Annotated in this window: 46 protein-coding genes (1 of these 46 running past the window's edge); 33 read left to right on the top strand and 13 right to left on the bottom strand. The window is 52.5% G+C overall.

Features of this window, described 5'->3' with window-relative positions:
* The 3 genes in view from MKY12_RS26290 to MKY12_RS26280 are tightly spaced (at most 56 nt apart) and all read left to right on the top strand, a layout consistent with a single transcriptional unit that may run on beyond the window.
* Positions 1-595, top strand: the 3' portion of a protein-coding gene (locus MKY12_RS26290) for a carbohydrate ABC transporter permease (protein WP_036732509.1). 287 nt of this gene lie to the left of the window's left edge; only the last 595 of its 882 coding nucleotides appear in the window; its start codon lies off the left edge, out of view; the stop codon is at positions 593-595.
* A gap of 18 nt (positions 596-613) precedes the next feature.
* A complete protein-coding gene (locus tag MKY12_RS26285; RefSeq protein WP_036732511.1) occupies positions 614-2,233 on the top strand; it encodes an extracellular solute-binding protein in 1,620 nt (539 codons plus the stop codon).
* Positions 2,234-2,289: 56 nt separating this feature from the next.
* On the top strand, positions 2,290-3,744 hold the full coding sequence (locus tag MKY12_RS26280) for a glycoside hydrolase family 32 protein (RefSeq protein WP_339251048.1): 1,455 nt from the start codon (positions 2,290-2,292) through the stop codon (positions 3,742-3,744).
* Between the two features lie 156 nt (positions 3,745-3,900).
* On the opposite strand, the gene MKY12_RS26275 is transcribed toward MKY12_RS26280, so the two are convergent.
* On the bottom strand, positions 3,901-4,374 hold the full coding sequence (locus MKY12_RS26275; protein ID WP_339251046.1) for a DUF2798 domain-containing protein: 474 nt from the start codon (positions 4,372-4,374) through the stop codon (positions 3,901-3,903).
* Between the two features lie 144 nt (positions 4,375-4,518).
* On the opposite strand from MKY12_RS26275, the gene MKY12_RS26270 reads away from it, so the two are divergent.
* The 3 genes from MKY12_RS26270 to MKY12_RS26260 all read left to right on the top strand — a co-directional run bounded on the left by MKY12_RS26270 (position 4,519) and on the right by MKY12_RS26260 (position 7,970).
* Positions 4,519-4,935, top strand: a complete 417-nt coding sequence (locus tag MKY12_RS26270) for a MarR family transcriptional regulator (protein WP_036732520.1) — start codon at positions 4,519-4,521, stop codon at positions 4,933-4,935.
* A gap of 279 nt (positions 4,936-5,214) precedes the next feature.
* A complete protein-coding gene (locus tag MKY12_RS26265; protein WP_209879170.1) occupies positions 5,215-7,044 on the top strand; it encodes an APC family permease in 1,830 nt (609 codons plus the stop codon).
* A 161-nt stretch (positions 7,045-7,205) separates the two neighbouring features.
* Positions 7,206-7,970: a hypothetical protein gene (locus tag MKY12_RS26260; protein ID WP_339251044.1), complete on the top strand. Its 765-nt coding sequence runs from the start codon at positions 7,206-7,208 to the stop codon at positions 7,968-7,970.
* Here MKY12_RS26260 and MKY12_RS26255 read toward each other — a convergent pair.
* The gene (locus MKY12_RS26255; protein WP_339251042.1) at positions 7,945-10,284 is read right to left on the bottom strand and encodes an AraC family transcriptional regulator; all 2,340 of its coding nucleotides are present in this window, start codon (positions 10,282-10,284) and stop codon (positions 7,945-7,947) included. The two genes, MKY12_RS26260 and MKY12_RS26255, sit on opposite strands and share 26 nt — an antisense overlap.
* 457 nt (positions 10,285-10,741) lie before the next feature.
* Between MKY12_RS26255 and MKY12_RS26250 the strand changes: the two genes are divergently transcribed.
* The 6 genes from MKY12_RS26250 to MKY12_RS26225 all read left to right on the top strand — a co-directional run bounded on the left by MKY12_RS26250 (position 10,742) and on the right by MKY12_RS26225 (position 16,981).
* Complete coding sequence (locus MKY12_RS26250) at positions 10,742-12,211, top strand: extracellular solute-binding protein (protein WP_339251041.1); 1,470 nt, start codon at positions 10,742-10,744, stop codon at positions 12,209-12,211.
* Positions 12,212-12,278: 67 nt separating this feature from the next.
* The gene (locus MKY12_RS26245) at positions 12,279-12,740 is read left to right on the top strand and encodes a GNAT family N-acetyltransferase (protein ID WP_339251039.1); all 462 of its coding nucleotides are present in this window, start codon (positions 12,279-12,281) and stop codon (positions 12,738-12,740) included.
* 109 nt (positions 12,741-12,849) lie between these two features.
* On the top strand, positions 12,850-13,218 hold the full coding sequence (locus MKY12_RS26240) for a GNAT family N-acetyltransferase (RefSeq protein WP_339311529.1): 369 nt from the start codon (positions 12,850-12,852) through the stop codon (positions 13,216-13,218).
* A 425-nt stretch (positions 13,219-13,643) separates the two neighbouring features.
* Positions 13,644-14,642: an NADP-dependent oxidoreductase gene (locus tag MKY12_RS26235; RefSeq protein ID WP_339251035.1), complete on the top strand. Its 999-nt coding sequence runs from the start codon at positions 13,644-13,646 to the stop codon at positions 14,640-14,642.
* A gap of 304 nt (positions 14,643-14,946) precedes the next feature.
* The gene (locus MKY12_RS26230; RefSeq protein WP_339311527.1) at positions 14,947-16,287 is read left to right on the top strand and encodes a transcriptional regulator; all 1,341 of its coding nucleotides are present in this window, start codon (positions 14,947-14,949) and stop codon (positions 16,285-16,287) included.
* 451 nt (positions 16,288-16,738) lie between these two features.
* Positions 16,739-16,981, top strand: a complete 243-nt coding sequence (locus MKY12_RS26225) for a type II toxin-antitoxin system RelB/DinJ family antitoxin (RefSeq protein WP_339311525.1) — start codon at positions 16,739-16,741, stop codon at positions 16,979-16,981.
* Positions 16,982-17,077: 96 nt separating this feature from the next.
* Here the strand turns inward: MKY12_RS26225 and MKY12_RS26220 are convergent, their stop codons facing one another.
* A complete protein-coding gene (locus tag MKY12_RS26220) occupies positions 17,078-18,220 on the bottom strand; it encodes a Fic family protein (protein ID WP_339311524.1) in 1,143 nt (380 codons plus the stop codon).
* A 252-nt stretch (positions 18,221-18,472) separates the two neighbouring features.
* On the opposite strand from MKY12_RS26220, the gene MKY12_RS26215 reads away from it, so the two are divergent.
* Positions 18,473-18,895: a GNAT family N-acetyltransferase gene (locus MKY12_RS26215; protein WP_339251027.1), complete on the top strand. Its 423-nt coding sequence runs from the start codon at positions 18,473-18,475 to the stop codon at positions 18,893-18,895.
* A 105-nt stretch (positions 18,896-19,000) separates the two neighbouring features.
* Here MKY12_RS26215 and MKY12_RS26210 read toward each other — a convergent pair whose 3' ends face one another.
* From MKY12_RS26210 to MKY12_RS26200, 3 genes are all read right to left on the bottom strand, one after another.
* Positions 19,001-19,285 (bottom strand): DUF6809 family protein, encoded by a 285-nt coding sequence (locus tag MKY12_RS26210; RefSeq protein ID WP_339311523.1) that lies wholly within the window; start codon positions 19,283-19,285, stop codon positions 19,001-19,003.
* 140 nt (positions 19,286-19,425) lie between these two features.
* On the bottom strand, positions 19,426-19,605 hold the full coding sequence (locus MKY12_RS26205; RefSeq protein ID WP_209879168.1) for a CopG family transcriptional regulator: 180 nt from the start codon (positions 19,603-19,605) through the stop codon (positions 19,426-19,428).
* A gap of 716 nt (positions 19,606-20,321) precedes the next feature.
* The gene (locus tag MKY12_RS26200) at positions 20,322-20,639 is read right to left on the bottom strand and encodes a hypothetical protein (protein WP_339311522.1); all 318 of its coding nucleotides are present in this window, start codon (positions 20,637-20,639) and stop codon (positions 20,322-20,324) included.
* 146 nt (positions 20,640-20,785) lie between these two features.
* Between MKY12_RS26200 and MKY12_RS26195 the strand changes: the two genes are divergently transcribed.
* The 5 genes from MKY12_RS26195 (at position 20,786) to MKY12_RS26175 (ending at position 26,984) form a co-directional block, all read left to right on the top strand.
* On the top strand, positions 20,786-22,345 hold the full coding sequence (locus MKY12_RS26195) for an extracellular solute-binding protein (protein ID WP_339311520.1): 1,560 nt from the start codon (positions 20,786-20,788) through the stop codon (positions 22,343-22,345).
* A gap of 115 nt (positions 22,346-22,460) precedes the next feature.
* Complete coding sequence (locus MKY12_RS26190) at positions 22,461-23,429, top strand: sugar ABC transporter permease (protein WP_339251019.1); 969 nt, start codon at positions 22,461-22,463, stop codon at positions 23,427-23,429.
* 21 nt (positions 23,430-23,450) lie between these two features.
* On the top strand, positions 23,451-24,326 hold the full coding sequence (locus MKY12_RS26185) for a carbohydrate ABC transporter permease (protein WP_036732546.1): 876 nt from the start codon (positions 23,451-23,453) through the stop codon (positions 24,324-24,326).
* 103 nt (positions 24,327-24,429) lie between these two features.
* Entirely contained in the window at positions 24,430-25,539 is a 1,110-nt protein-coding gene (locus MKY12_RS26180; protein WP_339311519.1) for a glycoside hydrolase family 88 protein, read from the top strand.
* 101 nt (positions 25,540-25,640) lie between these two features.
* Complete coding sequence (locus MKY12_RS26175) at positions 25,641-26,984, top strand: glycoside hydrolase family 28 protein (RefSeq protein ID WP_339311518.1); 1,344 nt, start codon at positions 25,641-25,643, stop codon at positions 26,982-26,984.
* A gap of 339 nt (positions 26,985-27,323) precedes the next feature.
* Here the strand turns inward: MKY12_RS26175 and MKY12_RS26170 are convergent, their stop codons facing one another.
* From MKY12_RS26170 to MKY12_RS26155, 4 genes are all read right to left on the bottom strand, one after another.
* Positions 27,324-27,737 carry a hypothetical protein gene (locus MKY12_RS26170; protein ID WP_339311517.1) on the bottom strand — a complete coding sequence of 138 codons (414 nt, stop codon included), beginning with the start codon at positions 27,735-27,737 and terminating at the stop codon, positions 27,324-27,326.
* Positions 27,738-28,087: 350 nt separating this feature from the next.
* The gene (locus MKY12_RS26165) at positions 28,088-28,726 is read right to left on the bottom strand and encodes a hypothetical protein (protein ID WP_339311516.1); all 639 of its coding nucleotides are present in this window, start codon (positions 28,724-28,726) and stop codon (positions 28,088-28,090) included.
* Positions 28,723-29,232, bottom strand: coding sequence for a flavoprotein (locus MKY12_RS26160; RefSeq protein ID WP_036732563.1), 510 nt, complete (start codon positions 29,230-29,232; stop codon positions 28,723-28,725). Before MKY12_RS26160 ends, MKY12_RS26165 begins: the two co-directional genes overlap by 4 nt.
* A gap of 12 nt (positions 29,233-29,244) precedes the next feature.
* Positions 29,245-29,814, bottom strand: a complete 570-nt coding sequence (locus tag MKY12_RS26155) for a TetR/AcrR family transcriptional regulator (protein WP_339311515.1) — start codon at positions 29,812-29,814, stop codon at positions 29,245-29,247.
* 204 nt (positions 29,815-30,018) lie between these two features.
* Between MKY12_RS26155 and MKY12_RS26150 the strand changes: the two genes are divergently transcribed.
* On the top strand, positions 30,019-31,035 hold the full coding sequence (locus MKY12_RS26150) for a ketoacyl-ACP synthase III (RefSeq protein WP_339311514.1): 1,017 nt from the start codon (positions 30,019-30,021) through the stop codon (positions 31,033-31,035).
* A gap of 241 nt (positions 31,036-31,276) precedes the next feature.
* Here MKY12_RS26150 and MKY12_RS26145 read toward each other — a convergent pair whose 3' ends face one another.
* The gene (locus tag MKY12_RS26145; protein WP_036732636.1) at positions 31,277-32,302 is read right to left on the bottom strand and encodes a LacI family DNA-binding transcriptional regulator; all 1,026 of its coding nucleotides are present in this window, start codon (positions 32,300-32,302) and stop codon (positions 31,277-31,279) included.
* A 315-nt stretch (positions 32,303-32,617) separates the two neighbouring features.
* Here MKY12_RS26145 and MKY12_RS26140 point away from each other — a divergent pair, with 315 nt between their 5' ends.
* Complete coding sequence (locus MKY12_RS26140; RefSeq protein ID WP_339311513.1) at positions 32,618-37,741, top strand: carbohydrate binding domain-containing protein; 5,124 nt, start codon at positions 32,618-32,620, stop codon at positions 37,739-37,741.
* Between the two features lie 666 nt (positions 37,742-38,407).
* On the opposite strand, the gene MKY12_RS26135 is transcribed toward MKY12_RS26140, so the two are convergent.
* Positions 38,408-38,962: a GbsR/MarR family transcriptional regulator gene (locus MKY12_RS26135; RefSeq protein ID WP_339311512.1), complete on the bottom strand. Its 555-nt coding sequence runs from the start codon at positions 38,960-38,962 to the stop codon at positions 38,408-38,410.
* A 255-nt stretch (positions 38,963-39,217) separates the two neighbouring features.
* Between MKY12_RS26135 and MKY12_RS26130 the strand changes: the two genes are divergently transcribed.
* The 13 genes from MKY12_RS26130 to MKY12_RS26070 all read left to right on the top strand — a co-directional run bounded on the left by MKY12_RS26130 (position 39,218) and on the right by MKY12_RS26070 (position 54,653).
* Positions 39,218-40,417 (top strand): glycine betaine/L-proline ABC transporter ATP-binding protein, encoded by a 1,200-nt coding sequence (locus MKY12_RS26130; protein ID WP_036732571.1) that lies wholly within the window; start codon positions 39,218-39,220, stop codon positions 40,415-40,417.
* A complete protein-coding gene (locus MKY12_RS26125) occupies positions 40,414-41,250 on the top strand; it encodes a proline/glycine betaine ABC transporter permease (protein ID WP_036732574.1) in 837 nt (278 codons plus the stop codon). The genes MKY12_RS26130 and MKY12_RS26125 overlap by 4 nt, the downstream gene beginning before the upstream one ends.
* 15 nt (positions 41,251-41,265) lie before the next feature.
* Positions 41,266-42,150: a glycine betaine ABC transporter substrate-binding protein gene (locus tag MKY12_RS26120; protein ID WP_339311511.1), complete on the top strand. Its 885-nt coding sequence runs from the start codon at positions 41,266-41,268 to the stop codon at positions 42,148-42,150.
* A gap of 208 nt (positions 42,151-42,358) precedes the next feature.
* On the top strand, positions 42,359-42,973 hold the full coding sequence (locus tag MKY12_RS26115; RefSeq protein WP_339311509.1) for a VTT domain-containing protein: 615 nt from the start codon (positions 42,359-42,361) through the stop codon (positions 42,971-42,973).
* A 127-nt stretch (positions 42,974-43,100) separates the two neighbouring features.
* Positions 43,101-43,370 (top strand): hypothetical protein, encoded by a 270-nt coding sequence (locus MKY12_RS26110; RefSeq protein WP_339311507.1) that lies wholly within the window; start codon positions 43,101-43,103, stop codon positions 43,368-43,370.
* Between the two features lie 767 nt (positions 43,371-44,137).
* Positions 44,138-44,974 carry a sporulation protein YunB gene (gene yunB, locus MKY12_RS26105; protein WP_339314975.1) on the top strand — a complete coding sequence of 279 codons (837 nt, stop codon included), beginning with the start codon at positions 44,138-44,140 and terminating at the stop codon, positions 44,972-44,974.
* A 276-nt stretch (positions 44,975-45,250) separates the two neighbouring features.
* Positions 45,251-46,846, top strand: coding sequence for a response regulator (locus MKY12_RS26100; protein ID WP_339311505.1), 1,596 nt, complete (start codon positions 45,251-45,253; stop codon positions 46,844-46,846).
* Positions 46,843-48,609 carry a sensor histidine kinase gene (locus MKY12_RS26095; RefSeq protein WP_339311503.1) on the top strand — a complete coding sequence of 589 codons (1,767 nt, stop codon included), beginning with the start codon at positions 46,843-46,845 and terminating at the stop codon, positions 48,607-48,609. The genes MKY12_RS26100 and MKY12_RS26095 overlap by 4 nt, the downstream gene beginning before the upstream one ends.
* 128 nt (positions 48,610-48,737) lie before the next feature.
* Positions 48,738-50,141 (top strand): sugar ABC transporter substrate-binding protein, encoded by a 1,404-nt coding sequence (locus MKY12_RS26090; protein WP_339311501.1) that lies wholly within the window; start codon positions 48,738-48,740, stop codon positions 50,139-50,141.
* Positions 50,142-50,154: 13 nt separating this feature from the next.
* Positions 50,155-51,042: a sugar ABC transporter permease gene (locus tag MKY12_RS26085; RefSeq protein WP_339311500.1), complete on the top strand. Its 888-nt coding sequence runs from the start codon at positions 50,155-50,157 to the stop codon at positions 51,040-51,042.
* Positions 51,043-51,098: 56 nt separating this feature from the next.
* Positions 51,099-51,869, top strand: coding sequence for a carbohydrate ABC transporter permease (locus MKY12_RS26080; protein WP_209880110.1), 771 nt, complete (start codon positions 51,099-51,101; stop codon positions 51,867-51,869).
* A gap of 18 nt (positions 51,870-51,887) precedes the next feature.
* A complete protein-coding gene (locus tag MKY12_RS26075; protein WP_339311498.1) occupies positions 51,888-53,729 on the top strand; it encodes a beta-L-arabinofuranosidase domain-containing protein in 1,842 nt (613 codons plus the stop codon).
* A gap of 33 nt (positions 53,730-53,762) precedes the next feature.
* Positions 53,763-54,653 (top strand): glycoside hydrolase family 43 protein, encoded by an 891-nt coding sequence (locus MKY12_RS26070; protein WP_235192081.1) that lies wholly within the window; start codon positions 53,763-53,765, stop codon positions 54,651-54,653.
* A gap of 428 nt (positions 54,654-55,081) precedes the next feature.
* On the opposite strand, the gene MKY12_RS26065 is transcribed toward MKY12_RS26070, so the two are convergent.
* On the bottom strand, positions 55,082-57,238 hold the full coding sequence (locus tag MKY12_RS26065) for a glycosyltransferase (RefSeq protein ID WP_339311495.1): 2,157 nt from the start codon (positions 57,236-57,238) through the stop codon (positions 55,082-55,084).
* Positions 57,239-57,671: the final 433 nt, after the last annotated feature.

Here is a 57,671-nt window from a genome sequence, read left to right as displayed (position 1 = left end):
GGCGTATCCGCTGTCTATTGAGGGGCTGGCCGGGAAGCGGCCGGTAATGATCTTCTTCCTGATTACGATGTTCTTCGGCGGCGGTCTGATTCCGACCTATCTGGTCGTGAAGGATCTGGGGATGCTGAATACGGTGTGGGCGGTGATCCTGCCGGGGGCGATCAGCGTGTTCAATATTATTCTGGCGAAGACCTATTTCCAGGGCCTGCCCAAGGAGCTGTTTCAGGCGGCGAGTATCGACGGGGCGTCTGATCTGGGCATTTTCTTCCGGATCGTATTGCCGCTGTCCAAACCGATTATCTTCGTGCTGGCTTTATATGCCTTCGTGGGGCAGTGGAACTCTTATTTCGATGCCATGATTTATCTGGACGATTCCCGGCTGTTCCCGCTGCAGCTGGTGCTGCGTTCGATCCTGATTCAGAATCAGGTGCAGCCCGGCATGATTGCCGATGCACTGGCCCAGGCGGAGCTTAAGAAATTGTCCGAAATGATCAAATATTCTGCCATTGTTATCTCCAGTCTGCCGCTTATCGTGATGTATCCGTTCTTCCAGAAATACTTCGAGAAGGGCGCCATGGTCGGCTCCATTAAATAATATTAGGGGGAATCTCATATGAAAAAAACATTGCAAACCTTGTCTGTGCTGGCACTCTCGGCTTCCGTGCTTGCGGGCTGCGGCGGAGGGGGCGGCAATTCCTCGGCTTCGGAGGATTACAAGCTGGAGAATGTGACGCTGCCTCTTAAAGAGAAGGTATCGCTGCACTTCATGTCCCAGAGCTCAGCGCTGGCGCCTGCCGATCCGAACGAGAAGCTGATCTACAAGCGGCTGGAGGAGAAGTCCGGGGTCCACATCGATTTCACCAACTACACGAACGACGCTTTTATTGAGAAAAGAAATCTGGCTGTAGCCAGCGGAGACCTGCCGGATGCAATCATCGATGCCGCGTATTCGGATTATGATCTGCTGACCCTGGGCAAGGACGGAACGATTGTGCCGCTGGAGGAGTTGATCGAGAAATACATGCCGAATCTGCAGAAGGTGCTGGCCGCCGCGCCGGAGTACAAATCGATGATGACTGCGCAGGACGGGCATATCTATGCTTTTCCATGGATTGAAGAGCTGGGCTCCGGCAAGGAGAGCATTCATTCGGTCAACGGGATGCCGTGGATCAATGTGGAATGGCTGAAGAAGCTGGGACTCGCTATGCCAACTACGACGGAGGAGCTGAAGAAGGTGCTGGTTGCCTTCAAGAATGATGATCCGAACGGGAACGGCCAGAAGGATGAGATCCCGCTGTCTTTTGTGCTGAATAACGGCAATGAGGATATGAACTTCCTGTTCGGCTCGTTCGGTCTCGGGGATAACGGCGATCACACGGTGGTTACCAATGACGGCAAAGTGGTCTTCACCGCAGGCCAGGACGGATATAAAGAGGGCATTAAGTATCTGAATGAGCTGTACCAGCTGGATCTGATCGACGAAGAGGCGTTTGAACAGGATTACAACACCTATCTGGCTAAAGGGCAGAGCGGGCGCTACGGTCTCTATTTCCAGTGGGATAAAGCCAATATTACCGGGTTCAACGATAAATATGATCTGATGCAGCCGCTTGCCGGACCGGACGGAGAGGTCAATGTAGCTCGTACGAACAACTTCGGTTTTGACCGTGGACGGATGGTTATTACCGGTTCAAACAAGAATCTGGAGCTTACTGCCAAGTGGATTGACCAGCTCTATGAGCCGCAGCAGTCGGTTGAGGACAACTGGGGAACGTATGGGGATGAGACACAGCAGAATATTTTTGAATACGATGAATCGGCCAAAATGCTGAAGCATCTGCCGCTGGAAGGCGCGGCTCCGGTTGAATTGCGCCAGAAAACCAGCATCGGCGGTCCGCTGGCGATCCTCGATGAATACTACGGTAAGGTGACTACCAAGCCGGATGATGCCGCTTGGCGGCTGGACCTCATGAAGGAGAAGCTGGTGCCTTATATGAAGGCCGATAACAACTTCCCGCGTGTCTTCTACTCCCTGGAGGATCAGAAGGAATTGACCGCGATTGAGACGGACCTGTTCGCTTATGTGAACCGCAAGCGCGCGGAATGGACCAAGACCGGGAAAGTGGAAGAAGAATGGAAGGATTACCAGGCAGAGCTGTCCAGACTCGGGCTGGACAAATGGCTGGAGATCAAGCAAAGAGGATATGACAGCTATCTCAAGAATAAAGGCTGAGACTGCACTAGCCGCGGAACATGATGAACTTATAAATAGATAAAGGTGGTAATGGAGTGGAAATTATCGGGAGAACCAAACACAGGCCGGCGCTGCATTTTACGCCGGAGCAGCATTGGCTGAATGATCCGAATGGACTGGTTTATTACGAAGGGGAGTATCATTTGTTCTATCAGTATCATCCGCATTCCTCCATCTGGGGGCCGATGCACTGGGGTCATGCCGTCAGTAAGGATCTGATTAACTGGGAGGAGCTGAACATTGCGCTGTATCCGGATGATCACGGCTATGCGTTCTCCGGCAGCGCAGTCGTTGACTGGAATAATACCAGCGGGCTGTTCCCGGAGAAGCCGGGTATCGTTGCCATCTATACCAGTCATCAGGAGCCGACGGAATCGTCGCCTGCCGTGCAGAGACAGAGCCTGGCCTACAGCCATGACAATGGCCGGACCTGGATCAAGTATGCAGGCAACCCGGTGCTGACGCATCCTTCCAAGGCCGATTTCCGTGATCCGAAGGTGTTCTGGTCTGAAGCTCACGGGAAATGGGTGATGGTGCTGGCGACCGATCAGACGATCACGTTCTACTCCTCCCCGAATCTGCGGGAGTGGAGCCTGGAGAGTGAATTCGGTGAGGGTGCAGGCTCTCATGATGCCGTATGGGAATGCCCGGATCTCTTCGAGCTCCCGGTGGAAGGGACAGGAGACAGCAAGTGGGTGCTGCTGGTCAGCATCGGTGATAACAGCGGGGCGAGATACGGCTCGCGGACGCAATATTTCGTCGGTGGCTTCGACGGCTCCGTCTTCACACCGGAGCACAGCGACATCCGCTGGCTGGATTATGGCAAAGACAATTACGCAGGGGTCAGCTTCTCCGACATTCCGGCTGCGGACGGGCGGCGGATCTTCATCGGCTGGATGAGCAACTGGCGGTATGCCAATCAGGTTCCAAGCCAGGGCTGGCGCGGAGCGATGACGATTCCGCGGGTACTGACGCTCCATGATGCGGCAGACGGCCGGATGATGATCCGCCAGCAGCCGGTAGCAGAGCTGGATCGTTACTTCGCGGCAGAGTCTGCGGCATTGCCAGAGATGCTGCTGATACCGGGCGAGCGCCAGGATATCAAGTGCAAGGATTCAGCCCTGGAGCTGCGGCTTACGCTTACGGACAATGAAGCGGAAGAATTCGGTCTTATTATTCATCATACAGCTACTGAGTATACTGAACTCATTTACTCTGCTGCTGAAGACACTCTAACCCTGCACAGAGATCAGTCCGGCGAGACCGGCTTCTCAGAAATATTTCCCGATCTCCAGAGCACCGGGGGAATCGGCAGCCTGAAGAGCCTGCGTATCCTGCTGGATGCCTGTTCGGTGGAGGTATTCGCCAATGACGGCCTTGCCGCCATCACCAGCCTGGTCTTCCCTGGAGGCATCTGCTCGGGCCTAAGCTTCTATGCTAAGGGCGGCAGTGTACGGCTCCAGGGCGGGCGCCTGTCTTTCATGGAATAAATAATCAATAGAATGAATCCCGGACAAGGGTGTTCCGCACAGCCATGAGGTCATGGCTTGCTGAGCACCCTTTTTGGTATGGCGGGAACACCGCAGCCATGGCTGGAGGCCATGCCCGTATTCGAGTAAAAAACGGTGGACTGGTTTCAGCCAGCCCTAGACGCCTGGTGCTGCCGTACGGACCGGAAACATCCGGCTGAACAGGAAGCGGGTCAGCGGACCGGCCACCAGCAGCTGGAGCGGCAGGGCGCAGATGAAATTAAGCCCCAGGATGGCGAAGTAATGACGGAAGAAGTTGTCCCCGAATCCGAAGTGTGCTAGTGTGCCGTATAGAGACATGAGAATGACCATGCCGCAGACCATGAAGCACGAGATCGTCAGCACTTTGCGGATCTGGGGTGCGGACGGCTTCACTATTTTGAAGGCCAGCCCTTTGGCAATTCTGCCAACCACCACAATGTCGCAGAACAGGGCAACGGCAAGTGCCGGGAGCAAGCCCACAGCCACATCCGTGAGCAGTCTGCTGTTGAGTCCGTTCGCTATAATCACATTGTAAAAAGACATAAAGAAGACCATGCAAAAACACATCATACTGGTGAAAATTAAAGCTTCCTTTTTGTTACTGCCCATGTTTCCGAACTCCCTTAAATGTAAGTTTGTCAAACTTCACTTATAGTAGCAGTGGGATGGATTATTGTCAACCTGGTTGACAATTGGAGCGACAGTAATTCTCGGTTAGACGGAACTGCATTTCTATCTATGGAGGTCTTGTAAATGAAGGAATATATGAGCGGGTTGAATCTTGTCGATATGATCAGCGAGAAGCATAAGGTGCTGCGGGACAAGGTGAACCAGATGAGCGGCGAGCCGCTGAATAAGACAGAGACGCATATTCTGGCGATGCTGGAGCAGCACGGCGTTCTGTCCATTTCGGAGATCAGCAGGCTGATCAGCATTTCCCGCCAGGGGACGCAAAAGACGATCAACAATCTGCTGGCTGAAGGTTACGTGGATACTGCTGCTAAGGAAGGGAATAGCCGGGACAAGCCTATCGTGCTCACTGCGAAGGGGACAGCGGCTTGCCGGAGTATGCTGGAGATCAAGCAGAATATTGAAGCCGAAATCACGGCACGGATCGGCAGGGAGCAGGTGGAGCTGCTGCGGACGCTGCTTACACAGGACTGGCTCTAAGACATCCTGAAAATGGCTGAATATAGCAAAAAAAGCTGAAATAAGCAAAAGGGACCGAGCGGAAAGCCTGCTTGGTCCCTTTTGCTGTGTCTTTCGGCGAATATCATTTGTTATTCATGGTTTGGGGTTTGTCTAGGATATCTGCATATATACAGATGGTGATAAAAGAATTAATGTAGTATCGAACGGCAGCAAAAATAGTGTCTGTATCCAATTAAAGGTCCAGATTTTATTCGTGCACCAGGGGTAATATAACAATAAAAAAGTCGGTGAGTGATGATGATGTCTTCGGTAAAAAGGTTCCTGATCGGACGGCCGCTGAAGTCCGATCAGCTGGGAGAACAGAAGCTTAACAAAACCAAGGCCCTAGCCATACTGTCCTCAGATGCTTTGTCCTCTGTGGCCTATGGCCCGGAGCAGATTCTGCTGGTGCTGATCACGGTTAGTACAGCCGCATTCTGGTATTCCATTCCGATTGCAGGCGGAGTACTCGTGCTGCTGCTGGCCCTGATACTCTCCTATAGGCAGATCATCTTCGCCTATCCTCAAGGCGGCGGAGCTTATGTTGTATCCAAGGAGAATCTGGGTAAATATCCGGGTCTGATTGCCGGGGGCTCCTTGCTCGTTGATTATATACTTACCGTAGCGGTCAGTGTCTCTGCGGGAACGGATGCGATCACTTCAGCTTTTCCGAGCCTGCATCCTTATAATGTGATAATTGCCATCATCTTCGTCCTGCTGATCACGACACTGAATCTGCGCGGGGTCACCGAGTCGGCCTCTTTCCTGGCGTACCCGGTCTATCTGTTCGTACTGGCGATGTTCATTATGATCGGGCTGGGCCTGTTCAATGTGCTGACCGGAAGAGTACCTGCGGAGCTTCACACCTCACTGGGAACACCGGTGGCCGGAATCAGCCTGTTCCTGCTGCTGCGGGCGTTCTCCTCAGGCAGCTCGGCGCTGACTGGGGTGGAGGCCATATCGAATGCGATCCCCAATTTCAAGGCACCGGCACCGAATAATGCAGCCAAAACCTTGGCGGCGATGGGAATTCTGCTCGCGCTGTTATTCTCAGGCATCGTGTTCCTGGCGTATTATTACGGCATTGCTCCGCGTGAACAGGTTACGGTGGTGTCCGATATTGCCGAGCATGTCTTTGGCCGCAACTTCATGTATTATGTCGTGCAGGGAACGACAGCCTTAATTCTGGTTCTGGCGGCGAACACGGGATATTCCGCATTTCCGCTGTTGGCTGTGAATCTGGCGAAGGATAAATTCATTCCCCGGATGTTCACTGTGCGCGGAGACCGTCTGGGGTACTCGAACGGAATTCTCAGCCTGGGCATCCTGTCGATTATCCTGATCATTGCCTTTGAGGGGCGGACGGAGCATCTCATTCCGCTGTATGCAGTCGGGGTCTTCATCCCGTTCACCCTGTCGCAGACAGGCATGATCGTCAAATGGCTCCGGCACAAGCCAGAGGGCTGGCTGCCTAAGCTGATCATCAATGCAATCGGGGCGCTGATCAGCTTCATTGTCACGATGATGTTCTTCCTGACCAAATTCACGCAGGTCTGGCCGGTCTTGGTCTTCCTGCCGCTGATTATCCTGTTCTTCTACCGCATCTACAAGCATTATGAATCGGTCGCCGATCAATTGCGGGTAGCCACCTGCGGGGAGCCGCCGCTTGCGATTGAAGGGAATATTATCATCCTGCCGGTAGCAGGGATTACCCATGTGGTGGAGAATTCCTTGCGGTATGCTAAGTCGCTGAGTGCGCAGCAGATTATCGCCGTCCACATCCCGTTCGAGCGGGAGGATGACGCTATTTTCGAAGAGAAGTGGAAGAAATTCCATCCTGAAGTACGGCTGGTAACGCTGTATTCACCTTACCGCAGCATCATTCATCCATTGACCAAGTTCATTGATACGGTTCAGCGCAAGGCCAGCGAGTCGAATTATCAGGTGACCGTCATTGTCCCTCAATTCATACCGAAGAAGGGCTGGCATAACATTCTGCATAACCAGTCGAGCCTGCTGATCCGCGCGCATCTGCTGTACCGGCGCAATGTAATTATCACTACCGTCCCTTATCATTTGAAAAAATAACAGGATTATGCACATGGAAGCCTCCAGCTTACGGATATCCGCAGGCTGGGGGCTTTCTGTACCTCCCCGGGATGTGTTAAGCTTGACTCCACAAGAGAAGATTCGCTTCTTCAAGGTACGGTTAAGCTAGTAGCAACAGTCAGCGGATGGAGGGACAGAGGTTGAAGAAACGCAGGTTGAACGGGACTCGAATTAAGGCAATACTGATGATGCTTATGCTTGTCCTGCTGCTTACAGGATGCGCGCAAGGCACCGCCCATGTAACCGTGAAGAAGGACGGCTCCCTGGATCTGGCCTTCAGTCTTATGCTGGATGCCCGGGCAGAGAAGCTGGTCAGCGGCAAAGTGGAGGAGCTTCTAACCACCCGGCTGGCGGCCGCAGGCATAGAGCTGAAGAAGACAGCAAGCGGCAAATCAACGGAATATCAATTTCATAAATCGTATGCTTCGATGGAGGAGCTGAAGAATAGCAGCAGCGGCTTTGATATTGTAGAGGCCAAGGTGGGACAGACGGACAGGTGGCTGTATACCAAATACGATGTGGTGGCCCAGCCTAAGCTGAACGCCTACTCCGATGAGATTATCGACGGCATCGGCAGCTTGAATGTGCCTAAGTCCCTGGTGCGGCTGCTGATGGGCAGCTTCTCCGTCGATTTCAAATTAACGATTCCCTATGATCTATACGGGGCTAATAATGCGGCCGAGCAAGACGGCAACACGTTAACCTGGCATGTGTCCCTTGCGGATTCCGAGCCGATTCAGCTGGTAGTCTATGTACCGGATATCAGGAATATTGCGATTACTGCAGGCGGCATCTTGCTTATTCTGGCTGTATTTCTTACATGGTTTATCAGAAAAAGAAAGCTGAAGAGGCTCAAGGCCCCGCCTGAAGGCAAGGCCCCTACTCATCGCCCGGGACCGATCTAAGCTTCGTGTGGAAGCTCTCCCGGTACTGCCCCGGGGTCATCCCCTCCTGCTTACGGAAGGAACGGATGAAATTCTGTGAATTATTGTATCTCAGGCGGGAGGCGATATCCTTCACGGGCATATCGGTCTCCTCCAGCCATTTCTTGGCCATTTTGAACCGGTACATGGTCAGGTAATCACTGAAATAATACTGCGTCTCCTTGCGGAATACACTGCTGATGTAGTTGGCGTTATAATGCAGCCGGGAAGCACACTCCTCCAGCGTCAGATCCTGGTCATACTCATGCTGGACGATGTCGATCAGCTTCTCGGAGATATTATGATACTGGGCGTTCTGCCTGCTGTGGAAGATGACGATGACCGGCTGGATCACGATGGTCCAGAACCAGTCTTCAATCTCGGCCACGATATGCAGATCGGTCAGCTCCTCGAACAGGGAACCGCCCGCGTGATAGATCTGATTCAGCGTAATTCCCGATTCCTGCATCATAATGAGCGTATTGTTCAGCAGCCGGGTCAGCGGAATCTGATATTCCTGCGGCGACAGTCCCAGCGCAAAAATACACTTGAACAGCTTATGCAGCAGCTCCTTCGCCTTATCGCTGTCCGCCAGCTTGATGGCATCCATCAGGTCATTTTCCGTGTGGGTCGGGTAGTTCAAATTGAGATAATGCTTGCCGGAATTGATATTCTCGTACTGGATAATGATGCCTTTGCCCAGGGTAATCCGGTGCTTCAGAGCCTCCAGGCTTTCCCGGTAGGCAATGGACATTTTGTCAAACGAATGAAACGGCAGGCTCAGCCCAATGCTGACCTGCAGCTTCAGGACCCCGTTAATCTCCTGCTGGAGCTTCTCCGTCAGCGCATAGAGCATCCGGTGAAAAGCTTCCGTGCTCTCCTCCTCACTGCCTATGACGACAGTCAGGGCATGGCCCATCATCACAGGGGTTAGCCTGTGCTGCGCAGAGACCAGCTCCTGAGTCATATTATGCGCTGCAAATAAGAGCAGATTGAGATCCTTTTTCTCATAGCTATTCTCCTCGGAGAAGTCGATGCTCAGCGTAATGACAGCCATCGTCTTCCATTCCTCGACTTGCTTACCGTACCCGTATTGCACAAGCTCCTCCATCAGCTCGCGTCTTCTCAGATTACCTCCGAACGCCTGAATCAGAAAAAAGGTCCGCACCTGTCCGAGATGCTGGCTAACCTCCTTCTCCAGCTGCGACTTCGATTGGAACAGGGAATGGACCTGCTCACCGATGAGCTGGAATTCATCCGTACGCCCTGCCCGCAGACCGGGACGGCGCAGTCCAATCTGGGTCAACAGCCGTTCGATGGGTGTGTACATACGCCGGGAGCCGAGCCAGGCAAGCAGCACAGACAAGAGCAGCATGAACGTGCAGACGAATACCGTGTAAGTGCCGATTTTGCCGGATTCGCGGGTCAGACTCTTAATGGAGGTGGCCGACAGATAGATCCAGCCGTTCAACTGGGAACGCATATAGGTGATCGAGTAATCAGCTTCATTAAGCTTGGTCTTGAATTGTCCCGATGGCTCAGTGGTAGCGGCGATCTGCTCGAATCCCGTGAATCCGGCCGCTGTGGCAGGCTCTCCGATCAGCTTGCGGTCCGGATGCAGCAGAATCCGACCGCTTTTATCCAGCACCATAATACTGTCCAGCGGCTGCATATCGGGATTAATGAAGTCCTGGAGACTGCAGGCCGGAATATTGGCCAGAGCCAGTCCGTATTTCTGCAGCTTGGTGGTCGGCAGCTTCTTAATCAGGCTGATGCTGTAATTGCAGCCGGTCACGTTAATGCTCTCTTCACTGTAGAACAGGGAGGAGGGGTTCAGCACCCAAGAAGAGCTGCCTTCCACATTCAGCAGATTCGTCAGCTGCTCGTAATTGCGGTATTCATTCAGCCGGTAGAGCCCTGAATTCTTGATCATCCAGTTCTGGCGCTGATTGAGCAGGATGACATCCTCCAGCTTCGTATCGAAGGACTGCATATTGCGGATTTCATTGCGGATGTCGTTATATAAAATGAAATCGTTTTCACTAAGCGGGTTGTTCAGCGCCTTCTTCAGCACCGAAGAGTTTACGACCTGGTTCAGTGTCTGGTTGACAGTATTCAGCTTATGCTCTACATTTGAGGTAATTTGTAAAATGAGCTCCTTTTTGCTTTCATTAACATTTTTTTGAATCTCGCTGGAGGATGTGAAATAGGAGAACGAACCAATGAACAGCACCGGCAGGATGCTGATGGCGAACGCGAACATAGTTAATTTACTGAGAAAGCTAAGATGTTTCAACAGCGTTCAGCACCTTTGCATGAAATAGAAAAATCACTGTCTTAAGTGTATGCATCACGAAGGATAATAACAATAATCATCTGGTGCCGCAATAATCATTTTCTCTAATCATTCGCTAATATGTTTAATTTCTCAATGAGTACATAAGACACACTAAAGATTTTACCTTGAAGCATAATCGTCACTGCGGTGAACATTTGGACTTCCAGCCGCTGTTGTCAACAGATTTCCTGATTCAATCCGCTCTTCGCGGGTGAAATCCGTTGACAAAGGCGGACGCTACCGCTCCTCCAGTTCCAAATTTCCCCTCCGCTTCTTTGCTTTTTATTGTTATCCTAAGTGATTCTTATTGTAGATCATTCATCAATATAAAAATTACGCTTCAGGGGGTTATGGAATGTTCAACCGGTTAACGGGCAGGAAGAAAGCTCTTGCAGGGTGCTTCATCCTATTCTTATTGTTCATTATATTAAGCGCTTGCAGCGGGGATGAGTCTGGGCGTTCCGATTCAGCGGGGGCATCGGCACCGATCTCGATTCTGGCACCGCTGCATTTTCCGCAGACGCCTTCAGTGGAGCTGATTGCCGAGATTGAGAGACTGACCGGGACTCAGCTCGATATTACCTGGGTGCCGGAAGGCGTCTACACGGACAAAATGAATACCGCACTGACCACCGGCTCCCTCGGCAAAGTAACGTTCGTGAAATTCACCGATTATAATCCGGTCAAGAATATGATCCGCTCGGGCGCTTTTTGGGAGATTGGTCCCTATCTGGCGGAATTTCCGAATCTCAGTCAATTGAATGCGGCGATTCTTAAGCAGACTTCGGTGGACGGGGGAATCTATGGTCTCTATACAGAAAGACCGGCTTCCCGGCAAGGCATTATTATCCGCAAGGACTGGCTGGAGAAGCTGCATCTCAGTCCGCCCGGAACGCTGGAGGAACTCTATGAGGTGATGAAGCAGTTCACCACGAATGACCCGGACGGCAACGGCAAGGCAGACACCCTCGGACTGGTGGACCGTAACGATCTGGTGTACGGGGTATTCAAGACGTTAAGCTCCTATTTCGGCACGCCGAATAACTGGAAAATCGAAGATGGACAGTTCATCCCGGAATTCGCCACCCCTGAATATATGGACACGATGAACTTCATGCGCAAATTATACAAGGAAGGGATCATTAACCAGGATTTCGCCCTGACCAGCAAGGAAGTGCAGCGGGACAAATTCATCCGGGGAACGGCCGGGATCTTCATCGGGAGTATGACGGATGTGCAGCGGCTCTCCATTGAGGCCAAGGCGATCAACCCCAAAGCAGAGCTGACGCTGATTAACAGGATTAAAGGGCCGGACGGATATAAGGTATGGTCCATACCGAAGTACAACGGCTTGTACCTCTTTTCACGTAAAGCCATTGCTACCGAGCAGGAGCTGAAGCAGGTGCTGGGATTCTTCGACCGCACGATGGATGAGGATGTAGCGGGCCTGATGGCCTACGGCTTCGAGGGCCGCCACTATAAGCTGGACGGGGAAGGCAAAGTGATTCTTCCGGAAGAAACGTCCCAGCTTCGGGTGTATGAGGTCAATCCGCTCAATTCCCTGATGATCGCTGATGTAGGCAATACCCATATCAAGGAGGTCGCACAAAAGGAGCAGCTCACCGCCCTGGCCGACCAGCTCAGCCGGGATAACGAGCAGTTTCTGGTCGATGACCCTACCGTCTCGCTAACCTCGCCGACCTATGACGAGAAGAACGCCGAGCTGTCCGCGATCATCGTGGATGCCACCTACAATTATATTCTCGGCAACATCGACGCCGCCGGCTTCGCCGGGGAGGTCGAGAAATGGCACGCCAGCGGCGGCAGCCTGATTATTCAGGAGTACGGGGAGGCGGAGGGGAAGGCGCGGGAGGGGGAGGAGTGAGAGGATAATTTACCAATATTATGATAGGATGATATTTATACCTCAACTGTTGATATAAGGAGAAAACATGAAACCAATCGTTATCCAACCTGTGAACGCCCAGAATTGGGAAGAAGCTCTAGAGATATCTGTCTGTAAAGAGCATAGGCACTTCGTTCCTTCAGTGATGGAGTCGCTCGCGTATGCTTATATCAAGCCGTGGGATGAAGCGTTAGATCCGTATATTCTGTCCATAGACGGCAGTATCATTGGCTTCTTTTACATTTCATATACACCTGGCAGCTCAGATAATTACTGGATCGGCGGGTTTCAGATTGACCACAAGCACCAACGAAAAGGCTATGGGCAACAAGCTATGGTAGAAATCATTAAATTCATTAAAGAAATCCATCCGAAGTGTAGCTTAATATCCTTAACTGTGGAACAAAGAAATTCAGTTGCAATGAAGTTGTATGAAGAATTAGGATTTATCAGTGAACAACTTTTGAACCAAGATGGAGAGAGAATCTATAATCTCCTGCTTAACTGAAGTAGCAAATTTATAATGAAGGGTAGATTACACCGTGAATATTCAATTACATAAGATTACCCCCGAGCTGGAACACGAATGTACTCAATTGAGCGTGAGCACGGAGCAGTTGGACTTGGTTGCAAGTAATGCAGATTCACTTGTGCATGCGGTAAATGAGCCCACATCGGTACCCTACGGTATTTTTGCTGAGGGAAGGATGGTTGGATTTATCCTTTTTGATAATGAAAGATATACAGACGGTTACTATTGGATTCTGAGATTTATGATTGACGGGAGATTTCAGGGTAAAGGATACGGGAAAGCAGCAATTAAAGAGGTCATTAAGATGCTGAGCAGCTGCGAGGACTGCACACAGATTAGGGTATCGCATATCCCGATTAATCTAGCGGCTAATAAGCTCTATAAGAGTGTAGGATTCACCGAGACTGGGGAGTTTGAAGATAACGGGGATATTATATTGGCGTATACGATGTGATGCTCAATACCGTTATCCAGCCCAGCGTTGGAACTTAGAGGAATTAGATAATGCCTGCAGTTCCGCTTTGGAACTTGCAGGTTTTTTTCTTTTAATGTGTATGATTGGCTGATCTGACACATGTGAAAAATTACCTTGTGGTCTCGATTTTCTTTCCTGATATTGCAGGACCCATCCATGTATGCCATACTCAGCAGCAAACGGTTCACTTTTTTGAACGGAAGGCGGAAGGAGAGGGGGAGTGACATGGATAAGCAGCAAGCTGCCCGCTTGATCAAGGAGGATTTCAGGATGTGCCAGAAGAAGGCTCCAAAAATTTTTATTACATGGATGTCAGAACGAACCTAGGTACGCTGAAAAATGTGGTGAATCATATCGAAGAGTTCATTGAACGGTTTTATTAGACACAAGCTGGAGGTTCCATTATGAAAACCCTGGTTATTGAAAAATACGGAAAAACCCCGCTTCTGTCAGCGGACCGCCCAATGCCGGAAATCGGTGAGCAGGATGTACTTGCAGAAATCCATGCAGCAAGTATCAATCCGATCGATTTCAAAATCCGGGATGGCAAATTGCGTATGTTATTGAAATATGAGCTGCCGCTTATTTTGGGCAATGATTTCTCAGGTGTGATTATCCAGGTGGGCGATAAGGTGAAGAAATTCAAAAGAGGCGATAAAATCTACGGCCGGCCCAGAAAAAGCAGAATCGGCACCTTCGCGGAGTATATCGCTGTTCATGAGGACGATATCGCGCTGAAGCCCCGTAACCTATCGTTTGAAGAAGCGGCTTCTATTCCGCTCGTAGGACTCACCTCGTACCAGGCACTGCATGATATTTTACAGCTGTCGGCTGGACAAAAAGTATTGATTCAGGCGGGAGCGGGCGGAGTAGGTACCTTCGCAATTCAGCTTGCCAAAGCGATGGGGCTATACGTTGCAACTACTGCAAGTGAAGCCGGTGCTGAACTCGTGAAGTCACTTGGAGCCGATCAGGTCATCAATTATAAAACAGAGCAGTTTGATCAAGTGCTGCACGATTATGACGGAGTATACGATACCATTGGCGGAGAAACGTTAGAGAAAGCATTCCGCATTGTCAGACCTGGGGGACAAGTCGTATCGGTATCAGGGCTGCCCAATGCCCGTTTTGGAAAAGAATACGGGTTAGGCTTCTTGAAGACTAATCTATTGCGGCTTGTCACCCGGAGTCTTACAAGATTGGAACGCCAGCACAAGGTGAAATACAGCTTCCTGTTCATGAAACCGAGCGGGCGACAATTGGATCTTATTACTGAATATATCGAATCAGGAGCAATACAGCCTGTGATTGGCCGCGTATTCCCTTGGGCAGAAGCGCAGAAAGCGATGGAGTATTCCGAATCCGGCAGAGCCAAAGGTAAGATTATATTGAAGATAAAGTGATACAGTTATCCAAGCTCCACGACGGTTACGCCATCCTTTGGGGGATAGTGTAGCCGTTTTTGCGTAGTACCTAACACAAATAAGACTCAATTTCATCAGAATGGCAACCGTAATGCCAAAATTTTAAAATTTAGGAAAAATACATAATTAGTACTTGATTAATGAATCGACCACTGGTATATTTTGTATAACATAAAAGGAATTTTATTCTATAAATCACAAATTGAAGAGGAAGGGTGGTTAGGACTTGCAGGCAACGACTACTATATTATCGGAACTGGAGGAGTATTTGCGGCATAAGGAATTGACGATTACGGAATTCGCCAAGTGTTCTCAGCTTCATTCCGGGACACTCAGCAATATCCTTCGTGGGCACCGGCCTATTGCGATGCAGCAGTTGGACCGGATTACTCTGGCCATGGGACAAGAGGAAGGATATTTCTATGACTTGTACATCAATGATTATATTATCGGCGGCTCTTCCGACTGGCGGAGGATTGGACCGATGCTCCTCCGCTGTGCCGACTTGAACAAGCTGGACTGTATTGAACGAATGGCCCGCCATATTATGGACAATCTGGCGTACGCCCCCCTGCTGTTTGATAGTGCAGAAGAATTGTTTATGGACGGGAAAAAGGAAGCTGCCGCCGCAATTTACGAGATTGTCGCCGAAGCCGAACGCTATCAGCATTCAGAGCGGCTGGCGCTATGCCAGTTCAGGCTGTTTACCATTACGCTCAGTGATGATCAGAACCGGAACCTGTGGGCTGCCAACCGGTTCGAGCCTTTTGTGGAACGACTGGATGAAGTCGATCAGCTCGATGCACTCAAAGAGCTTGCCAATACATACCGGTCTTTACAGCGCTGGGATAAGGTCGATGAATATGCTGCCAAGATGGGGCATAAGGCTAGGATACAGTATGACCTGAAGGTCCAGCACGAACAAAGAGCATCAGAACCCGCGAAGCTCCCCGGTAGACCGCTGTTTTTCTATATCGCCTACAGTGACTTGTTGCGGGGTAATGTTTGTGATGAGCAGGGTGACTATGAGGGAGCTTTGGGTTACATAAGCCGGTATACTGATTTAAACTGGGTGAGAGAACAGGGGGCTGAGGCTGAGCATTGGAAGAGTCTGTTTAAGGAATGGTCTGAAGCTAATACTTGTCTAGCAAGACTTTGGAGCGGGGAAAAGGAAATTATTAAACGATATAAAATCTATATAGAGAAGCATAAAGAAGAGCAGGTAACTGGGCTTCTAAATGTTGTTAGGGTAGCCAATAAGTATCAATTAAATGTTGATGATATACTAAATTATTTCAATCAAGAAATTCAAGCAGATATTGATGAAGTAATAGTGGGGAGATATAACCGGAAGTTGGCACTTGATCGTCGGGCTACATTAATGTATGAACTTGCATTTTACCATTTACACAAAGGTGATCATCCTAAAGGTTTTGATTTTTTGTTAAAAACAATAAAAAATTTCCAGCTGATAAACAATGAGAAGTATATACTGGAAAGTGTAACTCTGTTTGAAAGGTTTAGAAGTATTGCCAGTCAAGAGATAAGGGAGCAATATCATACTTTACTTTTGGGAGGGAGTTCTCATGAAGAAAAAGGCAATTATACTTCTTACGGTTCTTAGTATTATTTTCGTACCAATTGTGACAGTGCCAAGCATACCGATTTCCTCTGGCATAACTTTATATACTCATGGTGACGGTTAGCTTATTTTGGGAGGAGATTCTTATGAAGAAAAGGGTCGTTATACTTCTTACGGTTCTTAGCATTGTTTTAGTACCGATTGTAGTAGGGCCAAACGTACCTGGCTCTCCTGGAATTTCACTATTCAATCACGGGGAAGGCTGATTAATTCGTCCAACCTTAGAACAGTATCCATCCTATAAGCTCAACTTAAAGTCCTGCTACAGCTTCTTGTGGTGGGATTTTTCAGTAACATCAGCCGGTCCTTTTCCCCACTTTGGCTAATTGTACATCTTAAATAAAAAGAGATTGCCTTATTGACGAACCTTTGCAGCAGATTGATCCTGCTTTAATTTACGTTGTAAATGATACTTATGAAAGAGGGGTTGAGAATGGCTCAAACCAATATCAATATTCGCATTGATGAAGACTTGAAAAAAGAAGCGGAATTGCTTTTTTCAGATTTGGGATTAAACATGACAACGGCGATAAATATCTTTGTTAGACAATCACTACGCCAAGGTGGAATTCCTTTTGAAATCACAACCCAGACTGATCCTTTCTATAACCCGTCCAACATCAAATGGTTAAAGCAATCCATTCAACAGATGGAGCAAGGAAAGAATGTGACTTAAACAATGAACGAATTGCAGAAATATCCTCATCTCCAGAATGGAGCTGTTGATGCAAAAGCAGCCCCGCCGCTTCAGCGGTGGGGCCTAGATATGGGACTAATCCGTGATACAGACGATGTATTCTCCGCGGCCCTTGCCTGATTTAATTACGCCCAGTTCTTTAAGTTTTGAAATATTCTTCGCAATACTTGAGGACGAGGCATCCAGTGTATTATCAAATAATTGTCTATGGAAAACTTCTCCATCCTCCATCCTGCTAATCCACTCAAACATCGTTTTGGCATGTCCTTTACCCAGCAATTCACGAGTATGTTTGATTTTATCGTAACGCTGCAGTTGTCTAAGAACCTTCGTAAGTGATGCGTTTACGCACTCCAGATAAAAAACAATGAATGGTTTTAAATTACCTTGTGTGGCCTCCATCAGCGTATCATAGTAATCTTCAATTCTTTTATCGAAGAATTCCTCAACACTAAATGCATCCTTAATGGTGGCTAAATCACTATGAATCAACCCGACCAAGGTAGAAAATGCACGAGCGGTTCTTCCATTACCGTCAGGAAAAGGATGGATGTAGCCAATTAAATGATGAGTTATTCCAGAAATGATGAGTGGATGGAGCTTTTTATTAAAATCAGCATTTGCAGTATCATACGGGTTACTGTATCCGGTTACGCTGGTATATAGCCAAGCGAAGTAAGCCTGCATGAGACGCGGGACCTCATTAAAGGCTGGCGGTTGATAACTGACATGTCCATCACCATCATGAAGAGCTACGGGAATATTTCTATATCCTTCGGGATAACCGGTCAATTCTTTCATTAAAATATATTGTATTTTCTTTAGTACAGACTCATCCATATCTGAAAAGTCAAGGGTTGGATTTAAGGTGTACAGGTACTCATAAGTTTCAAAAACGTTTTTAACTTCGATTTGAGCTTTTTGTTTAATCGTCATTGGATTTTTTTTGTAATTTTGATAAAGCTGTTCAACCTCTTTGAATTCCAGTTTATTCTGTTCGATTTTGGTAGTGAAATGTGCTGTCTTAACCAAAGAGTTACGTAAAATAGTGGGCGTTAAAGGATGGCTTTTTAAGCCGAGTCTTGCTAATGCACCTATATTCCTCTCCGCTTCTAAAATAAGCTGCTGAATCTCGTAATCAAAAGGATTTATGTTCGGCTGATACACTAACTTGTCTTTTGCGTTGTCGAAATGTTTATATGCAAATACGTAAGTCACTATTACACCACCTTTTACACTTTGATATTCAATAATATCAAGGGTTTAAAGCTAATTTTATTGTATTCGATTACATCTATTATGTACATGGTTTTATATTGTTAAACCAGTCTACACTAAGTCCCCGCCGCGCGAAGACACTCTTTAAAACTATGCTGATTAGTACAAATATTTCTTCAAACGTTCCATTATCTTTATATCTGTTCAATGTTAATCTGACCAGAGGAAAAGATCTGTATCTAACCAACATGAATGAAAGATGGTGCTGAGATGAGTATCCGTTACGCTTCAAATATTGAGTTTATCACTAAGGAGGCGCTTCAAGAGTTATTTCTATCGGTCAATTGGGAGTCCGGGAAATATCCGAATGAGCTTCTGCAAGCAATTCAAAACTCTCATTCCATTGTGGCGGCTTGGGATGGAGAAAAGCTCGTTGGCCTGGTAAATGCTTTGTCTGATGGTATTTTAACAGTGTATTTCCATTATATGCTTATCAATCCTAGTTACCAGGGGAAAGGAGTAGGTAGAGAAATGATGACCACTATGCTCGATCGATATAAAGAATATAAAAATAAAGTGCTAATTTCTTATCCGAGTGCAGTGGAATTTTATTATAAGTGTGGATTTTCGAGTGAGCATGGAGCTACGCCTATGTTTATTTCAGAGTTGGTCTAATGCCGCACTTCTCCCGGGAGTGATACGGGCCAGTCGATTATATATCGAATCCGGGGCAATCCGGTCTATGATTGACCGGATTGTCCGTGAATAGATGGATGCCCCTTAAGGTAATAGTGCTTCCCGATCACCTGTAACTTCAATTAATAAGTTTGCCCCCAACTTGAACCCATGACGAAAGGCAGCTTCTACATGCATGTTGTTCACGCTGTCGCACAAGTCCAAATATTCCTCCAGCTCTCTAAACACTTCCTCGCCCAATCGTTCGCGCCATTGCTGTGTCTCTGCTGTTACCTGTTTGCATGCGGAACGAAATTCTGGATGTGACGGCACAATAGTCATATTGGGTTGAAGCTTCCCGCGATACAAGGCTTCCAAAATGGTTTTCATGTTTGTCCTCCCATTATGTTCATCGCATCGCTTGAATGAGATTCCTGCACATGGTAGGATATTTATGCAGTCTGCTTATCCAAGCAGTTGCGGGATAGGAAGTAGCGGTGTTCTTCTAGGGACTAACGCTGCTTCCTTCTTTATTTTTGGAGCTCGTCAAACACCTTTTCAATTCCCTTGCGGATAACATCAGAGCGGGTCGTTTGGAGCTTCTCGGTGCAGGCATCAAGCTTGCTCAGAATCTCTTGATCGACACGTACCCGAATTAATTCGCTTTTGGGATTGTCAGATGGCGGACGCCCCATCTTTTTGGACGACATCGCTTCACCCCACTTTTTGTGTCCATGATAAGTATATTTATGTGGCAACAAAAAGTCAATGAGACCCTTCGTGATTGATCTATCTTTTCATTCAAAAAATGGAGCCAATGCCGATGAAAATACAGAACAAGATAAGCATAATGGTAAATCCTGGCCGAAGCGAAGAGTTATATAAAGAATGCTGTAAGAGGGAAATAGTTCTCATGGAGATGCGCCAAAATGTTGCAGATAATACATCTCTGAGTTACCCATGTCAGGACACTACAAAGGAATGTTGCACGAAATGCAGGAATTTTCTCTTTGGGCGGCTTAGAAGAGAAAGAATGCTGCTTTTCCTGCAACATTTTTGGATTATGGTTAGTTTTATGAGAGGAATGTTGCAATTTGTGCAGGATTTTCGAGTAATAGCGGGACTGTTCATCCATTAATCCTATTCAGCCCACCTAAGGCAGCAAAAGTTGACCCAATCCGGCCTCCTCAGCACCTTCACTCTATCCTTTTCTTCCTCGCCCGCTACACAGCATACTTCAAGGCCCCGCCGCGCGAAGCAGTGGGGCTATTGCCTTTGCTCCCCTTTCAAGGATAGGCCTTGAAAGCCCCCCAGCCTGGAGCGGCAGAAAGGGACGGAGGGAGGTTTGGAACTGGAGGAGCGGGAGCGTCCGCCTTTAGGTTTGGATTTCTACCGCAACTAGCGGTCCGAATCAGGAAATCCAAACCTAACAGCGGCCGGAAGTCCAAAGCTCACGCAGTCCCGCCCGCCGCCGCACCCGCCCTGCCAGCGCAGTCCCGCCCACCGCCGCACCCGCCCTGCCAGCGCAGTCCCGCCCGCTGCCGCTTCGTGCCCTGCCACTGCAGTCCCGCTCGCCGCCGCACCCGCCCTGCCAGCGCAGTCCCGCCCGCCGCCGCTTCGTGCCCTGCCACCGCAGTCCCGCCCCCAGCCACTCCCGCCATGCACCGCAATCCCGCCCCTCGCAGCTGCACCTCAATACCGCCCGCCGCTGCTCGACCATCGCTCCAACACACTTAGCTTTCAATGCCTATCCCCCCATCACACGATAATCATTAACCCACACCTCCCGCCGCTGCGCACCTTTATGAGCAAATGATTGTTTTCGTAATCCAGCGCAGAGCGTAATGTGAGGCTTGTAACCAATACAAGTTAAACGGAGGTCAAAGAGGAATGACGAAAAAATCCTTCACCCTGCTCCTAAGCTCGCTGCTGACACTCAGCGTGTTGTCCGCTTGCGGCGGTAACAACAACAAAGAGGCGGCAGCCACGAAAGACCCGGGCGCCAGCACCGGGACCAACACAACCGCAACCACGGACCCGGCCGCAGAGCCGGAGAAGCCGACAGAGATCAAGATTATGCTGCCGCTGAATACGACAGATACTCCACCGGATACGATCAAGAATGAAGTGGAGAAATTGACGAATACGAAGCTGACCTACCAGTTCTTCCCGGCCGATACGTATGAGGAGAAGCTGAACTCCTCGTTCGCCACAGGCTCCCTGCCGCAGGTGACGTATCTGAAGAATCAGACGACCTTCCTGCAGATGAAGGAAGCGATTAAGGACGGACAGTTCTGGGAAATCGGTCCGCTGCTCAGCGAATTCCCGAACCTGAACAAGCTGAAGCCGGAGATCCTGAACAACACCAAGGTCGACGGCAAGCTGTATACCCTGTATATCGGCCGTCCGCTGGCCCGCCAGGGCATCATCTACCGCAAGGATTGGGCGGATAAGCTGGGACTGAAAGCACCGGCCAACACGGAGGAATTGTTCGCGATGGCTAAGGCTTTTACCGAGCAGGACCCGGACGGCAACGGGAAAAAGGATACCATCGGTGTTGTTGACCGCAACGAGCTGGTGTATGGTGCGTTCAAAACCGTCTCCTCCTGGTTCGGCACCCCGAACAACTGGGCCGAGAAGGACGGCCAACTTGCGCCCGAGTTCACTTTTCCGCAATATATCGATACCATGGATTTCTTCAAAAAGCTGCGTGAAGGCGGTTACATGAACCAGGACTTCGCAGCAACCAGCAAGACGGATGCGGTCAATATGTTCACCAGCGGCAAAGCCGGGCTGTATATCGGCGGCTCGATGCAGGATATCGATTCCTTGAATAAGGACCTGATCAAGAACGTGCCGGATGCCGTGCTGGATACGCATAGTATGGTGGCTGGAGCTGACGGCAAGTTCGCCCAGTGGATGATTCCCGGCTATAACAATGTAGTGCTGTTCCCGAAATCGGCGGTGAAGGATGAAGCGGAGCTGAAGAAGATCCTGAAGTTCTTCGATTACATGATGACTCCTGAAGTATCGAATCTGATGTACTGGGGCATTGAAGGCACACACTATACCGTGGTGGACGGCAAAGCCAAAGCGACCGACAATAAAGAGCTCATTGAACGCGAAGTCAAAGGCTTCAAGGACAGCGTTATCGGCGAATACGAAACGAACGGCATGTATCAGAGTCTGAACGTGCTGCCGGGCCGGATTCATGCGGAGGAGCTGGTGCTGGAGAATGTGAAATACGGGGTCGCAGATCCTACGGCTGCGCTCGACTCGGCTACCTATACGTCCAAGGGCGTTGAGCTTCAGCAGATTATTGCGGATGCGACATACAAGTACATGTACGGTCAGCTGGATAAAGCCGACTTCGAGAAGGAAGTCGAGAACTGGAAGAGCCGGGGCGGGGCGAAGATCATCGAAGAATATAACGCCGCGTACAAAAAATAAACAGAGCGCAGCCGCGATAACAGCGGACTGAACACAGGAAGAGGCTGCCCCGGGTTAGCGCTCCGGCGGCCTTTTTTTCCACTATAGAATAATTTACAGAGAAAGGAAGAGAATCATGCAGGAAGTATCTGCCCCGCCCCGCGTAGTTCCCGAACCGCAGCCGAAGAAATACAAGAGCAGCAGTGAGCTGAAGAAGCGGCTGTGGCGCAACAAATTACTCTATGTGATGCTGATCCCCGGCGTGCTGTATTTCATTATCTTCAAATACTTGCCGATGTACGGACTGATTATTTCCTTCCAGGATTACAAGCCTTACCAAGGGATTACCGGGAGCGAATGGGTGGGCATGAAGCATTTCAGCCGGCTGTTCACCGAGCCTGATTTCTTGAACATATTAGCCAATACGCTGATTTTGTTCGGGATGAATATTCTGATTTATTTTCCGATTCCGATTATTCTGGCCCTGATGCTTAATGAACTCAGAGGCACCTTCTTCAAAAGATTCTTCCAGACCTTAGTGTATCTGCCGCACTTCATGTCGTGGGTGATCGTCGTCTCGATCTCCTTCGTTATGGTGACGATGGACGGGGGGATTATCAACGAGCTGTTGGCTTACTTCGGATTCGCCAAGATCAATTTCCTGCTGAGTCCGGGCTGGTTCCGGCCGATGTATATCCTTCAGGTCATCTGGCGGGAAGCAGGCTGGGGGACGATTATCTATCTGGCTTCCATTGCGGCTATTGATCCGGGGCTCTATGAAGCTTCGCGTATGGACGGAGCCGGACGGCTCAGACAGGTCTGGCATATTACGCTTCCGGCCATCCGGGGAGTGATCATCACCCTGTTTATTCTGAAAATCGGTTCCGTTCTCGACCTGGGCTTCGAGCATGTCTACCTGCTGCTCAACTCCATGAACCGCGAGGTTGCGGAAATTATCGATACGTATGTCTACACCGCCGGTCTGCGGCAAGGGCAGTTCAGCTACAGTACAGCCATCGGCTTCTTCAAGTCGATTGTGGGCCTGATCATGGTCATGACCGTCAATAAGGTGTCCAAGAAAATAGGAGAAGAAGGCGTATATTAAAATGCCGCAGGAGGAATTCAAATGGTAGAAGACCGCACGTTCAGCGGCAGACTATTCTCTGCCGTCAACTTTATACTGCTTGCCCTTATCGCGCTGGTAACGGTGCTGCCGTTCATCCACGTTGTAGCAGGCTCCTTCACAACCAGTGCTGAGCTGGCTGCCAACAAGTTTGTGCTGATTCCGAAGGTATGGAGCTTAGAGGCGTACAAATTTATTTTCTCCACAAATACGATCTTCAGAGCTCTAGGGGTATCGATTGGAGTCACGCTGATAGGCACGCTGTTCAGTATGTTCATCACGGCGTTGATGGCCTACGGTCTCTCCCGCAAAGATCTGGACGGCCGCCGGGTGTTCAACTTCCTGGTGGTGTTCACGATGCTGTTCCACGGGGGGATGATTCCTACGTTCCTCGTGGTGAAGGAGCTGGGGCTGATTGACTCGTATGCGGCGCTGATTCTTCCTTCCGCGATCAGTGCGTTCAATATGATTATACTCAAGAACTTTTTTCAGAACATTCCGGAGGGGCTGGAGGAATCGGCCAAGATTGACGGCTGCAATGACTTCGGGATTCTGTTCAAAATCGTGCTGCCGCTGTCGCTGCCAGCTATTGCCACGATCTCTCTGTTCTACGCCGTGACGTACTGGAACACTTATATGAGCGCCATTCTCTATCTGGATAACAGCGCCAAATGGCCGATTCAGGTCCTGCTGCGGCAGATTGTCGTGCTGGCCAGCGGGATGGATCACAGTGCGACACTGGACGGTACGGTTCCGCCGCCGGATCAGACGATCAAAATGGCGGTTATCGTGGTCGCTACGCTGCCGATTCTGATGGTGTATCCGTTCCTGCAGAAGCATTTTGCCAAGGGTGCGATGCTGGGCTCGATGAAGGGCTGATGACTGACGGCTGATGACTGACGGCTGAAGGATGAAGGATGGAAGGAGGGTCGCTGAGATAGAGGGGCCGCCGGATATTCTGACCAATTGAAGGGGGATTACGATGATAGGCAGTCTGCCGCAAACACCGATTGAATGGGCACAAAAGGCCTGTGATTCATTAATGGATACGTATCAGGCGGGAGAACTCCCGCCTGCGCACCGCTGGCATTATCATCAGGGCGTGTTCCTGTGCGGAATGGAGCTGCTGTGGAAGACACTCCGGGAGGACCGCTACATCCATTATATCCAGCAGTATGTGGATGATCTGGTGGATGAACAGGGGAATTTCGACTTTGCCCGGGATGAGCTGGATGCCGTGCAGGCGGGGCTGCTGCTCTTCACACTGTATGAACGGACCAGTAAGCGGAAATACCGGGAGGCTGCGTTCAAGCTCCGCCATCTGCTGCTGACGCTGAACCGGACCTCCGAGGGCGGGTACTGGCATAAGGACAAATATCCGCACCAGATGTGGCTGGACGGGCTGTACATGGCCGGGGTGTTCTCGCTGAAGTACGCGAATACTTATAGAGACGATGCCTTGCGGGCCGAAGTCCTTCATCAGGAGCGCCTAATGCGCAAATATATGAAAGACGAGGCAACCGGCCTGCTCTACCATGCCTGGGATGAGAGCCGCCGTATGCCATGGTCGAATCCTGCCACCGGCTGCTCGCCGGAATTCTGGAGCCGCTCGCTTGGCTGGTACGGGCTTGCCGTCTCACAGTTTATGGATGAACTGCCGGAGACTGATCCTGGACGGGCAGAGCTTGCAGCCGAGCTAAGCGGATTCGTACAGGCGTTGATCCGTTATCAGGACCCGCAGAGCGGCCTGTGGTATCAGGTGGTGGATAAGGGACAGGAGCCGGACAACTGGCTGGAGACCTCCGGCTCCTGTCTGTTCGTCTACACGATTGCCAGAGCAGTGAAGCTGGGTATCCTTCCGGCTGAAGTTGCGGATGAAGCGGCGGAAGCCGCGCGTAAAGGCTACGAAGGCTTAATTCAGGTGCTCCAGTGGGATGAGCAGGGCCGGCTGCTGCTGCCGGATATCTGCATCGGGACCTCGGCGGGAGATTACCGTAACTATGTAACCCGTCCGAAGGTCAGCAATGATCTGCACGGCGTGGGCGCGCTTGTGATGGCCTGTGTGGAGATGCAGGATTTGTATCCGGCATAAGCGGAGTGGAGTTAGAGGGCTGCCGGTTCAGACATAGGCACAATAGAGCCGGAAGCTGCCTGGATCAGCCCGGCAGCGGATGACAAGAATGGAGGCGGACCGTGTATAACATAATAGACTACGGAGCGCAGCGGGACAGCGGGTTGCCAGCAACGCAGGCGATTGTAGATGCTATTGCAGCGGCGGACCGTGACGGTGGAGGTACAGTGTATATTCCGGCCGGTACTTTCCTGACAGGCGCGGTTAGGCTACGCAGCAACATTGAGCTGCATCTCAGTCCTGGTGCGGTATTGTCCTTCAGTACCAATCCGGCGGATTATCCTGCCGTGGAATCACGGTGGGAAGGGGTGAAGCGGGAGGTTCATGCCGCCTGCATCAACGGAGCGGGCCTGAGGAATGTCTCGATTACCGGGAGTGGAACCATTGACGGGAATGGAGAACCTTGGTGGAAAAAGCATCGGGACCACCCGGAAGAGCTGGAGTATCCCCGTCCAAGACTGATTGGTTTCGACGATTGCAACCGGGTGACGCTCCGCGATCTGACGCTGGTGAATTCCCCAAGCTGGACGGTGAATCCGATCAATTGCAGCAATGTGATGATCGATAATCTGTCGATTCTGAATCCGGCAGATTCCCCGAATACCGATGGAATCAATCCCGAATCCTGCCGCGATGTGCGTATCAGCAACTGCCATATCGATGTCGGTGATGACTGCATTGCCATTAAGGCAGGCACCGAGGATACTAAGGAGCGGATTCCCTGCGAGAATATCACGATTACGAACTGCGTGATGGTTCACGGCCACGGAGCGGTGGTGCTGGGAAGTGAGATGAGTGGCGATATCCGTAATGTGACGATCAGCAATTGTGTATTTAAGCAGACGGACCGCGGCATCCGCATGAAGTCCCGGCGGGGACGGGGCGGGATTATTGAGGATATCCGGATCAGCAACATTGTGATGGAGGATGTGATCTGTCCCTTCACGCTGAATCTCTATTATTTCTGCGGACCCCGGGACAAGGAGAAATACGTCTGGGACAAGAACCCGTATCCGGTGACGGAGGAGACCCCACAGTTCCGGCGGATTCATTATGCCAATATTACAGCCCGCAATGTCCATGCGGCGGCGGGATTCCTGTACGGGCTGGCGGAGCAGGCCGTCTCGGAAATCACCTTCACCAACATTGATATCTCGATGGCGGAGCACGCGGTGCCCGGCCAGCCGGATATGATGGCAGGACTTCAGGACATGCAGCGCCGGGGTTTCTTCCTCGGCAATGTCCGCGAGGTGCAGTTCCAGCAGGTCACAATTGAGAACCATGACGGCCCGGCCTTTTATGTTGAGAATGGGGAAGAAGTGGAATTCCTGAACTGCCGCTCCAGGAACACGGTCAAGCCGGAGAAGCTGGTGGAGCAGGTTGGTGTGGAGTTGCCAGTGAAGTGAGAATGTAACGCCAATGGGCCGCCGAATTACTGGAGATGAAGTACTCTAAATTCAGCAAGATAGCGGTATGCCAAAGAGCCTGGTCCTGTTAGGGGCCCGGGCTCTTTGGGGATAATAAAAGTTGTACTAGTCATATAAGAAAGCACTAAAGAAATAAACAAAAAGCAAAAGAAGCGGAGGGGAAATTTGGAACTGTAGGAGCGGTAGCGACCGCCTTTGTCACCGGATTTCACTCGCGAACAGCGATATTAATCAAGAAATCTGGGGACAACAGCGGCCGGAAGTCCAAATGTTCACCGCAGTGACGGTGAAGCTTCAAGTTCAAAACTTAAGTGCTTTTTATTCAACTTGAATTTTTAAGGCATAAATAGCGGAACCTTTCTTCCAAGTAGTCATTACTCCATAAATGTAGGTCCCTTTATCATCCGGGATATTAAATTGGTTAGAATCGGTTATATCTTTGAACTTGTATTTACTAAAGTGTTCTCTTATTAGTATGGAATCAGGTGTAGAGTCAAATTGTATATTAATTGTAGATCCGCCAGGAATAATCTCGGGATCTTTCTCCTCCATAGCTTCCCATGGACCTCCGTATAACTCTTTAGCACCCCAACTATACGTACTAATCTCCACAGGGACACTTTCACCGGTCTCCAAAGTAGCGCTCATTTCTGGTAAAGGCATGGGGTTAAATCTACTACACCCAGTGATTATCATTATAAGTGCTAATAATAACTTTCCTATCCTGTTCATAAGCATCCCCTTTTTGGCAGACTATGTAACAGGTATTCTATACTACGATTGCAAAAAAACAAACAAAGTGATAGTTGCATTCTGTACATTTAAAAACAGTGAAAAGGAAGGTTCGCCGCTTCTAAATGTAGTTTGTACAACTAAATCTGCCTGAATGGGGGATAAGGCCGGTATTGGTGGAATTTAGGTGTACGAAATACAACTAAACATATCATCGGAGGAATATCAGGTGATTTAGATGTACGGAGTGCAATTAAGTCCTAATTAAGTCCTAAATTTAGTCCTCCACTTGTACCTTAATCGGGTACGGCAGCCCCCCACCGCCAGTATGCAATTAGTTACAGTATTCGTTACATCCGCCGCCGCAGATCCTTCGGCTTCAGTCCGTTCTCCCTGGCTGTGCGGTGCCAGAAGGAACGGGTGGAATAGAATTTCCAGGCAAAGCGGGGGAAGTTCGGGCTGAAGAGCAGGGATTCCCCGGCGCTTCTGGACTGGATGCTCTCGGCCAGGCTATGCATGGCACGGCCCAGATTCTTCAGCGGCCCCCGGCCCAGAGGAACCTTATCCAGGGAGCCCAGCATTTCCCCGGCGCCTTGGCCTATGACTTGCCCGAAGTGAACACCGGCGCGCGCGCACCAATTCTTAAGGATCTCCACCGCAATGTGGTTCTGCTGTCCCTCGTAGAAGCCGTTGTTAATCAGCGCATAGACGTAAATCTCCCGTTCGCGCTCGGTCTTCAAATATCCTTCCAGGGTAACCAGCAGCTGGAACAAGTGTGACGGAATTCCGTCATAATACAGGGGGAAGGCCAGAACCAGCACATCCATGCGGCATAGCTCGCTGTATTCTTCAGGAGTGAGCGGTCTTTTATTCGGCGTATAGGGGTGCAGTTCGTTCCCGTCCGCAATCAGCGGCTCCAGCATGGACAGCAGTATGCCCGAGTTGCTGCCGTTTGGCTTGGGGCTGCCGTTAATCAGCGCGATGTTCATTGGAGGGCCTCCTTAATGTGCTGCGGGCTGGTGTGGAAATAGACATTGTTCTCTGACGAATACAGATTCAGGCCGTTTGCCGCGACCAGCATTCGGGCCGTATGCTGCTCACCCTCCGTAAGGTCACTGCCATAGAAATGTACGGATAATTTGAACTGGTGCTTATAGCGGGGCCGGTGATGTGTCTCCCCGTGTGTGGTGACAAAATAGGGCAGCATGTAGGAGAGGCTCCGGTTCAGCACATTCAGCACAAAGGGGCTATAGCTGCCGTACATACATTTACTGATGATCATGAGCTCATCGCTGCGGGAGAACAGCTCGCCCAGATTGTCGTAGCCATCTCTCTTAATGACGCATGTCCCGGGAGTCCGGGTCCAGCAGCCGAAGCAGCCCATGCACGAACGGATCGCACCGCTATCCGAGATGACCGTTACTTCCTCTTGCGCCGTATCCCCCAGCCAGCCCGCGAATTCTTGCTCCTGCAGATCGTGTATGATCGTTCTCAAGACTTCATCTCCCTAAAAGATAGATTTAAGCTCCAGCAGATCGCGCCAGTTGCCCGAATAACGCACTCCGTTATTAGTAAGCAAAGCCGTAATTCCATGCACCATGGACCAGAGTGTAACTAGGTGCTTGGTGAAATCCGACTCCGGCAGCCCGCTGCTGCGGAACACTTCATAGACCGTTGTCCGGAACAGGGCAAATGGCGGGTAGCTGTCAGAATCGTAGTTGTCCAGATCAATGACGATGCCTGAATGGTAGAACAGAAACTGGAAATACTGTGGATGCTCTATGAAAAAATCAATATAGGCCTGCCCCAGCAGAATAATCGTATCAGGGTTCCCCTCCTGGCCTTGAACCGAGGCATGCAGAGTGTCCATAAACTGGCTCGTGACATGCTCCCCCATGGCGGCTACCAGTTCATCTATATTTTTAAAATGGCTGTAGGGGGCGGTATGGCTGACTGCGCATTCGGCGGCTACTTTGCGCAGGGAAAAGCTATTCATGCCGTCCAAGTTAATCAGCCTGATGCCAGCTTCGATCAGCTGGTTGCGTAAATTGCCGCGGTGGTAAGGTTTATCTTTCAAGGTATGCATTCTTCCTTTCATACTTGCCTGTCATCTTAACATTGTAAAGATTGTAGCATGTGTTTGTGATCTTTACAATGTTAAGATGTGATTGCTGCTAGGCGATTCCGGGTATACATTTTGCAAAATAGTCAGGAGCAGGTTATAATTAGTACCAAGTACTAATATCAGATACTAATAAAATCATAAGCTGAGGTGGATCTAATGACAGGTGCAAAAATAACAGCGATCGGATCTTACGTGCCGGCCCGCAGACTTACGAATCAGGATCTGGAGCAGATGGTGGATACCAATGATGAGTGGATTGTGCAGCGGACGGGTATCCGGGAGCGCAGAATCAGCCGCGCGGATGAATATACCAGTGATCTGTGTGCAGCTGCCGTCCGGGATATGATGAAGCGTTATGGCAAAAGTGTGCAGGATGTCGATATGGTGCTTGTGGCGACCAGCACGCCAGACTTCTCTTTTCCATCTGTAGCGTCCATTGTGCAGAATACCCTTGGTATTCCGCTGACTGCGGGAGCGATCGATCTGAGCGCTGCCTGCGCCGGATTCGTATATGCTCTGCATACGGCTCACGCGCTGGTGTCTTCGGGACTGCATCATAAGGTGCTGGTCATCGGTGCAGATACGCTATCCAAGATCACAGATTATACGGACCGCAGTACCTGCATTCTGTTCGGGGATGGAGCAGGGGCTGTGCTGGTGGAGCGCAGCGGGAGCGGGGCGCAGGACGACTTCATGGGATACCATCTCGGGAGTGACGGAAGCGGAGCGCAGCATGTCTATCGCACAGGGCTGGCGGAGAAGGTGAACGGAGTGGAGCTCTCCGGGACAGGGCTGCTGGTGCAAAATGGCCGTGAAGTATTCAAGTGGGCGGTCCGTACGGTTCCGCAGGGAGTACAGCAGGTGCTGAAGAACGCCGGAGCAGATATTGCGGAAGTAGACTGGTTCATCCCGCACAGCGCCAATCTGCGGATGATTGAACCCATCTGTGAACGGCTGAACTATCCTCTGGAGCAGGCATTATACAGTCTTGAAGCCTTCGGTAATACCTCGGCAGCCAGTATTCCGCTTGCGCTGGATCTGGGCATCCGCGAAGGGAAGGTGCGCAGCGGCCAGCAGGTGTTGCTGTACGGTTTCGGTGCGGGTCTTACCCATGCGGGCCAACTGGTCAGACTGTCGCTGGACCCTCAGGTGGCTGAGCCTACTCCGCTGTAATGCGGCCAGGATAGAGAGCATGGACAGGCTAATACGGGGGCCAAGCCGAAAAATGGTCCCCAAAACCAGAAAAACGGTGCCTTGAAGCAGTCCGTTAAATGAGCGATTATAGTATCGAAAGCGTTCTCAGGTAGTTGCGGAATGCAGCCAAGCTATTGTTCTGGGCTGGAGGGGAGGGATTGAAGGGCAGATCCGGGAAAGGCAGAAGTTCAGCGTTACGGCGATCCAGTGGTTTAGGCGTTCAGCGGTTCAAGCGGTTCAGCCCGCTGCCGCAGGATTCACGGACGATCAGCGCCGGTTCAACTACAAATGAGCCGCCTTCAGACTGGTTATTGATGAGATCGAACAGCATATGGGCGGCGAGCACACCCAGGCGTTCCTTGTTCTGGCGGATGGTAGTCAGCGTAGGGCTGGTATACTGGCAGGCCTCGATATCGTCACAACCGATGATGGCTACATCCTCAGGAACACGCAGACCCTGCTCCTTCAAGGCGCGGACTGCGCCGAGGGCGAGGAGATCGGAGGCGGCGAAGACCGCTTTTGGCAAATCTCCCGATTCAATTAACGAGTTCATTGCTGCATACCCGCTGGGCTCGAAGAAATCATCACCATGCACGAACCACTTAGGATTCATGACCAGGCCGAAGCCGGCAATGGCTCTGACATACCCTGCTTCGCGCCGGTTGGAGATATCCGAATCCGCTCTGCTGCCTATGAAACCAAGCTCCCGGTGTCCGAGCAGGTAGAAATGCTCCACCACTTTGGAAGCAATCTGGTAATTGTCTGACATGACATAGCCGGATTTCCTGCCGGTCAGCTCCAGGTCAACGCCGATGCAGGGAATATGGCTCCGGTCGAGTTCCTGTATCGCAGGCTCCATCTGTTCTCCCGAGATAATGACACAGCCGTCCACATGGAAATGCAGGCAACGCGAGTAGTAATCGCCGCTGTTAATGAACTTCTCATTCGAGAAGAAAATCAGATCATACCCCAGAACCCCCATCTGCTTCTTGAACGAATTCAGCACCTCAACAAAAAAAGGATGGGTAAATTCCACATTTAGCTCACCGGCAAAAATAACCCCGATCAGATTCGATTTCTTGGTAGCTAGCGTCTTGGCGGAGCTTGAGGGGGTATATCCGGTTTGTTCGATGATTTCGAGCACTCTTCGTTTCGTTTTTTCGGAAACATCGCTGTAATTATTCATGATTTTGGAGACAGTCGATACAGAGACCCCGGCCATTTCGGCGATTTTTTTGATATTCATTTGCATGGCTATGCTCACCCCCGCTTCATAGTTATAACAGGGCCAAAAGACGGGTATGCCAGGGTTTATCAAGGCTACTGACCGTTCACTTGGACACTCTCTGCTGTCAAACAGCAGTCCTTTCTAGAGTCTATTCAACTTGCCGAAACAAGTCAAAGGTTAATTGCGTTTAGAGGAATGGCACGGAGAAAATCGAAACCGATTTCGGTCAGGGTGCCTGAGGGTACTTTAGATTGAGCTGAGAGCAACTTGAAGGCAGCGGGGCGATGGAAATGCGGTAAGAGGAGACTCTAATCCTGAGGAGGCATACACGGAATGAAAAGAAATATATCAGCGTTGTTAGCGGCCGCTGTCATCGTTACGGGACTTCTATCGCCGCTGGGCAGCGGCGGGGCTGAGGCGAAGTCTGTTCAGGGCAGACTGACAGCGTCTGCGGAGACCACAGCCGCCTTGCAGAGCGGGAGCTTGGCTGCTAATGATTTGAAAGCGTTTACCGATGTAAAAGAGGGCAGCTGGGCGGCACATGCGGTGCAGCGCTGGAGCCGCAGCGGGGTGATCTCCGGCTACGGGGACGGCAGCTTCCGGCCGGAGCAGCAGGTCACCCGGGCAGAATTCACGGCAATCGTCAACCGTATATTCGGCTATAAGGATATGGCGGCTGTGCTTCCGGCGGATATCCCGGCGGCGGCCTGGTACAAGGACGATATCGCCAAAGCGGTAGCAGCGGGGTATCTGAGTGTAGACGCACATCAGCGAATCGAACCTGCGGCTCCGTTGAAACGCGGGGAGGCGGTCCTTGCGCTTCAGCGGATACTGAGGCTGGAGACTGAGCGTCAAGCCAAGGGCATGTACAGCGACCTGGCGGGAGCCGATAGTGCAGTTAGCGCTGCGGCGGATGCTTTTACGGCAGCCGGTTATATGCAGGGCTATCCCGGAGGCTTATTCAAGCCGGACGGGAGGATCACCCGTGCCGAGCTGGCGAAGCTGGCGGATACACTGGTGCCGGAGCTGCGCTCCGCCGCCGGGGAAGTGAAGCTGGGCAAGGTGAAGGGCAATGTGGTGCTGAGCCATAAGGATATTACACTGAGGGACACTATCATAGGAGGAAATCTCTATCTTACCGAGGGGATCGGGGAAGGAGTGATCCGGCTTCAGGGGGTGCAGGTTACCGGCACAACCTATATTCGCGGCGGTGGCGGGCAGGGCGTGAGCCTTGCGGACAGCAGCCTTGGGGCCGTGCAGGTGGCGAAGCCGAAGGGCAGTGTCCGCATCGTTGCCAGCGGGACAACATCCGCCGGAACGGTACATCTTGATTCCGGTGCTATCCTTGAAGAGGCTGCGCTTACCGGGGAGGGATTCGCTGGTGTTGTCCTCCTGGCAGGAGAGCGGACGGTCACTCTTATTGGCAATTATGGGGTTGTATCCACCGCTGATGCGGCCGGAGGCAACCTCACGCTGAGCTTGTCAGGCAAGCTATCCAAGCTGATCTGGGGCACTCCCGGCAAGCTGGTGCTGATGAATCAGGCGCAGGTGGCTGAGCTGCTCCTTACAGCCGGTGCCCGGGGCACTACAATTACAGGCAGCGGCAGCTTCGGTACTGTGCTGAATCAGGCCGAGGCTGTAACGGCCGGGGGCATTGCTCTCATGCCAGGCAGCCGCAGCAATCTGAATCTGGCCTCGCCGCAGGCCAGCCAGCCGCCTGTGGCCGCCGGTGGCGGAGAGACAGCGCCGGCTGCGCCGGCTGTCACCCCTTCGCCGGAAGTGACGCCGACTCCGGTGGTTACGCCTACGCCGGAACCGACAGCGGAGCCTACACCGGAACCGACAGCGAAGCCTACGCCGGAGCCAACGGCGAAGCCTACGCCGGAACCAACGGCGAAGCCTACGCCGGAACCGACAGCGACACCGACGCCGACACCGACACCGACGCCGACCAGTGATCCGTGGAGTCTGGTGTGGAATGATGAATTCGATGACAATGTCATTGATCCTGCGAAGTGGACCTATGATCTCGGAGACGGCACCGCTGTCGGGAATCCGGGCTGGGGCAATAATGAGCTGGAATATTACACCAATAATCCGAAGAATGTGAAAGAGCAGGACGGTAAGCTAATCATTACCGCACATAAGGAAGCTGTAGGCGGCAAGCCGTACACTTCCACCAGAATTAAGACCAATGGCTTGTACAGCAAAATGTACGGCAAATTCGAGATCCGGGCGAAAGCTCCGGCTGGCAAGGGGCTGTGGCCGGCGATCTGGATGCTGCCGGAGAATTATGTGTACGGCAATTGGGCGGCCTCCGGGGAGCTGGATATTATGGAAGGCTGGGGCAGCCGTCCGAATGTGGTTGCCGGAACGATCCATTATGGTTCCCAGTGGCCGGATAATGTCTATTCCGGCAAGGAGTATGTATTGCCTGGCAGTTCCACCATTGAAGAGTTCCACACCTACTCCATTGAGTGGGAGCCGGGGGAGATCCGCTGGTATGTGGACGGGGTGCTGTTCTCGACCAAGAATGACTGGTACAGCAAAAGCAGTGGACAGCCGGCTATCAATGCGTATCCGGCACCGTTCAACCAGAAGTTCCACCTGCTGATGAATCTGGCAGTCGGCGGCAACTTTGACGGTAACCCTACGGATGAGACCATATTTCCGAGTTCCATGGAGATTGACTATGTCAGAATCTATGAGCTGACTGGACGCGAATACCGGCAGCCGGTACCGGTGGAGCTGGCGAAGGAACCTTATCTGGAGGGAGCGAAGCCGCCGCTGGCAGACGGGAACTTCATTTATAACAGCGGGTTCACGGAGCAGGTAGAAGGAGATCCCGGGATGGGCATCCCGAATACAGCCCACTGGGTACTCTACACAGATGAAGGCGCAGATGCGGCTCTATCTCTGGAGCAGACAGGCGGCGTGAATCTGCTCAAGGTAAACATCTTGAAGCCGGGCGGCAACTCTTATTCGATCCAGCCGCAGGCGATTGTGTCGCTGGCAAAGGGCAGATTCTACAAGCTAAGCTTCGATGCCAGAACGGATACGGCCCGCGAGCTGACCGCCCGGCTGACAGGCGGCGCACCGCTTGGCTTCCCGTCTTATTCTCCAGCGTTCAAGGCAGGGCTGACCCCGCAGCTTCAGCATTACGAGACGATGTTCCAGATGAAGGAGAGCTCGGACAATGCCGCGCGGATCGAGTTCAATCTGGGGACCAATGCTTCCCCGGTATGGCTTGGCAATGCACGGCTTGAAGAGATCAGCAGCATTCCCTTCGATCATGACAGCGCCAAGGCGCCGCTCGGCAACGGTAACCACCTCTACAACGGCAGCTTTGATCTGGGAGAACCGGACCGGATGAGCTATTGGCATATTGCTGCTTCAGGAGGTGCGGAGGTTACTCCGCGGGTTGAGGCTGACGGCCGCCTGAAGCTGGACATTACAGACGCAGACACCGGCGGCAGCGAGGTTACGCTGCAACAGAAGGGAATCTTCCTGGTGCAAGGCCAGGATTATAAGCTGACCTTCGAGGCCGATAGCTTCTCCGCAAGGACAGCTGTAGTCGAACTGCAAGGCAATGACGGCGTAGTCTATGCTTCGGAGCCGGTTCAGCTGAATGCAGGACATCAGCAGGTTGAAGCGCTGTTCAAGAATCTCGCAGGGGCTACGGATCATCTCGGACAATTCGTACTGCGGCTTGACGGGACAGCAGGAACGGTCTTTCTGGATCAATTCGTGCTGGTACGCACCAGCTCCTATTATGATCCTGATCTGACCTATTACCCGCTCTTGAACGGGGATTTCAGCTTCGGGCTTACGAGCTGGGAGCGGCTGCTGACAGAAGACGGCGGCCAGAGCACTGCCGCTGCGGTGGATGGAGCAGCCAAATTCAGCATTACGAATACCGGCAATCAGGCGTATTCGGTGATGCTTTTCCAGAATAACCTCAAGGCAGCGGCGGGCCTCGATTATGTGGTTGAATTCGATGCCAGTGCCAGCGTGGCCCGGCAGATGAATGTGAAGGCAGAGAATGCGAGCTATTCCCCTTCCATCGATAAGACGGTGGAGCTGACACCAGAGATGAAGCATTACCGGTTCGAATTCCGGCAGGGGGCGAATGATATGCTCTCGCTGAAATTCCTGCTTGGCAAGGTAGGGGGTGTGAGCGTTCCGCAAAGTCATGATATCATCATCGACAATGTGCGATTCGAGATCAAGGACGCCCCGGCGAAGCCGCAGGAGCTGCTCGCAGATTCCACAGCCAACCGGGTATCACAGCCGATTGAGCTGACCTTCATCCCGAAAGCAGAATGGTCCGGGAGCATTAAGTCCGTTAAGGTGAATGGCGTTACGCTTGCGGCGGAGCTGTACCATTTAGGGCCGGGAGCAATCACAATTCAGCCTGCCGCCTTCCCGGCAGAGGGAAGCTATAACATTACCGTGGAAGCCGAAGGATACGTCAATGCTAGTGTGGTTCAGACTATACTGGCGAATGATAACAATCTGGTCGTCAACGGATCATTCACCGGCGGCAGCTCGGGCTGGTCCACCTGGTCCGGCGAAGGTGGAGTCTCGTCCTTCCAAGTGGTGAACGGAGCAGCGGAGGTGCTGATCACGGCGGCCGGGTCACAAGCCTGGCACACCCAGCTCTATCAGGAGAAAATCCCGCTGGAAGCTGGCGCAACCTATGAGCTAAGCTTCAGAGCGAAATCTACCGTTCCCCGGCAGATTATCGTGGAATATAGCGGAACCTCGGCCCAGGGCGCTCAGGCGAAGTTCGACATTACAGCCACATGGGCGACTTACAGCACTCAGTTCAGTGTGACGAACGCCAATCCGCTGAAGCTGAACTATCTGATCGGCGCCACGCTGGGTGAAGATAAAACGGCGAACCATACGGCGCATACGATTTTTTTGGATGATATCGTGCTTAGAAAGGTAACAGACGGACCGGACACCGAGCCTGCCAGCGGCACACTGGATAACGGCACATTCGATGCGCAGCCTGCCCTTAAAGGCTGGACCCAGTACTTCGAGAGCACCGGAAATGCCGCAGTCCAGAATGGGGAGCTTGAGGTGTCGCTGGGCTTCACGGGCTCTGCCAACTACGCCGCTCAGGTAGATTACAGAGATTTGAAGCTGACTCAGGGTAAAAGCTATACCTTAGCCTTCAGCGCCCGTTCGGATATCAACCGGCAGATTGAAGTAGCAGTCGAGCATTTCGGAGGAGATTATACGAAATATTTGCAGACAACCGCCGCTTCATTAACTGGCGAAATGCAGCGCTTCAGCTACACCTTCACCATGAATGGCGGAACGGATGCAGGGGTTCATCTGGTCTTTCTGCTGGGGCTGAATCCCGGAAACAGCGCAGAGACGAATGCCGCTATCGAAGCAGGCAATCATATCTACATCGATGATGTCAGTCTGATCGAGAACCCGTAAGCTAACGAAAGAACGCACCATGGCATGTGACAACGGCCGCGATCCTTGAATTCAAGGGTCGCGGCCGTTTTGATACTTATATGGGATCAAATGAAAGTGAAAAACAGCATACATTGTGCTGGCACGCAGGCGCATGGCCCAAATGTATGCGGAAAACAGCATACATTGTGCTGGCACGCAGGCGCATGGCCCAAATGTATGCGGAAAACAGCATACATTGTGCTGGCACGCAGGCGCATGGCCCGAATGTGTGCGGAAAACAACATACATTGTGCTCAAACGCAGGCGATGGCCCGAATGTATGCGGAAAACAACATACATTGTGCTCAAACGTAGGCGATGGCTCAAATGTATGCGAGGCTAGGTTCCCTTGAAGTCTTTGGTAGTTCCATTTCCTGCTTAAACAGTGGAGAGGACGAAACGACCCGCGGAGAAGCGATAGCGGTCGCCTTGGTCTCCGGATTTTCACCGAATAGGGGAATGAAAAAAATTCTTACGAGCACAGCGATTGTAACAACGTTTCGTTCGCGGAGCGTCCTCACCGAGCGCAAACGTCCACAACTCCAAAACAAGGGGTGTCCCTGCCATTTCATGGCTTATGGAACATCCCCTTTTGGGACAGCCTTTTCAGCATGAGCAGAATAGTTTTAACGCCTATAGCTGATATTATTCTTTAGGGATTAATTCAAAGATCTTGCCGGTCTCCAGCGCTTCGATCAGCTTCAGCAGCCAGCGGTAATATTTGATGGCTTCCTCAATCTTGAGCTCGTCGGTGTGGAGCAGGCGCGATAGGTCGGGCTCGTCCGCGTAATCGGTTTGCATCTGCCGGATTTCAGTAAGCGATTTGTTAAGGGCGGTCATATTCCCTTCCACTGCTTTTCTCCATTTAATAGAGAAGTAATCGCTGAAGTTCTGATGCCAGTCGGGAACCACCTCGAACAGATCCTTGCGGGTGCCCTTGCCCCAGACTTTATCGATCATTTTCAAATCAAGCAGTGTACGTACACCAGTACTCATAGAGGTCTTGCTCATGCCCATGGTGCTGCTTAGCTCATCCAGTGTAACCGGGCCCTCATTAAAGTACATGTAACCGTATAAATGCCCGATGGACAGGGTGATGCCGTATAAATCCATATTTTTGCCGATAGAGTCGATGACCCGTTCACGGGCTTTGCTGATTTTTTCTATTTGCTCGGGCAAAAGCCCCTCTAAATCGTTCATGATGTCCCTCCTGAGGAATAGGCTGACATTCTGCATGTCTCTCCTAGTGTATTGTAATCAAATCCCCGGCAAGAAGTAAAGAATTCATCCGGAACGGAATCCGGCGTTAAACAGAGTATTCTATACGTAAAGTACGTAAAGTTAAAACTGTACACTCAATTCTTAGCGAATATGAGCTTTGCGTATTTTTTCGTAAGTCCGTTACACTAGGTCAGTAGCGTTAACCCGAAAGTAAAAGGAGAGAAGGAGGTCAACATGGCAATTATAGAGGTGAAACAGTTAACCAAAGTATTCGGTCATGATGCAGCACGGGCGCTTCCATTATTAGAACAAGGCTGGTCCAAAGAAAAGATCGCCCGGGAAGCCAAGCTGACGGTCGGTGTGAATAAAGCCGAATTCAGCATTGAAGAGGGAGAAATATTTGTCATTATGGGATTGTCGGGCAGTGGTAAATCCACGCTCGTCCGTCTGTTGAACCGGCTGATTGAGCCTACCGGAGGACAGGTGCTGTTCAAGGGTAAGGATGTTGTCAAGATGAATCCGGAGCAGCTTCGGGAATTCCGGCGGAAGAATATCGGCATGGTCTTTCAAAAGTTCGCGCTGTTCCCGCACCGCAGTGTGCTGGCTAACGCAGAATACGGACTGGAAGTCCAGGGCGTGGAGAAAAGCAAACGAACCCGGCTGGCCATGGAGGCTCTTGAGCTTGTAGGGCTGAAGGGCTGGGAGAACCACCGCCCGGATCAGCTCAGCGGAGGCATGCAGCAGCGTGTCGGCCTGGCGCGCGGTCTGGCCAATGATCCTGACATTCTGCTGATGGATGAAGCCTTCAGTGCGCTTGATCCGCTGATCCGCAAGGATATGCAGCAGGAATTGCTGGAGCTGCAATCCAGAGTGAAGAAGACGATTGTCTTCATCACGCATGATCTGGATGAAGCGCTGCGGATCGGGGACCGTATTGCCCTGATGAAGGACGGGGTCATTGTCCAGATCGGATCGCCGGAAGAAATTCTGATTCAGCCTGCGAACAAATATGTGGAACGCTTCGTGGAGGATGTGGATCTGTCCAAAGTATTGACCGCTTCCCATGTGATGCGCCAGCCGGAGATGATCCGCCCGGAACGTGGTCCCCGGGTAGCCCTGCAGCTCATGCGGGACAGCGGGGTCTCCAGCCTGTATGTCGCAGATAATGAGATGCGGCTGCAAGGTCTGCTGACAGCGGATAATGCCTCACAGGCCTTGAAGGAGAACCGCAGTATTCTGGATGTGATGCTGCGCGACATTCCCCGGGTTCAGCCGGATACCCTGCTGAATGATCTGTTCGAGCTGATGTCGGAGACGCATCTGCCCGTTGCAGTAGTGGGGGAAGGCGAGAAGCTGAAGGGCATTGTTATCAAAGGGGCCGTGTTGTCTGCCCTGGCCGGTAACGCGGTTCCTGAAGGAGGAATTGGTTCATGAATTTACCTAAAATACCGCTCGGAAAGGGCGTAGAATGGATTGAAAATTGGCTCACGACCTACTTCGGCCCTATATTTGATATCATTCATGCTGTGATTGGCGGAATGGTGAGCGGGATTGATGCGGCGCTGAATTTCCTGCCCGCAATGGTGCTGACCCTTCTGATCGCAGCTCTGGCCTACTGGATCGGCAAATGGCGGATGGCGCTGTTTGCGGTGGTCGGACTGCTCCTGATTGACAATCTTGGATTGTGGGGGCCGTCGATGCAGTCGCTGGCCCTGGTACTGACAGCCTCTCTGCTGGCTGTAGTGATCGGGGTTCCTCTCGGAGTGCTGTGTGCACAGAGCCGGACTTTCCAGAACATTGCCACCCCTATCTTAGACTTCATGCAGACGATGCCGGCGTTCGTATATCTGCTTCCAGCCGTGTCGTTCTTCTCGCTGGGCGTTGTTCCCGGCGTCATTGCTTCTATTATATTTGCGATTCCGCCAACGATCCGGTTAACGAACCTGGGGATTCGCCAGGTCTCACCGGAGCTGGTGGAAGCGGCGGATGCCTTCGGTTCAACCGCAGGGCAGAAGCTGTTCAAGCTGCAATTGCCGATCGCGCTCCCGACTATTATGGCCGGGATTAACCAGACGATTATGCTCTCGCTGTCTATGGTTGTCATCTCGTCCATGATCGGTGCCCAGGGTGTAGGTGCCTATGTATACCGTGCAGTATCACAGGCGAAGACGGGTGCGGGCTTCGAGGCGGGGATTGCGATTGTTATTATTGCCATCCTGCTGGATCGTCTGACCCAGAAGCTCTTCAAATCCAAACCACAAGAATAGGAGTGTATGATTAATATGAAAAGAATCCAATTGATAAAGCGCAGACCACTGGTCCTGCTGATGCTGCTAATGGCAGTAATTCTGGTAGCTGGTTGTTCGTCCAATAATAACAGTACGGTGAAGCTGGCTTATGTGGCCTGGGATTCCGAGATCGCCAGTACTAACGTAGTCAAAGAAGTGCTGGAAACGAAGCTCGGCGTGAAGGTGGAGATGCTGCAGGTCGATGCCGGGCCGATGTGGGCCGGGATTGCTGACGGAAGCGCAGACGCCATGGTAGCCGCCTGGCTGCCAAGCACGCATGCCTCTTATCTGGAGAAATACGGCAAGGACATTGAGGATGCCGGTGTGAATCTGGATGGAACGAAGACCGGGCTTGCCGTTCCCGCCTATATGGAGATCAACTCCATTGAAGATCTGAATAATGCAGAAGTAGCGGCAACGCTCGATAAGCGGATTATCGGAATTGAGCCGGGGGCCGGAATTATGACGGCCACGGAAAAAGCGCTCGAAGCCTACGGCTTGAGCGATTATACGCTGCTGGAGAGCTCGTCGGCGGCAATGGCGCAGGAGCTGCAGAAGGCTTTTGACAAGAATGAACCGATTGTAGTCACTGGCTGGACTCCGCACTGGATGTTCGCCAACATGGACCTCAAGTACCTGGACGATCCGAAGAATGTCTACGGCGGTGCCGAGCAGATTCATACGATGGTCCGCAAAGGCCTGAAGGAAGATATGCCTGATGTACACAAGTTCCTGAGCCAATTCAAATGGACCGCAGAGGATATGGAGCAGGTTATGGTCAAGATTCAGGGCGGACAATCGCCTGAAGAAGCGGCCAAGGAATGGGTAGAGAGTAATGAAGCCAAGGTTAATGAGTGGACGGCTGGTATCTCTGCTTAAATGAACTCTGTAGGGTTCAGTGATCTGGCGGCGATGACCGATGTGTGCTATGATGGGAGAAAATAAGCAACAATTCTGTAACTTGTACGCTTATGTCGCAGAATCTATAGTTAGATGTTCAATAAACACCCCGCAAGGGGTGTTTTTCTTCAACATTAATGAGCGGTTCCTTTACATGCTGCTAAGAGTCAGGGAAGGAGAGCGCTCTATGACCGAGATCATCAATGCCTGGATTGACTGGCTGCTGCAAAGTCTGGGACTTAGCGGCCCGTATATTGTTTTTGCTACCTTTCCGCTCGCCGTGCTGCAAAGCTTGTTCGGATTTTTCCCCCTGGCGATTCTGATTGTGCTGCATGTCTCTGTATTCGAAGTGATCGGCGGGATGGCTGTCAGCTGGCTGGCCTGCAACCTGGGCGCGGTAGTCGTCTATTTTCTCTTCCGGCGTTATCTCTTCGACTGGTTCGACCGTAAATGGGGCTACAAGCTCAAGAAGTATGAGAAATGGCAGACCTATCTGGACCGTTACGGCATCTGGACCCTGGTGCTGCTGCGTACGATTCCGATTGTGCCCAGCAATATCATCAATCTGATGTCAGCCGTGTCTCCGATGAAGCCGGCGGCTTTTGTCTGGGGGACAGTGCTCGGCAATCTGTCTTTTATCTGGCTGTTCGGTACGCTCAGCTCCTCGCTCATTGTCCCGCGTGAGGACTGGAACGGTTTTCTGTTGTGGTATGGTGTATTTATGCTGATACTGCTTGCTATCTTTGTCCGGCTGCATTGGGGGCATCTTCAGGAGGATAAGCGCAAGCGGGCGGGGCATTAGAAGAACGTTGCTGCGGTGTGGTGCCGCGGGGATGTTCTTTTTTTGTGGATTAGAAAATTATGATTTGCATCCGATGTGGATAAGTTGTGCATAAAGTTGGGGGTAAGTGTCTTGGAGCATCGGCAGGATGACTATATTCTGGGCCAGTAATAGGAATGACTTCTCTGATTTCACCGAACAGCCGGATATGGTCGAAAAACCGACCACATTCGGTGCGGTAGAGGCGTGTGGGCCGAATGTGGTCGAAAAACCGACTACATTCGGTGCGGCAGAGGCGTGTGGGCCGGATATGGTCGAAAAACCGACTACATTCGGTGCGGCAGAGGCGTGTGGGCCGGATATGGTCGAAAAACCGACCACATTCAGTGCGGCAGAGGCGTGTGGTCCGGATGTATGAGTAAAAGCGAATCATGTGGCCACAGCCAGTAACAAATTTCGAGAAATCCTGCAAGAAGTGCAACAATGCTGCTCCATACAAGCGGCGGTGAGGGAGACAACCCTCAGAATGGATCAAATACAGGCTGAATATCGCAATGAATGGGACCAATTTCACTCGTTAGGGTGATCTGGTTCTTGGATACAAGCAAACACCAAAGCGAAAGCCCCACATTGTGGGGTTATTTTGCGTGTGCGCCGAATAGCCTATTAGTACAGGGAGCGGCTTGACCGCAGGAATGTCGGGAGGGACTGCAGGGCATGGGCAGAATCAGAAAATGGGGGAAACGGAGCGCAGGCGTACCGCTCTTCGGGCGTCTGCGGCTGCCGGACTTCAGCGGAAGCGGTCTGAGGGGGCCGGGCGGGCGCCGCCAGGCCTTCAAGGCCAAACCGTCCAGAGCGGGAATCCGGCCGCCGGGTGCGGGTTCGGGAGCAAGGTTCGAAGCGAAGCCTTCAAGACCCGGCGCGGGTCTGCCTGGCCGGAGCTGGGGACGGAGCGGGGGCTTCGTGGCGAAGCCCTCCAGGTCCGGCGTCCGGCTGGACGAGAGCGGAGCGGATTACGGGACAGCAAAGCCGTCCGGGAGAACAGCAGGCGCTCCGGGCCAGCGGGTCTGGCGCAAGGCCGGGCGCGGGGGCGGCGGGTTCCGCCTGTTCGGCAGCAGGGACGGGAAGCGGCAGGAAGCCGACGGGGACAAGGGGCGGAAGCCGCGCAGACGGGGCAGATTCTGGATCGTTCTGGGCCTGCTGCTGCTTCTGGCGGTGCTGCAGGGGCTGCGTTATGTGGAGCAGCACCTGAAGCCGCCGATTCTCCATCTGGCACAGATCCGGGTGAAGCAGATCGCCACGGAATCCATTAACAAGGCGATTACGTCCCAGGTGGCGGACGGCGGGAATGCTGAGGCGCTGATTGACTGGAAGACGGATAAGAGCGGCAAAATCTCCGGCTTCATGCTCAACTATAAGGAGCATATGCGGATTACCTCGCAAGCCGCCGAGGTGATACAGTCCACACTGCAGGAGCTGCATAACCGCAGCGAGCGTATTCCGCTGGGCCAGGCGCTTGGCAGCCCGCTGATTGCCTCCTTTGGACCCGATATTCCGATCAAGATCGAACCTCAGGGGGCCGTGAAGGTGGAGCTGAATACCCGGCAGCAAAATGCCGGAATCAATATGATTCTGGTTGAGGTCTATATTCACATTGTGACCGAGGTAGCGGTCGTAATCCCCTTTGACATGGAGCCGCAGGTGGTGGACACAGAGATACCCGTCTCCTACCTGATGGTAGTCGGTGACGTTCCGATGTACTACTATGACAATCAGGGCAAGCCTGTCGGCGAGAACGGCAGCAGCGCCCCGGGCATCGCCATCCCAGCGCCTTCGCTGAACACTGAGAAGGGCAGCTCCGACACGGAAGGCACGCCTTCAGGCGGCGGTAACAGCAGCTCAGGCTCGGGCGGATCAGGCGGACATGCGGGCAGCGGGGAGAGCCCCGCGCCTGCCGCAGGCGGCAACAATGCGCCGGATGCGTCCGGGGGAGGCGGAAATACGGGGGACGGGTCGGAGTAGGGGAGAAGCGGGGATAATGTCGGGGTAAGGGCTCCTGTGGTCATTTAATGGCTAAATGGGGGTCTTTTTTTATTGTGCCGGATGGGTTGATACGGGCTAATGCGGATAAAGTTCGGAATTAGTTGGCAGGCTGCCGGTGCGATGAGGACGATGAGGGAAGTATTCAAATCCACCTTTCCAATATGAATCCACTAGGAATGAACCGGAATGGCTTCTATAATAAGGGCAACACTGCGGCTGACAGGGGCTGTAAGCCAATCTTGGGGGGCTAGCATAATGAGAATATTGATCGTGGATGATGAGCCCAGACATCTTAGAGGGATGGTCAATCTGATCGGACGCCTTCGGCCGGAGGATCAGGTGGTGGCGGCGCAGGATGGCTTGTCCGCTATGGAAATGGTGAAAGCCCACCGCCCGGAAGCTATATTGACTGATATCCGTATGCCCGGAATGGATGGGCTTGAATTTCTGGAACGGCTTAAGCTTGAAGGTATCCGGACCAAGGTCGTAATGGTATCCGCTTACAATCTGTTCGAGTATGCGCAGAAGGCAGTTCATTATGGGGCTTATGATTACCTGCTGAAGCCGGTGGAGATTGACCAGGTAGCGGATGTCCTAAGCCGGATCGACCTTCTGCTGACAGCGGAACAGAGGCAGCGCCGTGAAGAGGAAGAAATGCAGCACCGGCTTAAGCTCGCTTCTTCCGCCTACCTGAACCGGCTCATGCTGTCCTGGCTGAACGGCAGTGCGTCCTTGGCCGAGCTGGCGGAGCTGGACGGTTATGATTGGCTGCGGGAGAGCGGTGTCGCTGTGTATTCGGAGCTGAACTCCTGCCAGGATAGCGGGGAGAGGCAGGACAGCGGCGTGTTCATCCGTGCTCTGGAGCAGGCCTGGGGCAGGTGGGGGGAAGCCATCACGATTCCCTTGAGCGGGATGACGGAGGACGGCCCTCTTGCCGCCGTTACCTTGATTACCCTGGAAGCCCTTACCGGGGACAAGCGGGAAGAAGCCCGGTCCATTGCCCGTTCCTTGGCGGCGGATTGGGCGCATACCGGACAGCTCACCCACGGGATTGGCCCGGAATGCCGTTCCCTCCGGGAAGAAGCGCCGCGATCCTATCTGGCGGCCAGAACGGCCAACAGTTACAACTTCTATGATTTCCGGCACGGGCTGCTGTTTTCAGATGAGATCAAGTCTTCTTCCCGCGAGGCCGTTCCTGACTGGAGCAAGGTCTATGAGGCGTTGAAAATGGATGATGCTGCGCTTGTTCTGGAAGCTTGTGTGGAAGCCCTCTACCAGCTTGCAGACGGTGGACATGCCAGCCCTATGCTGCTAAAGGAGCAGGCATCGCTAATGCTGCTGCAGATCCGGAGTGAGCATCAGGACATTCTGGATAAGCGAGCGCAGCAAAAGCTGACCGGTACGGCTACGATGCTTATCCGCTCATGCCGCTCGTACCCGGAGCTGGTGGCCCAGTTGGGGCAGGCACTCCGGGAAGCGCATTTGGCCTTAACCGTATCCCGGCAGGATCAGGGGGAGAGCATGATCGCTGAATGCCTAAGCTGGATACAGCAGCATATGAAGGAGGAGCTTACACTGGAGCGGGCAGCTGAGCATTTCCATTTTAACCCCTCCTATTTCAGTACACTGATCAAGAACAGGACGGGAAAAACGTTCTCTGAGCATGTGACGGCGGCCCGGATGAAGCGGGCCAAGGTGCTGCTTGCCGGGGAGCCGCTACGAATATATGAGATATCCCTGGAATGTGGATTTCAGGATACGAAATACTTTTGCCGCGTATTCAAGAAGTATTACGGGATGTCGCCCAAAGCCTATAAGCATGCGCTGTCGCAAAGGAAACGTGAGGCATGAAGATCACCTTCCGTTACCGGCTGCTGGCCAGCTATATTCTGCTGATCGCCATTCCCCTGCTCGTTCTGGGGGCTTTGTTCTACCGGACCAGCCTGAAGATTATTACAGAGCAGGCGCAGAAGAATGTATATGAGATTGTCAGGAAGAATAATGAAGTCATGGACACCAAGCTGCGGATCGTGGACCAGAACAGCATGTCCTTGTTCCTCGATAAGGATCTGTTCCGCATCTTCAACCAGCTGGACCCCGCGAATGAAGCGGAGCTGTTCGCAGCCGACCGGCAGGTAACGGCTGTGCTCGGCAAAACCTTTTCCCAGAACCAGGATATCTTTGCCTACCAGCTATGGACCTCCTACTTCACCTTCGGACAACCCCTGCCTCAAGGAGAACCGACGCAATCGGATATATACCGTATGGCCCGGCAGGCGGGAGGGAAGCTGGTATGGATACCGACTTATGAGTTCTCGTCCATGTTCAACCAGCCCTATTTGCAAGGCGGGAATCTGGAGTTCCGTTATCTCTTCTCGGCTACACGCCTGCTGGATTTCACCTATCTGAGCAATACGAAGCTTGCCAAAATGGATGCCGGAGTGGAGCGCCCCGTACTTGCCATAAGCTTCAAATCCGAGGTGCTTAAATCCTTGTATGCAGACAGCCTTCCGGGGAACTCGCGCTACATGGTGCTTGATCCGCAGGACAGGGTAGTCGCCAGCAGTGAGCCGGGTCAGGTTGCACAGATCTATAAGGAGGCAGGGCTGGACAAGCTGCAGCGGGAGAACAGCGGGGCACGGAGAATGAAGCTGGACGGCGAAGCGGTGATCGTCTGCTTCGACCGTTCGGAGGTGACCGGCTGGATGTCTGTGGTGTGGATACCAGAAGCAGGGCTGGTGAGCAGCCTGGTGCCGGTGATCCGGACATCTATTACTGTACTGGCTGTTGTGATGGGGATTGTGGCTCTGATCTTTGCTTTTTTCATTGCAGGTAAAATCACTAAGCCCATCAAGCGGCTGCTCAGCGCGATGAGATCGGTGGGCGAGGGAGATTTCCAGACCCGCGTGGATGTGGTGAGCCATGACGAGTTCGGCGTGCTGACGCAGCGCTTCAACCGGATGAATGACCGGATTCAGCTGTTGGTGACGGAGAATTACGAGATCAAGCTGAAGGAGAAAGAGGCTGAGATACAGGCGCTGAATATGCAGATGCATCCGCACTTCCTGTACAATACGCTGAATGTGATGAACTGGACGGCAATTGAGAATGATCAGCAGGAGCTTAGCAGGATGCTTGTCTGTCTATCCAACATGCTGCATTATACCTCCCGGAAGACATGGGACGCCGTACCGTTGTCCGAAGAGATGAGCTGGATGAGTAATTACTTCTATATTATGTCGATCCGCTTCGAGGACAAGTTCACCGTGGAGTATGATATGGACCCGCAGCTCTTGGCGTACGATGTGCCGAGACTGCTGTTCCAGCCCTTTGTGGAGAATGCGATTCTTCACGGCTTCGATCAGACCGGCTCTGGCGGACTCATTGGAATCCGCGGCTGGATTAACGGCAGAACCCGGCATTACGAGGTGGCCGACAACGGCCGGGGCATGAGTGCGGAGACGGTACACAGAATTCTGTATCAGAAGTCTTCCTCTGTGGGTATTAAGAATACTATTGACCGCATTCAGATGACCTACGGCGGCGAGTACGGGGTATCCATCTTCTCGACTCCGGGAGCAGGCACGAAGGTAGTGATTACTTTGCCGCTATAAGCCAATCCCGGTCCACCAATCCAAAGAGATTAGGGTTATGTAAGCGCTATCTTATATTTTATAATAAAGGCATCATAGACTGCAGCTATGAACCCGTTGAACTTAGAAATCGAGAGGGGCTTCCGAATATGTCGCAACCCAGGAAATCAGTCTTCATCACATTGGCTCTGGTTGTAGTGCTTGCCGCTGTGCTGTCTGCGTGCTCGAAGTCTAATACTGCAAGCCCTGACACTTCCGCATCTTCCGGGAATTCCGGATCGAAGGAGAATATTAAGCTGCGGATGACTGTCTGGGGATCACCGGAAGAAGTGGCTCCTTATAAAAAAGCGATTCAGAATTTCGAGGCCAAGCATACCAACGTTAAGGTCGAGCTTCAGCATATTGCCGCTGACTATGATACCAAGCTGACAACTATGGTCGCCGGGAATGATGTGCCTGACATCGCTATGATGGAGTCGGGGACGATTGCTTTTCCGATGGCGGAGCAGGGCAAATTCTATAATCTTCAGGAATTTCTCGATAAGGATACCGAGATTAGTCCCGATACGCTAGTTCCTAATATTACCTATTCCCTGGAGCCGGGCAATGTGATTGGAATCGGCCCTGGCCCCGAATCCTTCGCCTTGTTCTACAATGAGGATATCTTCAAGGACGCCGGCATAGCGCCTCCCCCGTCGAATGTGGCGGATGCGTGGACCTGGGATGAATTCGTTGAGGTGGCCAAAAAGCTGACGGTGGATACCAATGGAAAAACAGCGGCTGACCCGGACTTCGATCCCAAAAAAATCAAGCAATACGGAGCAAACATCTCCACCTGGTGGGGAGTGTACAGTAACTTTATTTATTCCAACGGCGGGGATTTCATCTCTGCAGACGGTAAAACCTTCGGGCTGAACCAGCCGGAGGCGGTGGAGGCGCTCCAGAAAATATCCGACCTGATGAATGTCCACCATGTCTCTCCTTCACCAGTGCAGTCCAAGAACATTCCGGCCACCAATGTGGCGCTCCAGACCAAAAAGGTAGCGATGACGGTAGACGGGCAATGGGCCAGTGCAGGCCTCGCCCAGTCGAAGTTCAACTTCAATGTCGGGGTCATGCCTGTAATGAAGGAGCCGGTCACCACCGTGGTCTGCGGCATGTTCTCCATCTTCAAATCCACCAAGCATCCCCAGGAGACCTGGGAGCTGTTGAAGGCGCTGCTCGATCCCGAAGCCTCCATTGACATGCTTACAGCCGGAACCTGGATGCCATCTCCCAAGGACTGGTACACCGATCCTGCGCTGCTGGCCAAATGGACGGAGAATCTGGACGCCAGACCGTCCGGCTATAAGGAAGCCATTGTCGATGTGATTCTGACCAAAGGGCATCAGACCCCGACCGGCTATGTGAAGAACTTCAACAATATTATGGACTTGGTCAATCCTGCGCTGGATAAGGTGTGGCTCGGCCAGCAGACTGCCCAGGAAGCGATGGACTCCATCGCGGCAAAGGTCCAGGCCCAGATTAAGGGACGCCGCGATATCAAGGAATAGACTGGAGGCCGGTATGCGAAAAGGAATGTTCTACGGGCTGCTGTTCACCGCCCCCGCCATCCTTGGGTTTGCCATTTTTACGCTGGGTCCCATGATCGCCAGCCTGGTGCTCAGCCTGACCGATTATAATGTATTCAAGGAGCAGACTGCTTTTGTCGGTGTGGATAATTATATACGGCTGTTCTCAGGAGAGGATGAGCTGTTCTATAAATCGCTGGGGATCACCTTCTATTTCGTCGTGTTGCGTGTGCCTGCGGTGATTCTCATCTCCTTCGGGATTGCGCTGTTGCTGAATCTCAATGTAAAGGGAAGGGCTATCTTCCGTACGATCATCTACCTGCCGAGCATTGTTCCGGCGGTGGCCTCGGCCATGATCTGGATGTGGCTGCTTAACCCTGACCTGGGCCTCATCAATTCACTGCTGAGCCGCTTGCATCTGCCGACCAGCAACTGGCTGTACGGCGAAGGCAGCGTGATCCCCTCAGTCGTACTTACCACGCTCTGGGGGATCGGCAGCACGGTGATTATTTTCCTCGCCGGACTATCCGGCATCCCCCGGCAGTATTATGAGGCCATTGAGGTGGATGGAGGGGGCTGGTTCCGTAAGCTGAGCCATGTGACGGTTCCGATGGTCACCCCGACAATCTTTTTCAATACAATCATGACGATTATCGGTTCCTTCCAGGTCTTCAACGAAGCCTACATTCTGACGCAGGGCGGACCGAATAACCGGAGTTTGTTCTATGTATTTTATTTGTGGAGAACAGGCTTCCGGGATGCCGAGATGGGGTATGCGTCCGCGCTGGCCTGGATCTTGTTCGTCATTATTCTGTTCTTCACCTTCATCGTCTTCAGAACCTCGAAGTCATGGGTGTATTACGAAGGGGGGGACCGGGCTTGAGGCCATCGAAGCTTTCACTTACCGCAGGTTACGGGGCGCTGATCCTAATCTCCTGTATGTTCATCATTCCGTTTGTCTGGCTGATCCGCAGCTCGCTGATGAATTTATCGCAAATATTCACCATGCCCCCCGAATGGATACCGAAGCCGTTTCAATGGGGCAATTTCCATAAGGCGCTTACGGTGCTGCCGTTCGATGTTTTCTTCAAGAATACGCTCATCATCGTGGTCACCGTGCTGGTGGGAACCGTAATTACGAGCAGCATCGGAGCCTTCGGATTCTCACGGATTCCTTGGAAGGGCAGGGATGCGGTGTTCGCGGTCCTGATGACCAGCATGATGCTGCCGGCGGCGGTGACGATGATCCCAAGCTTTCTGGGCTGGCAGATGATGGGGTTCTACGATACGCTGTATCCGCTGATTGTGCCCGCTTATTTCGGCGGGGGGATCTTCAATATTTTCCTGCTCCGGCAATTCTATCTGACCATTCCGCGCGATTTCGATGAAGCTGCCTATGTGGACGGGGCGAATTACTGGCAGATCTATACCCGGATCATCTTTCCCCTAAGCCGTTCCGCGATTATCGTAGTGGCCTTGTTCAGCTTCCTGGCCTCCTGGAATGACTTCATGGGACCGTTGATCTATCTGAAAAGCGACAAATGGTTCACCCTCGCGCTGGGCCTGCAAATGTTCCAGGGCACCTATACCGCGCAGTGGGATCTGCTGATGGCGGCCTCGGCGACCGTCGTTCTGCCCTGCGTCATTGTGTTTCTGGCCGGACAGCGGTACTTCCTGGAGGGCATAACCTTAACGGGATTAAAAGGATAAAGGAGGCGGGGAACAGAAATGGCAGAGCAACAATCGAAGATTCATACCTGGCAAGATGTGTCCTTCACCTGTGTAACTATCAATGACGAGTTCTGGAAGCCGCGTCTGAAGGTGCTCCGGCAGACCACGCTGCCGGATTGCCTGTCCAAATGTGAGGAGACCGGCCGCATCAATAACTTCGCCAAGGCAGCAGGACTGCTGGAAGGGCATTACGAAGGCAAATATTATAACGACTCAGATGTCTACAAGGTGCTTGAAGGCATTGCCTATGCGCTGATGTCAGAGCGGGATGCGGCGCTGGAGGCTGAGGCTGACCGGATCATCGGGCTGATCTCGGCTGCGCAGGAAGAAGACGGGTATCTGTGTGCGTACTTTACCCTGGAGAATCCCCAGGGCAAGTGGACGGACATGGAGAAGCACGAGATGTATAACGGCGGCCATCTGATCGAAGCGGCGGTTGCCTATTATGAAGCCACCGGCAAGCGCGAGCTGCTGGAGGTGGCCTGCCGTCTGGCCGATCATGTTGACGAAGTCTTCGGCCCCGGCAAGCGGCACTGGGTCGAGGGGCATGAGGAGATCGAGCTGGCACTGGTGAAGCTGTACCGCGCCACGCAGACTGAGCGCTACTGGAAGCTGGCACTCTGGCTGCTGGAGGAGCGAGGCCATGGCTATGGTGTTGGCGCGATCTGGGATAATCCGGAGTGGGGACCGGCCTATTGCCAGGACGATGTCCCCGTCCGCGAGATTAAGCAGGTCACCGGCCATGCCGTCCGTGCCATGTATCTGTATACGGCCATGGCGGATATTGTCCATGCTTCAGGAGATTCCGCTTATACGGAGGCTCTACACAGGGTCTGGACACATACGGTTGAGCGCAACATGTATGTAACGGGCGGCATCGGGCCGTCCAGGCACAATGAAGGCTTTACCTCCGATTATGACCTGCCTAATGAGACAGCCTATTGCGAGACCTGCGCCGCCATTGCCATGGTATTCTGGAATCACCGGATGAATCTGACGTTCGGGGACGGCAAATATGCCGATGTCATAGAACGTGAGATGTATAATGGCGCCTTGTCGGGAATCTCCCTGTCCGGGGATCAGTATTTCTACGAGAATCCGCTGGCTTCCCAGGGCGGGCATCATCGTGTCCCATGGTTTGAAACCTCTTGCTGTCCGACCAATCTGGCCCGCTTTCTGCCATCCCTGGGCCAGTACGCCTATGCTGTTACAGAGGATGGCCTGGCGGTGAATCAATATATGAACAGCGAAGCGGAACTGGTGCTCGGCAGCGGGCTGGGTGTCAGGCTGAAGGTAAGCACCCGGTATCCCTGGGATGGCCGGATAGAGCTTGAGGTGAACCCTGCTGTAAGCGCCGAATTCAGTATCCGGCTGCGGGTGCCGGAGTGGTGCAGCGGGTACCGGGTGGAGGCAGGAGGCATCAGCATCGGGGAGGCGGAAGCCTTGACGCATCAGGGGTATATGGTGCTGGAGCGGAACTGGTCGCCGGGGGATACGGTGGTGCTTGAGCTGGAGCTGCCCGTGAATAAGGTGCGGGCCAGACCGGAGGTGGAGGCGGACAGAGGGCGGGTTGCCGTGCAGCGGGGACCCGTTGTATATTGTCTGGAGCAGACGGACCATCCCGGCCTGCCTTATGATGGCTTCTCCATTCCGGCCGGGGCGAAATTCCGGGTAGAGCATCTGCCGGGGCTGCTGGGCGGGGTGACGGTGCTGCGGAGCCGGGAGGAAGACGGCAGGCCGCTCCGGTTCATTCCTTACTATGCCTGGGACAACAGGGAGCCTGGGTACATGCAGGTCTGGGTCCTGGAACGGGAAGGAAGTGGCCTGTACGGCTATTGAATTCGCTAGTGCAGAGCAAAGGAGGAGATTCGCTTGCGCGGAATTACGAACCCGGTTATCCCGGGCTGGTATGCTGACCCGGAGGCCAGAACATATGGGGGCAGGCATTATGTGTATGCCACCAGATCTTTTACGGAATATACCCGGCAGATGAATCTGGATGCCTTCAGTTCCGGGGATCTGGTTCATTGGACGACCCACGAGGGGATCATCGAAATGGATGATTTCCCCTGGATCTGGAGAGCGGTATGGGCTCCGACCCAGATTGAGCATCACGGCCGGCATTATCTGGTCTTTGCCTCGAACGATATCCAGAAGGACGGCGAAGCCGGCGGGCTGGAGATTGCTGTTGCGGATGCTCCCGAAGGCCCCTACAGAGGGTATCTCCACCGGCCGCTGATCGGCGGGTTCGTTCACGGCGCGCAGCCGATCGACGCTCATCTGTTCAAGGATGATGACGGTGCAATCTATCTGTATTACGGGGGCTGGGGGCATTGCAACGTGGCCCGGATGAATGAGGAGATGACGGGGTTTGTTCCGTTCCCGGACGGAGAGGTCATCCTTTCCGTCACCCCGCCGGGTTATGTGGAGGGGCCGTGTATGATCAAGAAGGACGGCCTGTATTATCTGATGTGGTCAATGGGCGGATGGACCAATGGGACCTACCGGGTCGCTTATGGCGTAAGCGACAACCCGCTTGGTCCATTCCCGAACCTGGGGACCATACTGGAGAGGCAGGAGCCGGTGGCGGAAGGCCCCGGCCATCATGGATATTTGCATCTGCCGGACCGTGATGAATGGCTGATCGTCTATCACCGCAGACTCATCGGAGACCGGGAGCCGGGCAACCGCATGTTATGCATCGACAGACTGGAACTCGGTGCAGGCGTTATCAAGCCGGTAAGGATGACCGACCGGTGGTAAGCTTGTCGGCTTATCGTAGGTGAATACAGGAGGAATGAGGCCTTGGCTTATGACGGGGCCTTTTTTGTCTTGGTGCCGCAGAGGAATGCGTCATTCAATTAATGTTATTACCCCTGTATTCCCATAATGTTGTACAAATTGCAACTCGGAAACCGGGATATCCGGGGATATGATAGAGTTGTTGTATAAAATGCAAGAATTGCCCCCGCTAAGCGTTTGGAGGATGAAAAATCCTGCTTTGTATGCAGTAACTTTGAAATGTAGCCGGGATGAGCAGGGTAATGTTGTATTTTGAGCAGGATTTTCACTGGGAGGTTGGGGGCGAATGCAAAATATTCATGATAATGAAATTATTTCTTATAAGGTTGATTTGCAAAAGTCAAAAATTACATTCCAAACATTGGGCGGCAAAGACAATTCAGTTCCCGTCATCCCCCACCCTGAAGCACCGACTTCACAAGCAGCAGCCACGGAATGCTGCCAGTAGCGGCGATGCTCCCCTCCGGGTGAACCTCCGCTGCAAGCAGCAGCATGTAATAACTGAGGCCAGTGATTGCGGCAGCGCTGCCGGATTGCAGTAGCGTCTGTTCATCGTCTGACGTAAGCTGTGGAGCTTGCCCGCAGGATTGAGCTATGGCTGCATAGAGCAGCCATTCGGCAGCATCCCCGGGCAATCTATGGTGCTGAGATTGCCCGGTATATTCCGCACACCACTGTAATCTAAATGAAGCAGGTGCATGCAGCATTCCTTGCAGCAGTGGCAGGGGAAGTCTGCTCCAGAGAAAGTGTGCAGCGCCAAGCGGCCTGTCAAGCAGAAGCAGGAGCAGTGTGTCCCAAGCGCCTGCTTGAAGCAGCAGTTGTGCTGTGTAAGAAAAATCTGTAGAGCTAAGCGGTGTGTCTGCGCGGTATTCCGAATCGGCTAAGCTGCCGATATCGGGGGCCGGGAAGGAACATTCTGCCGGAACAGAAGGGTCTTCTTGTTCTTCGGCTTGGCATTGTGGCAGCCTGGAATGGCTGGTTTCAGCATGGGGGGAGGCGACTTGGCGCTCCTGCATGCTGTTAGAGCCTGCCCGATGCTCCGCCGGGCCGGGCTGCTGCCCCGCCAGCCGGCGGTGCATGGCTGCAAGTCCGGGCGGCAGCTCCGCCAGCCGCCCCAGGCCTTGTCCTGCCGCGGCGATCCCGCCGCTGCGGCAGGACAAGGCCCACAGATAGCCGGATACCCAAGGGTTATCCGGCGCACCTCTCTGCATCCGCGCAAGCTCAGCGGATGCGGCTCCGGGCTGTTCCGGGTCGCGGAACAGCGTCCCCAGCAGCACCTGAAGCACCTGCCGGATATCCTCCGGCAGATGCGGTGCTGCGAGAAGCGCCGCCAGCCACGGGGCGGCGCGGGCATTGAGTGCGGCCGGCACCAGCCGGATCAGCACTCGCCGGGGCAGGGCAGGGAGCAGCTGACGCGTGAACACCGTCAGCTGCTCCGCTTGCCCGGACAGCAGGCACAACGTGGCCAGCTGCTCCCAGGCGGTTACGTCATCAGGCGCGTAGCCGATCGCCTGTCTGTAATGCTCCATTGCTTCCTCGTAGAGGAACAGCTGCTCGCAGACCCGCCCGGCGGAAAGGCGGGTGCGGTAGGTTCCGCTGCCGGAGGAGGAAGGGTATTTATGTGCGGTATCCCCGCTGTCCAGCGCCTGCTGGAGCAGAGGGTATGCCCGCCATACCTGCCCTTGCTCCAGCAGCAGACCCGCATAGCTCTCCAGCAGATCAGTGAAATCTGCGTACAGCCCAATCCCGGCCTGATAGACAGACTCCGCGTCCGCAGGCCGCCCGCCCGCTTGGAGGGCAAAGGCTGTTTTGAGATACAGGTCGGCGGTATAGCCGGAGTCGGGCTGAGCTTCTTCAAGCAGCGGCAGCAGCAGGCCCGCCGCAGCCTGATATTGCCCCTGCTGGTAATATTCCGTGCCCAGTGCGTACCGCAGAGGAACGCTATCCGGTTCAAGCCGCAGAGCAGCGTGGATCAGCTGCAGATTGCGGCTGGCTTTATTTTTGCGCTGAAGCTCATCATCCAGATAGCCGTAATGGTGGACAGGCAGACGGGCATAAGCAATATGTCCTCCGGGGAGGCTCCAGATGCTGGAGGCTACCTCTTCATGAATGCTGCCGCGAAAACAGATACGTACATCGTTTCGGAAGAGTCTGCACACATTGTCTGTCACGTATTCGCGCCCGGAGGCATCACCTACATAATGAATAAAAGGCAGGAAATACCCGTCCGCATGCTCCGATTCCAGCAGAAGCTTTAACTCCTCTGGCTTCCAGTCAGCAAGGGCTTCATCTGCATCCAGCACCAGAATCCACCCATAGGAGGCCAGCTGTAGGGTATGATTACGGGCTTTGGAGAAATCGTGTTCCCAGGGCAGCCTGATTACCCGGGCACCGAACCTGCCGGCGATAGCCATACTGTTATCCTCTGATCCGGTATCCGCGATAATAATCTCCGAGACCATACCCTGAACAGACATCAGGCATTGCTCCAGATGCTGCGCCTCATTCCTTACGATCATGCAGAGCGAGATCCCGGGAGTATCCATGGTCTGTAAGCTCCTTCCTAACAGCATCTGATTGAAAAAGTAGGGGTGCAAAGCAAGCGGGTATACCCCTTATGGACTGGAAAGCCGTTATTTTCAAAAAAACAGCACTTTTTACGGAGTTGCGGACTCAGAGGAACCTATTATCACTCTAACCGATGATTTAAGGCAGCATATCCGCCTTTAAGCGCCGTGGAGTCCGTAACTCTTCCCAGTCATGCAGTTTCTGCAAAATAAACGCCCCTCAGTCCGCAACGCCCAGGCAACTGACACTCTGCTGAATAAAAACGGACTATGCAGGGATAGTTGCAGAACGTACACCTAAAACGAGCGAAAAGGCACACTTTCATTGTATAACTGTAGTCTGTACAACTAAATCTGCCCAAAAAGGGGAGAGGGAAGAATCAACGGATGTTTAAATGTACGAAGTACAACT

This window comes from Paenibacillus sp. FSL M7-0896, assembly GCF_037975415.1.
GTDB lineage: Bacteria > Bacillota > Bacilli > Paenibacillales > Paenibacillaceae > Paenibacillus_AQ > Paenibacillus_AQ silagei.
The sequence above is the reverse complement of the archived record's forward strand: the minus strand, read 5'-3'. Positions and strand labels throughout refer to the sequence as shown.

Coding starts and splice junctions, on each gene's coding strand:
- MKY12_RS26285 (WP_036732511.1), top strand. CDS start 614: ATGAAAAAAACATTGCAAACCTTGTCTGTGCTGGCACTCTCGGCTTCC.
- MKY12_RS26275 (WP_339251046.1), bottom strand. CDS start 4,374: ATGGGCAGTAACAAAAAGGAAGCTTTAATTTTCACCAGTATGATGTGT.
- MKY12_RS26270 (WP_036732520.1), top strand. CDS start 4,519: ATGAAGGAATATATGAGCGGGTTGAATCTTGTCGATATGATCAGCGAG.
- MKY12_RS26265 (WP_209879170.1), top strand. CDS start 5,215: ATGATGTCTTCGGTAAAAAGGTTCCTGATCGGACGGCCGCTGAAGTCC.
- MKY12_RS26245 (WP_339251039.1), top strand. CDS start 12,279: ATGAAACCAATCGTTATCCAACCTGTGAACGCCCAGAATTGGGAAGAA.
- MKY12_RS26235 (WP_339251035.1), top strand. CDS start 13,644: ATGAAAACCCTGGTTATTGAAAAATACGGAAAAACCCCGCTTCTGTCA.
- MKY12_RS26225 (WP_339311525.1), top strand. CDS start 16,739: ATGGCTCAAACCAATATCAATATTCGCATTGATGAAGACTTGAAAAAA.
- MKY12_RS26215 (WP_339251027.1), top strand. CDS start 18,473: ATGAAAGATGGTGCTGAGATGAGTATCCGTTACGCTTCAAATATTGAG.
- MKY12_RS26210 (WP_339311523.1), bottom strand. CDS start 19,285: ATGAAAACCATTTTGGAAGCCTTGTATCGCGGGAAGCTTCAACCCAAT.
- MKY12_RS26205 (WP_209879168.1), bottom strand. CDS start 19,605: ATGTCGTCCAAAAAGATGGGGCGTCCGCCATCTGACAATCCCAAAAGC.
- MKY12_RS26195 (WP_339311520.1), top strand. CDS start 20,786: ATGACGAAAAAATCCTTCACCCTGCTCCTAAGCTCGCTGCTGACACTC.
- MKY12_RS26190 (WP_339251019.1), top strand. CDS start 22,461: ATGCAGGAAGTATCTGCCCCGCCCCGCGTAGTTCCCGAACCGCAGCCG.
- MKY12_RS26185 (WP_036732546.1), top strand. CDS start 23,451: ATGGTAGAAGACCGCACGTTCAGCGGCAGACTATTCTCTGCCGTCAAC.
- MKY12_RS26180 (WP_339311519.1), top strand. CDS start 24,430: ATGATAGGCAGTCTGCCGCAAACACCGATTGAATGGGCACAAAAGGCC.
- MKY12_RS26170 (WP_339311517.1), bottom strand. CDS start 27,737: ATGAACAGGATAGGAAAGTTATTATTAGCACTTATAATGATAATCACT.
- MKY12_RS26165 (WP_339311516.1), bottom strand. CDS start 28,726: ATGAACATCGCGCTGATTAACGGCAGCCCCAAGCCAAACGGCAGCAAC.
- MKY12_RS26150 (WP_339311514.1), top strand. CDS start 30,019: ATGACAGGTGCAAAAATAACAGCGATCGGATCTTACGTGCCGGCCCGC.
- MKY12_RS26145 (WP_036732636.1), bottom strand. CDS start 32,302: ATGAATATCAAAAAAATCGCCGAAATGGCCGGGGTCTCTGTATCGACT.
- MKY12_RS26140 (WP_339311513.1), top strand. CDS start 32,618: ATGAAAAGAAATATATCAGCGTTGTTAGCGGCCGCTGTCATCGTTACG.
- MKY12_RS26135 (WP_339311512.1), bottom strand. CDS start 38,962: ATGAACGATTTAGAGGGGCTTTTGCCCGAGCAAATAGAAAAAATCAGC.
- MKY12_RS26130 (WP_036732571.1), top strand. CDS start 39,218: ATGGCAATTATAGAGGTGAAACAGTTAACCAAAGTATTCGGTCATGAT.
- MKY12_RS26125 (WP_036732574.1), top strand. CDS start 40,414: ATGAATTTACCTAAAATACCGCTCGGAAAGGGCGTAGAATGGATTGAA.
- MKY12_RS26120 (WP_339311511.1), top strand. CDS start 41,266: ATGAAAAGAATCCAATTGATAAAGCGCAGACCACTGGTCCTGCTGATG.
- MKY12_RS26115 (WP_339311509.1), top strand. CDS start 42,359: ATGACCGAGATCATCAATGCCTGGATTGACTGGCTGCTGCAAAGTCTG.
- MKY12_RS26110 (WP_339311507.1), top strand. CDS start 43,101: ATGACTATATTCTGGGCCAGTAATAGGAATGACTTCTCTGATTTCACC.
- MKY12_RS26100 (WP_339311505.1), top strand. CDS start 45,251: ATGAGAATATTGATCGTGGATGATGAGCCCAGACATCTTAGAGGGATG.
- MKY12_RS26095 (WP_339311503.1), top strand. CDS start 46,843: ATGAAGATCACCTTCCGTTACCGGCTGCTGGCCAGCTATATTCTGCTG.
- MKY12_RS26090 (WP_339311501.1), top strand. CDS start 48,738: ATGTCGCAACCCAGGAAATCAGTCTTCATCACATTGGCTCTGGTTGTA.
- MKY12_RS26085 (WP_339311500.1), top strand. CDS start 50,155: ATGCGAAAAGGAATGTTCTACGGGCTGCTGTTCACCGCCCCCGCCATC.
- MKY12_RS26080 (WP_209880110.1), top strand. CDS start 51,099: ATGTTCATCATTCCGTTTGTCTGGCTGATCCGCAGCTCGCTGATGAAT.
- MKY12_RS26075 (WP_339311498.1), top strand. CDS start 51,888: ATGGCAGAGCAACAATCGAAGATTCATACCTGGCAAGATGTGTCCTTC.
- MKY12_RS26065 (WP_339311495.1), bottom strand. CDS start 57,238: ATGGATACTCCCGGGATCTCGCTCTGCATGATCGTAAGGAATGAGGCG.